Source organism: Comamonas sp. w2-DMI, from assembly GCF_040187735.1.
In the GTDB taxonomy this organism is placed as follows: Bacteria; Pseudomonadota; Gammaproteobacteria; order Burkholderiales; family Burkholderiaceae_C; genus Comamonas; species Comamonas terrae.
The window spans coordinates 55,317-110,129 of the sequence record NZ_JBANEL010000017.1; the positions used below are offsets into that span (position 1 = coordinate 55,317).

The following is a 54,813-nucleotide window of genomic DNA, read 5'->3' on the forward strand; positions in this document are numbered from 1 at the left end:
TGTCGCCAAGAAGAACGGCCAGCCCTGGGTGGGCAAGCTGGGCGAGAACATGAGCACCGAGGAGGGCAAGCAGGCCGCGCGCGCCGTGGCCGTGGACCTCATGGGCACGCTGCAGCATGCCTGCGGCGGCGACCTGAACCGCGTCAAGCGCATCGTCAAGGTCATGAGCCTGGTCAACTCCTCCACCAGCTATACCGAGCAGCACCTGGTGACCAACGGCTGCAGCGAACTGCTCGGCGAGGTCTTCGGCGAAGCCGGCAAGCACGCGCGCAGCGCCTTCGGCGTGGCCCAGATTCCCCTGGGCTGCTGCGTGGAGATCGAGCTGATGGCGGAGCTGGCCTGAGGCTACGCCAGCAGCGTGCATGAAAAGTGAGCTGCAATCGCGCTCTATTCATAGAGTTCAGATAAAAAACTATCCCAGTTTGTTTTCTGGCCCGCGATGAAAGCTCTCTTTTTCATAGTACCCGCCGCCCCCTGTTGAATGAAGACGGAAACACACATGCCTGATCTGCCCCCTATCGAGGAACCGCCGCGGGTCCTGAGCATCCAGTCGCACGTAGCCTACGGCCACGTGGGCAACGACGCGGCCATGCTGCCGCTGCAGATGCTGGGCATCGAGCCCGTGGCCGTGCACACCGTGCAGTTCTCCAACCACACGGGCTACGGCGAATTCAAGGGCCAGGTCTTCACCGCCGCCCATGTGCAGGACGTTCTCGACGGACTGCGCGCCCGCGGCGTGCTCGAGCGCTGCATGGCCGTGCTCTCGGGCTATCTGGGCGATGCCGGCGTGGGCGAGGCCATCGTCTCGGCCGTGCAGGAAGTGCGCGGCGCCCGCCTTCGCGCCCTGTACCTGTGCGACCCCGTCATGGGCGACGTGGGGCGCGGCCTGTTCGTGCGGCCCGGCATACCGGAATTCCTGCGCCGGCGCGCGCTGTCCCAGGCCAGCGTCATCACGCCCAACCACTACGAATTCGAGCTGCTGCACGGCGGCGGGCCGCTGGCCACGGTAGACGCCACCATTGCCGCCGCGCGCAGCCTGCTGGGCCAGATGCACGACGCGGCCAGCGCCCTCATCGTCATCACCAGCCTGCGCACCGACGACCTGCCGCAGGACCAGCTGGCCACGCTGGCGGTCAACGCGGGCAGCGCCTGGATGGTGCAGACGCCCTTCGTGGACCTGCAGCCCCTGCCCAACGGCATGGGCGATGTGTTCTCGGCCGTGCTGCTGGGCCGGCTGATACGGGGCGAGGCCGTGCCGGACGCCCTGTCCAGCGCCGTCAGCACGCTCTATGCCCTGGTATCGCGCACCCGGCCCGGCCAGCGCGATCTGCCTCTGGTCGCCTGCCGTGAACAGCTCACGCACCCCGGGCAGCGCTTTGCGGCCCGGCTATGGCAAGTGGGCTGAAAAAGCAGCGCGGGCGCCGGAAAACATTTTCTGGCGCCCGCGCTTTGCCGGTCCATGCACCGCAGCCGTTGCGCGGTGCAGCGGCCATCGTCACTCCACGCGCGTCACGCTGCTGGGCTTGAAGCCCAGGTCGGCCGCCTTGCCCTTGCGGCCGCGGGTGCCGCGCGCATTGTTGAGGCTGCGGATCTCCAGCGATTCGCTCCTGGCCTTGCCGCCGCGGCCGATGCCGTCCAGCCGGATGCTGCGCGTGTAGGCGGCAGCGCCGGCCAGCGTGTCCTTGTCTTCCAGGCCCAGCAGCATTAGGCCGCGCCCGCCCTTGGGCATGTGCTTGAGTTCGCCGATCTCGAAAGTCAGGATGCGGCCGCCGACCGAAGCGCAGATCACATGCGTGGCCGGCTGCAGCAGGCCGGCGCCCTGCTCGGCATCCTCGCCGGGCTCGGCGCGTGCGCCCATGGGCACGCCGTGCACGACCGAAGGAGCGCACAGCGTCTCGCCGTCGGCCAGCGAGACAAAGGCCTTGCCGGCCTTCTGGCGCGAGACCATGTCGCCCACGGTGGCCACGAAGCCGTAGCCGCCCGCGCCGGACAGCAGCAGCTGCGTGCTTTCGGCTCCGGCAAAGTAGTAGCGCAGCTGGGTGCCGGGCTCCAGCTCGATCAGCGTGGTCACGGGCTGGCCGTCGCCGCGCCCGCCAGGTAGCTGCGATACGGGCACGGAATACACGCGGCCGTTGCTGCCGAAGGCCAGCAGCTGGTCCACCGTGCGGCACTCGAAGGTGCCGTACAGGCTGTCGCCCGCCTTGAAGCTCAGCGTGCCGGCCTCCACGCCATGGCCCTGGCGCGTGCGCACCCAGCCCTTTTCGGAAATGATCACGGTGACGGGCTCGTCCACCACCTTGACCTCGGCCACGACCTTCTTCTCCTCCTGGATCAGGGTGCGGCGGTCGTCGCCAAAGGTCTTGGTGTCCTGTTCGATCTCCTTGCAGATCAGGCGGCGCATGGCCGATTCGCTGCCCAGCACGTCCTCGAGCCTGCCCTGCTCGGTGCGCAGCTCCTTGAGCTCCTGCTCGATCTTGATGGCCTCCAGGCGGGCCAGCTGGCGCAGGCGGATCTCGAGGATGTCCTCGGCCTGGCGTTCGGACAGGTGGAATTCGTCGATCAGGGCCTGCTTGGGCTCATCGCTGGCGCGGATGATGGCAATGACCTGGTCGATGTTGAGCAGCACGGCCTGTCGGCCTTCGAGGATGTGGATGCGGTCCAGCACCTTGGCCAGGCGGTGCTGGCTGCGGCGCGTCACGGTCTGGAAGCGGAAGGCGATCCATTCCTCCAGCATCTGGCGCAGCGACTTCTGCACCGGGCGGCCGTCCAGGCCGATGCTGGTGAGGTTGATGGGGCTCGAGGACTCCAGGCTGGTATGCGCCAGCAGCGCGGTGACCAGTTCCTGCTGCGGAATCTTGCCGGTCTTGGGCTCGAAGACGATGCGCACCGGCGCATCCTTGCTCGACTCGTCGCGCACGCCGTCCAGCACGGCCAGCATGCTGGCCTTGAGCTGGGTCTGCTCCTGGCTCAGGGCCTTCTTGCCGGCCTTGACCTTGGGGTTGGTGATGTCCTCGATCTCCTCGAGCACCTTCTGGGCGGAGACTCCGGGCGGCAGCTCGGTCACCACCATCTGCCACTGGCCGCGCGCCAGCTCCTCGATCTTCCAGCGCGCGCGCACCTTGAGGCTGCCGCGGCCCGTGCGGTAGGCGTCGGCGATGTCGCTGCTCGAGGAGATGATCTGCCCGCCGCCCGGATAGTCGGGGCCGGGAATCAGCGCCAGCAGCTCCTCTTCGGACAGCTGGGGCTTCTTGATCAGCGCCACGCAGGCCGTGGCCACCTCGCGCAGGTTGTGGCTGGGGATTTCGGTGGCCAGGCCCACGGCAATGCCGCTGGCGCCGTTGAGCAGGGCAAACGGCAGGCGCGCGGGCAGCTGGCGCGGCTCTTCGGTAGAGCCGTCGTAGTTGGGCACGAAGTCCACCGTGCCCATGTCGATCTCGTCGAGCAGCAGGCTGGTGATCTTGGACAGGCGTGCCTCGGTGTAGCGCATGGCCGCGGCGCCGTCGCCGTCGCGGCTGCCGAAGTTGCCCTGGCCGTCCACCAGCGGATAGCGCTGGTTGAAGTCCTGGGCCATGCGCACCAGCGCGTCGTAGGCCGACTGGTCGCCATGGGGGTGGAAACGGCCCAGCACGTCGCCGACCACGCGCGCGCTCTTGACGGGCTTGGCCGCCGTGTTGCCATTGGGTCCGCCATAGGACAGGCCCATGCGCTCCATCGCATAGAGAATGCGGCGCTGCACGGGCTTCAAGCCGTCGCTGACGTCGGGAAGGGCACGGCCCTTGACCACCGACAGGGCATATTCGAGATAGGCGCGCTGGGCATACTGGCCCAGATCCAATGCGTCGCCTGCGGCCTGCTCAGCCAGATCCAGTGTGGTTTGATCGCTCATGAATTCGTTGTGGTTTTGCAAAATTCGCCGGGTCCGGCGCCCTGCTCAGGGAAGCGTCGCATCCGAGACCGTGGGAGCCGGCAGCGTCATGCGGATGCGCGGCGCACTCCTGCCGGCGGCAGCGCCCGCTGCGGATGCCATGCGCGTGCCCGCCGCCATGGGGCGTGCCGCCTGCAACTGCTCGTAGATGCCCATGACCGCCTTGACGTAGTTGCGGGTTTCCTTGAAAGCCGGAATGGCCTGGCCCGCGCGCTGCACCGCCCCCTCGCCCGCGTTGTACGCGGCCAGCACCAGATCCAGGCGCCCCGGAAACAGCCCCATCAGGTAGTTGAGGTAGCGTGCACCGGCCGGCACGTTGACGGCCGGATCGGCCAGCTGCTGCTCGATGCTGCGCTTCTTGCTGGCCGCCACGCCGAAGCGCTGGGCCGTGGCCGGCATCAGCTGCATCAGGCCCACGGCGCCCTTGGGCGAGACGGCGCCGGCATCGAAGCCCGACTCCACCGCGATCACGGCCTTGAGCAGGTCGTAGTCCACGCCCGTGGTGTCGGCCGCCTTGCGCAGGTGGCCGCGCACGCTCTTGAAGCCCGGCGAGACTTCGAGGAAGCCCTGGATGCGGGGATCGGGCGTGGCCGCACCGCGCGGCATGTGCAGGCCCTGCCGGTCCTGCTGGGTGCTGTCGTAGACGTTGCCCTTGAAATACAGCTTGTAGCGCTCGTCCAGCGCCTCCGCGGCGAAATGGGTCACGCCCAGTTCGTCCACATAGGCCCACAGATCGGCATGCGCGGCCGGCATATAGCCGGCCAGCGCAGCGCCGCCCGCCAGGGCAAAGCCGGCCAGGCGCCCGCGGGCCGTCTTAAATATCGACTTCCACGGCATCGCCATGCAATTCCATCAGTTCGCGGCGCGCGGCTGCCTCGCCCTTGCCCATGAGCTTGGTGACGACCTGCTCGGCCGCGGCGAAATCCAGGTTCATGAACTGCACGGGCAGCAGGCGGCGCGTGTCGGGATTGAGCGTGGTTTCCCACAGCTGCTCGGCATTCATCTCGCCCAGACCCTTGAAGCGGCTGACCTGGCACTTCTCGCGCGGCACGCCGTCCTTGGCGCATTTCTCCATGATGGCGTCGAGCTCGCCCTCGTCGAGCGCATACACCTTGATCGCCGGCTTCTTGCCGCGCGCAGGCACGTCCACGCGAAACAGCGGCGGCAGCGCGACATGGATGTGGCCGGCCTCGATGAGCTTGGGAAAGTGCCTGAAAAACAGCGTCAGCAGCAGCACCTGGATGTGCGAGCCGTCCACGTCGGCATCGGACAGGATGCATATCTTGCCGTAGCGCAGGCCCGACAGGTCAGGCTCGTCATCGGGGCCATGGGGGTCCACGCCGATGGCCACCGAAATGTCGTGGATCTCGTTGTTGGCGAACAGCCGGTCGCGGTCCACCTCCCAGGTATTGAGCACCTTGCCGCGCAGCGGCAGGATGGCCTGGGTTTCCTTGTCGCGGCCCATCTTGGCGCTGCCGCCGGCCGAGTCGCCCTCGACCAGGAACACTTCGTTGATCGAGGTATCGCGGCTTTCGCAGTCGGTGAGCTTGCCCGGCAGCACGGCCACGCCGGAGCCCTTGCGCTTTTCCACCTTCTGGCCGGCCTTCTGGCGCGTCTGCGCGGCCTTGATGGCGATCTCGGCCAGCTTTTTGCCGTAGTCCACATGCTGGTTCAGCCACAGCTCCAGCGCGGGGCGCACAAAGCCCGAGACCAGGCGCACGGCATCGCGCGAGTTCAGGCGCTCCTTGATCTGGCCCTGGAACTGCGGGTCCAGCACCTTGGCATTGAGCACATAGCTGGCGCGCGCGAACACGTCGTCGGGCATGAGCTTGACACCCTTGGGCAGCAGCGAGTGCATCTCGATGAAGGCCTTGACCGCCTGGAACAGGCCGTCGCGCAGGCCGCTGTCATGCGTGCCGCCGGCCGTCGTGGGAATCAGGTTCACATAGCTTTCGCGCAGCGGCGCGCCGTCCTCGGTGAAGCCCACGCACCAGGCCGCGCCTTCGCCCTCGGCAAAGCTGTCGTTGTTGCGGTCGGCAAAGCCCTCGCCTTCGAACAGCGGGATCACGGGCTCGCCGCTCAGGCTCTGCTGCAGGTAGTCGCGCAGGCCGCCCTTGAACTGCCAGGTCTGGTTGTCGCGCGTCTTTTCGTTGACCAGCGACACCGACACGCCCGGCATGAGCACGGCCTTGCTGCGCAGCAGGTGCACCAGTTCGCCCATGGGCAGGTGCGAGGATTCGAAATACCTGGCGTCGGGCCAGACACGCACCGTGGTGCCGCTCTTGCGCTCGCCGGCGGCCAGCGGCCGCACCTGCAGCGGCTCGATCACGTCGCCGCCCGAAAATGCCAGCGTGGCCACCTGGCCGTCGCGGTGGATCTGGGCCTGCAGGCGCGTGGCCAGCGCATTGGTCACCGAGACACCCACGCCGTGCAGGCCGCCCGAGAAGCTGTAGGCACCGCCGTTGCCCTTGTCGAACTTGCCGCCCGCATGCAGGCGCGTGAACACCAGCTCCACCACGGGCGCCTTTTCCTCGGGATGCAGGCCGAACGGGATACCGCGGCCGTCGTCCTCGACGCTGAAGGAGCCGTCGGAATGGATGGTGAACTTGATTTTCTTGCCGAAGCCGGCCAGCGCCTCGTCGGCCGCGTTGTCGATCACCTCCTGCAGGATGTGCAGAGGGTTGTCGGTGCGCGTGTACATGCCGGGGCGCTGCTTGACGGGCTCCAGCCCCTTGAGGACGCGGATCGAGCCTTCGGAATATTCGCTGGCGGAAGAAGAGGATGGTTTAGCTGCCATGGGGGCGGATTGTAGTGGCCTCTCCAGATAGAGGCTGGATAAATTCACAGTTGTTTGACTCCCAATACTCTCGCACAAACCCTAGCCCCCTGTCTTGTGCATTGGTTTGGCCGCGCGTTTGGGCAAGCCAGCCTGCCGCGCATGCGACGTCCTGCCCACGCCGAAAACCCGCAGTTTCGCTACAGTCATGCATTCGACCCCAGCGCGGCCTGCGCCGATGCGCGGGCTCCAGCACCCCATTGCGGACCAGGCATGACCAAGACAGCCACACCTCCCATGTCCATGGCACAGATTCTTCTGTGCGGCGGCGCCATCGTCACCCTGTCCATGGGCATACGCCACGGCTTCGGCCTGTGGCTGCAGCCCATCACCCAGCAGATGGGCTGGACGCGCGAGAGCTTTTCGCTGGCCATCGCGGTGCAGAACATCTCCTGGGGCATTCTGGGCATTTTCGTGGGCATGCTGGCCGACCGGCTCGGCGCCTTCAAGGTGCTGATCGGCGGCGCCGTGCTGTACGCGCTCGGCCTGGTCGGCATGGCCTTGTCGCCCACCACGCTGGTGTTCACGCTGACGGCCGGCGTGCTTATCGGCGCAGCCCAGGCCGGCACCACCTATGCCGTGATCTATGGCGTGCTGGGCCGCCAGATTCCGCTGGCGCGGCGCAGCTGGGCCATGGGCGTCACGGCGGCGGCGGGCTCGTTCGGACAGTTCTTCATGGTGCCCGTGGAAGGCGCGCTGATCTCCTGGCTCAACTGGTCCAACGCGCTGCTGGTGCTGGCGCTGCTCGCGCTGCTGATCGTCCTGCTGGCCTTCGGACTGCGCGAGCCGGGCTTCGGCTCGGGCACCGCCCTGCAGCGCGAGCAGACCGTGGCCCAGGCCCTCCGGGAGGCCTGGAGCACGCCCAGCTTCGTGCTGCTGACGGCCGGCTACTTCGTCTGCGGCTTCCAGGTCATGTTCATTGGCGTGCACATGCCCAGCTACCTCAAGGACTTCGGCATGGCGCCGCAGGTGGCCAGCTATTCGCTGGCCCTGGTGGGCCTGTTCAACATCTTCGGCACCTACCTGGCCGGCAACCTGGGGCAAAAGCTCCCCAAGCGTTACCTGCTGTCGGGCATCTACAGCCTGCGCTCGCTGGTGACGGTGCTGTTCCTGCTGGCCCCGCTGTCGCCCTGGTCGGTCTACATCTTCTCGGCGGCCATGGGCTTTCTGTGGCTGTCCACCGTACCGCTGACCAATGCCACCATCGCCCAGCTCTTCGGCGTGCAGCACCTGTCCATGCTGGGCGGCTTCGTGTTCTTCAGCCACCAGATCGGCAGCTTCCTCGGCGTGTGGCTGGGCGGCTATCTGTACGACCTGAGCGGCAGCTACGACATGGTCTGGTATCTGTCGATTGCCCTGGGCATTTTTGCGGCCCTGGTCAACCTGCCCGTGCGCGAGGCAGCCGTTGTGCGCAGCAACGCCGCCCCGGCCCAGACGGCCTGAGGCCATGCAGCTCAAGCCCTGGCAACGCATTTCCATCTGGACCGCCGTGCTGGCGGTGCTGCTGGCCGTGTTTGCCCTGTACCTGCAGCCGGAATTCATGGTCACACTGGCTGACCATGTCTGGGCCTGCTTCTGAGCCCTGGAGCATCCGGCCCAGGCGGCACGGCCGGGAGTTTCCATGCCCCGTATCGTCATCACTGGTGCCTCCGATGGCATTGGCGCCGAAATGGCGCGCCAGCTGGCGCACACCCATGAAGACCGGCTGCAGCTGACGCTGGCCGCGCGCCACCAGTCCAGGCTCGAAGACGTGGCCGCGCAATGCCGGTTGCAGGGCGCGCAGGTGCTGGTGCTGCCCACCGATGTGGCCGAGCAAGCCCAGTGCCGCACGCTGATTGCCGGCGCCGTGCAGCAGTTCGGCGGGCTCGACGCCTTGATCAACAATGCCGGCGTCTCGGCCCATGCGCTGTTCGAGGAAGTCAGCGCGCAGGATCTGGGCTGGTACGAGCGGCTGATGCACATCAATTTCTGGGGCAGCGTCTGGTGCACGCATGCCGCACTGCCGCACCTCAAGGCCGGCAAGGGCCGCATCGTGGCCGTCGCCTCGCTGGCAGGCCTGGTCGGCGTACCGGGGCGCACGGCCTACAGCGCCAGCAAATTTGCCATGGCCGGCTTCTTCGAAGCCCTGCGCACGGAACTCAAGCCTGCCGGCGTGAGCGTGACCACGGCCTATCCAGGCGTGGTGGACACGCGCATCCGCTACCACGGCTATAACGCCAGGGGCGAGCCCGCCGGGGTCAGCGGCCTCAAGGAGGACGGCGCCATGAGCGTGCACGAATGCGCCAGGCTCATACTTGCCGGCATGGACCGCCGCCAGCGCGAAGTCGTGATGACGGGCAAGGGCAAGCTGGGCCGCTTCATGAAGCTGATCGCGCCCGGCCTGGTGGAAGACATGGCGCTGGCCGCACTCAAGGACGACGTGAAGCCGCATTGAGGCATCGCCCCCTGGTGCCCCGCAACGCCGGTAGCGAAGGTCTGGATACTGGCCTACACGGCCGGCCCGAAGAGCACAGCCGGCGCGCTGCTATAGTTTTCGGCAAGATGACCTGCCCCCAGACCGCAGAGGCGCACACGCTGCCTCCTTCCCATGGCGCCCAAGCGCCTTCCGCATGGATTGCCCGCTTCGCCCATCTGGTGCGCCCTGGCGGAACCGTGCTGGACATTGCCTGCGGCCTCGGCCGCCACATGCGCCTGTTCCATGCACAAAAACATGCCGTCACCGGCATAGACAAGGCGCCGGATGCTATCGAAGCCGCAGCCAGCATGGGCGAAGCCATCCAGGCCGATATCGAAAGCCATCCCTGGCCGTTGGCCGGACGCAGTTTCGACGGCGTGGTCGTGACCAATTACCTCTGGCGCCCGCTGTGGCCGCAGATCCTGGCCAGCGTCCGGCCCGGCGGCGTGCTGCTCTATGAAACCTTTGCCCAGGGCAACGAGGCCTATGGCAAGCCCTCGCGCCCCGACTTCCTGCTTGCGCCCGGCGAGCTGCTGCAGGTCTGCGCGGGCTGGAACATCGCGGCCTACGAGCACGGCCTGCTGCGCGGCCCCGAGCGCGTGGTGCAGCGCATCGCCGCCATCCGGCCCGATGGCGCAGCGCCTTGCGTGTCCGCCCCGCTGCAAGGCTGAAGCCGCCGGGCCCTGCCCTGCGCCTTCTCGCATCCCTCTGTCTTCCGCCTCCACGGATACGCTCCATGCCGAACTACGCCCTGCTGCTCGCCCACGACGAACATCCCGGCCCGACCACCGAGTGGCCTGCCGAGCCCGGCGGTCCCTGCGACGGCTGGGCCGAGTGGTTCAGCACCACGCCCCTGCTGTTCAGCTTTCTCATGGGCGACGCCCGCCACCTGCCCGAACCCGTGCCCTGCAGCGCCTACCAGGACAATGAAAGCCTGGCCAGCCTGGCGGCCCCCATGGATCAGGTCAAGGCGCGCTGGCAATGGCTCAAGGCGCAGATGGAGCCGCTGCCCGCCCACTGGCCGGACTCGGCCAGGAAAAACTGGCAGCAGATCGACACCATCATCAGCCAAAGCCGGCGCCACTGGCTGCTGCTGGACTGCGCGACCTTGATTCCGCACGAGCTGGACTCGTCCGAGTACGCGGCAGATCTCCAGGCCCTGCGCGAACGCTGCCTGCAATGGGACTGCGGCGCGGACGGCCTGCCCGAAGCGCTGCAGGTTTTGAAGCAGCATCCGCAGCTCCACTTTGGGTGGTGGAGCCACTCGGTGCTTGCCCGCACCGAAGTGATAGAGCGGGACAACGACGACGACTGGCCTGCCTGGCTCAAGGACAACTATGTGGAGCGCGACCACGGCGCCTGGGACGAAGGCACCGATGCCTATTGCGTGATGCCCCTGAGGCATCCGCGCACAGGCGAGAAACTGCCCGGCGAAAACGAGCGCGGCAACTGGCCTGTGGGTCTGGTCACGCCCTATGGCCGCTGGCTGGTCAAGCCTGTCGAGGGCGCTTGCGGTGCCTACACATCAGGCGGCCACATCAATGTCCGCTACCCTGAAGCCAGGGAAGGCGAAGGCGAGAAATCCGGCATCAAGGACTTGAACGGCAACTGGCTGGTACCGCCATCCGCGGGCTACCTCAATGCCTATGCCATCACGCCGCGGGTCATGGCCTGCAAATCGGCACTGGGCCAGGGCGAGGACCTGCGCAGCCTGCCGGGCCTGGAGCTGCTGCACGAGGGCGTCTACAACATCCTCCACAACGAGGAGCAGGACGCCTTCATCCGCGCGCTCGCCGGCCCGCAGGAAGCGCCGCGCATGCTGCTGCTGGACCTCCACGGCAAGCCCGTCTTCGACAGCAGCCGCTACGAGCACGTGAGCGACTTCAACGCCAAGACCGGCCTGGCCGTGGCCCGCATCCGCGTGCCCTGCACCGACGACAACGGAGAGGGCAGCTGCCGCATCCACGAAGGCGTGGTCCACATCAGCGGCAAGGAAATCATTCCCTGCGAATACGAGCTGATCGAGCGCGGCTTCTCGGACTCTCCGCCCAGGGTGCTGCCCGGCGGCAAGCTGCTGGCCTTCACCCACCAGGGCCAGCCCCGCGTCTACAGCACCCGGGGCAAACTGCTGGCCGCACCCGACATCTGGTGCCCGCCGCTGCACCGCGACCTCAGGAAGAACGAACTGCTGTGCTTCATGGGCGAAGGTGACGAGGCCGAAATGGGCATGTTCTCCATCAAGGACTTCGACTTCGTGCGCACGGGCGAGACCTGGCAGGACTACCGCGCTGCCCTGAAGGGCATGTTCAGAGGCCTGGACGGCCAGGCCGTGGAAACCCGCAGCATGACCCGCAAGGAACTGCTGGAGGCCGAGGACCAGGACTGGATGCAGGACCTGGCCCGCATGCTGTGCCTGGACAACGCGGACGAGGCCGCCGAGCTGTTGCAGCAGTGGCGCGACTGCGTGGCCGACCCCGATCCTGCCGAACTGGGCTGGGATGAGAATGCGGAGGAATTCGACCCCGAGCTGATGCAGATCAGCGGCGACGAGAACGCGCTCACGCTGTACTGGGTGCACCTGCTGGCCGTTGCCACGCAATTCGCGCGCTTCGACTGGAAGGATGCCGACGGCATGGCCGACACCCGCTGGCTGCCCGGCACCGACGACTGGCACTGGGACACGCCGGCCGACGGCGTGGAAGCGGGCCTGGAGCACATGGCCGAACACCTGGCCGCGCGCGGCCTGGCCCTGATCAGGCTGGCCACCGATAACGACAGCCTGCGCATCACCGTGGTGCGCGCAGGCGACGCCGAGGCCTTCATCGAGCGCCTGGCCCAGGCCGGCATCCGTGCCTGGAGCCATGCCTGCGCCTGACGAACGTCGTCTTCTACATCACAACAATATGACGCAATAATATTTAGAATTCATACATATCGTCATTTATCAACAACATATTGGCGAAAAATCATATTTGCTCGCAGCATGCACCGGCAAACCACACAAGCCGGTGCAGGCCTGTTTGTAGAATGGCTTTTTCCTGTTTCAGCCTCAGATTGCGGACATGACATCTTCCTCCGTCGCCCTCACTGGCAGCATTGTTGCCCTCATCACGCCCATGCACGAGGACGGTAGCGTCGACTACCCGAGTCTGCGCAAACTGATCGACTGGCACGTTGCCGAGGGCACCGACTGCATCGGCGTGGTGGGCACCACCGGCGAATCGCCCACGGTCAACGTGGAAGAGCACTGCGAGATCATCCGCGTGGCGGTGGAGCAGGCTGCCGGCCGCGTCTCCATCATGGCCGGATGCGGCGCCAACAGCACGCACGAAGCCATCGAGCTGGCCCGCTACGCCAAGAAAGTCGGCGCCGACAGCCAGCTGCAGGTTGTGCCCTACTACAACAAGCCCACGCAGGAAGGCCAGTACCAGCACTTCAAGGCCATTGCCGAAGCCACCGGCGATCTGCCCGTGGTCCTGTACAACGTGCCCGGCCGTTCCGTGGCGGACATGCAGCACGACACCGTGCTGCGCCTGGCCCGGGTTCCCGGCATCGTGGGCATCAAGGAGGCCACGGGCAACATCGAGCGCGCGCAGTGGCTGATCCGCGAAGTTCCCGAGGGTTTCGGCGTCTACTCGGGCGACGACCCGACCGCCGTGGCCCTGATGCTGTGCGGCGGCCACGGCAACATCAGCGTGACAGCCAACGTGGCGCCGCGGCTGATGAGCGAGCTGTGCAAGGCAGCACTGGCCGGCGACGTCAAGCGCGCCATGGAAATCCAGTTCAGGCTCATGCCGGTGCACAAGAGCCTGTTCGTCGAAGCCAATCCCATTCCCGTGAAGTGGGCAGCGGCGCGCATGGGCCTCAGTGGCCCTACCATGCGCCTGCCCATGACGCCCTTGAGCCAAAATCTTGAGTCTGTCGTTGAGGGTGCTCTACGCGAAGCCGGGCTGCTGTAATCAGCTTGAGATAAGCTAGCGGCTTTTCGCTCACTGCATGAACGCTACCCAAGGACAATCCGCGTGAAACAACACACTGCACGTTTAGGCCTGCTCAGCATCGCCCTGGGCCTTTCGGCTTGTACGACGACGTTTCAAGAAACCAAGATCGACTACAAGAGCGCTGGCAAGTCGCAGACTCCCAGCCTGGAAGTGCCACCGGACCTGACCCAGCTGTCCCAGGACTCCCGCTACACCGTCCCCGGCGGTGTGGTTTCCGCAGCAGCCATGCAGGCCAATGCCCAGGCCGCCAAGCCCACCAGCAGCAACACGGCCACCAATGCCATTGGCGATGTCCGCATCCAGCGCGACGGCAACCAGCACTGGCTGGTGGTCAGCCGGCCTGCCGACAAGCTATGGGAGCCCGTGCGCGATTTCTGGCTGGAAAACGGCTTCATCTTCGTGAGCGAAGATCGCCAGCTGGGCATCCTGGAGACGGACTGGGCCGAAAACCGCGCCAAGCTGCCGCAGGACATCATCCGCAAGACCCTGGGCAAGGTGTTCGACTCCCTGTATTCCACCAGCGAGCGCGACAAGTTCCGCACCCGCCTGGAGCGCGAATCCGACGGCACGACCCATATCTATGTGACCCACCGCGGCATGGAGGAGGTCTACACCAGCAGCCAGAAAGACAACACCATCTGGCAGCCCCGGGCGCGCGATCCCGAGCTGGAAACAGAATTCCTGCGCCGCATGATGGTCAAGCTCGGCGTGAGCGAAGAGCAGGCAGCTGCCGTGGCCAAGGCCGACCGCGCCGCTGCCGTGACGGCCGTCAACGGCGGCGTGCGCATGGATACGGTCAACGGCCAGCCCGTGCTGCAGATCGACGAAGACTTCGACCGCGCCTGGCGCCGCGTGGGCGTGGCTCTGGACCGCACCGGATTCACCGTGGAAGACCGCGACCGCAGCCGCGGCATCTACTTCGTGCGCTACGTGGATCCCAACGCCAAGGTCGAAGCCAAGGGCTTCTTCAGCAAGATCTTCAGCCGCGGTGCCGAAGCTGCGGCTCCGGTCAAGTACCAGGTGCAGGTCAAGGGCGAAGGCAGCAAGTCCAGCGTCACGGTGCTCAACACGCAAGGCCAGCCCGAGACATCGGCCAATGCCCAGCGCATCATCCGCGTGCTCACCGACGACCTCAAGTAAGCGGCCCGCATCGCTTCATAGAGCAAAGCCACCTGCCTGCGCAGGTGGCTTTTTGCTTTCCCGATCCAAGCTGCCGGAGCAGGCACCGGCACGCAACGTCACGCCCTTGAAACCTGAAACACAGACCCATTCCAGTCCGCAGCGCCCTCAATTGCCATGACGCAAGACCCTGCGATGAAGAGCCGCCAAAAACAAAAAAACCGCACCAAGGTGCGGTTTTTTTGCTGGGCCTGAGCCCGCTGCAAGCAATGAATTACTTGGCGGTAGCTTGGCCGGCAGCGGCGTCAGCGTTGGCCTTGGCAGCGTCGGCATCAGCAGCGGGGGCAGCAGGAGTTTCGGCAGCGGGAGCGGCAGGTGCTTCGGCAGCGGGAGCAGCAGGTGCTTCGGCAGCGGGAGCGGCGGGAGCAGCAGGTGCGGGAGCTTCAGCAGCAGGTGCGGGTGCGGGAGCAGGTGCTTCTTCCTTCTTGCCGCAAGCGGCCAGAGCTGCAGCAGCGATCACGGTAGCCAGAATGAGAGAGTTCTTCATCACAATTTCCTCAAGTAGGTTCAGCAGACAGTATTTGCATCGCCATTACGGTCAGCCTGTTGCAGCTATTGATCGCTTTGGCAGATCACGTCAAACAGTAAATTCGACTCGGAACGCATTATAGGGAAGTTTTGTCAATGCTGACTAATACTGACAGCATCTGAACAATTCCGCACAAATCGATCCTGCTCCGATTCACCGGGACAGGCGGGGCCTGTCTTGGGTAACACTGTGAACCACAAATAGTTTTCTGTCAATTTACTGACGGACAGTACGCAATTCTTTACACAATCTTTGCGTACTCCAGCATGTCAGCAAAAGGCATGACGCCAGCGGATATGCGAACTTAGCATTCGCGCCCGCTTGATGTCTGTCAGACAGCATCTGCTGAGCGCACCCAGCCGGCATCGAACCACGACGACAGCAGCTCCAGGGCATCGTCGCTGGCCCGCGCCAGATCGGTGCGCGACAGGCGGCGCGTGTCGGCCAGCTTGCGCATCAGCGTGGCATCCCTGCCTGCGGCCAGGTAGCTCTCGCCATTGATGAAGATGTGTTTGGCGTCATACATCATGCGCGTGCGGCGGTCGAGCACCACGCTTTCGAACATGCCGTTTTCCTCGCCATGCTCGAACCAGACATTGGATTTGGGTTCTGTCAGGTATTCGCCCAGCGCACGCTCCAGCGCCAGCGGCTCGGCCAGCGCACGCTCCAGCGCAGACCGCGCGAAATCGTGCAGGGCCCGGGGGATCTCGCCGGGCGTTTCCACGGCGGGCTGGTCCGCATCGCGATAGACCATGGGGGCTTCCGGTTCATCGGGCTCGTCGGACAGGCGCAGCAGCAGCTCGCGCGCCAGCTCTTCGCGGGCCGGCGAGCGAAAGCCGATGGAGTAGGTCATGCACTCGCCTTCGGCCACGCCGTCGTGCGCCCACTTGGGCGGCAGATACAGCATGTCGCCAGGTTCGAGCACGAACTCTTCTTCGGGCTCGAAGTGCGAAAGTATCTTGAGCGGGACATCGGGCTGCAGCGACAGATCCTTTTGCCTGCCGATGCGCCAGCGGCGCTTGCCGTGGGTCTGCAGCAGGAAAACGTCGTAGCTGTCGAAGTGCGGGCCGACACCGCCCTGGTCGGTGGCGAAGCTGATCATCAGGTCGTCCAGGCGCGCTTCGGGGACGAAGCGGAACTGCTGCAGCAGCTGGTGGACTTTGTCGTCGTGCAGGTCCACGCCCTGCACCAGCACCGTCCAGCCCGGCGTGTCCAGCGAAGGCAGGCCGCGGCGCGACAGCGGGCCGTGCTTCATCCTCCAGCTGCCGTCGTCCTGGTGCTGGATCAGGCGCGATTCCACGCCGTCCTCGCCGGCCATGGCCAGCAGCCTGGCGCGTGGTATCAGGGGTTTCATGCCCGGGATGGCCTGACGCACCAGCAGCGGTTTTTTGTGCCAGTGGCGGCGCATGAATTGGGAAGCTGTCAGCCCGCCCAGCAGGGGCAGCGGTTGGTTGATGTCCATGGAAAGGCAGTCCGCTCGTCAAGAGCAATAAAAAGCGATGGGGCGCATTGTCCTATGAGTGCCCGCGCCCGGCGCCGGCAGCGGGCAAGGCCGGATGGCAACGCCCGCCAGCCGCTTTCATTTCGATAGCCTTCAGCGCTTCCCCATCAAGGGGAAAAGGCATATTCAAGGCTCAGTTGAGCGAGGTCATCCCGGCCGCACTCTGCGCAGCGCGGAACTGCGCCGGCGTCAGGCCCGTGTGCTGCTTGAACAGACGGCTCAGATGCGCGCCGCTGGCAAAGCCGCAGGCCAGCGCCAGCTCCGTCAGCGTGCAATGCTGCAGCCCGGGCTGCAGCAGCTCGCGCTGGAACAGGGCCACGCGCTCGGCCCAGATGAACTGGCCTATGGAATGCGGCTCGTCGGCAAACGCGTTGTAGAGATGGCGCTTGCTGCAGTTGAGCGCTGCGGCGATGCCCTCCACGCTCAGGCCGGGGTCGCGCAGATGCTGGCGCACATAGGCCTTGATGCGGCTGCGCAACAGCTGCGCGGGCGTGAGCATGGCGGCCCGGCCACAGGCATCGAGCAGCGACAGCTGGATGAGCTGCACCAGCGTGTCCGCCACATGCAGGGCCAGGCCCTCGCCCATGGTCCGGCATTCGGCAAAGGTGCCGCGCATCACGTCCAGCGCAATGCGCGAGACCCCCTCGCTGCCGCCCACATAGCTGCCGACCAGGGCGTCGACGGCGCGGCCGTGGTCCTGGAAACGGCTCTTGGGCAGGGTGATGATGAGGTGCTCGCTCCACTCGGGGTTGAGCACCTCGTATTCCTGCGTGGTGTCGTAGATCAGCCACTGGCCGCTGCGCGCGCGGGCCTCGCGGCCGTTCTGGCGCACGGTGGCGCAGCCCTGCCAGGGCGCCACGATCTTGAGGAAGTCCGTGCGGCGGCTGGCCATGGCGTCCGAAGTGCGGCGCACGCGATGGCGGCCGGCCTCGATCTTGGTCATGCCCACGCGCCCCAGCGCCAAAGTGCCCAGCCGCGCGCAGAAATGCGCATCGCCATAGGCGTCGCTCTCCAGTCCGTAGAGCGTGGACATCCATTGCTGCCACGCGCCAATGGCCCGGGCGCCCTGCATCTCGGTCATCTGGTAGGCGGGTGAGGCATGAGGCATGGCTTCTCCTGAAGCGGCAACAGGATGCTTCATTATCCATAGCACCTGCCATGCTGGCGCAGCAGAGACCGGCGGCAACCGGGGAAATCGGTGTTTACCCATATGCGACTGCACTGCGGGACAAGATGTTGTGCACGCCCAGACAAACCCCTGCCGGCGCGATTTCCTAGGATGAGGCGACAAACGGCCAGCCCATGAGCCGGACCGATCCACCGAGGAGACATCCATGCCACCGTCGAACAAGCGCCTTGTCCTCAAACGTCGTGCCCTCAAGGGCCTTGCCGCTGCCATGGCCGTGGCAGGCCTGGGCGGCCTTTCCGCCAGGGCTGCCGCCCAGGAGGCGCCCAAATCCGTGCGCATTGGCTGGGCCATTGCCAAGACCGGCGTGAACGCGGGCGGCACGGCTGCCACCGTCACGCCCAACTACAGGCTCTGGGTCAAGGAGATCAACGACGCGGGCGGCATTTTGCTCAAGGCCTACAACAAGCGCGTGCCCGTCGAGGTCGTCGAATACGACGACCGCTCCAGCACCGAGGAAGCCGTGCGCGCCACCGAGCGCCTGATCACCCAGGACAAGGTGGACTTCGTGCTGCCGCCCTGGGGCACGGGCACCAACCTGGCCGTGGGCCCCACCTACGAAAAGCACAAGTACCCGCTGCTGGCCGCGACCTCGGTGACCGACAAGGCGCCCGAGCTGGCCAAGCGCTGGAAGCACGCCTTCTTCCTGCTGGGCACGGGCGGCGAATATGCCGAGGACCTGGTCGCCACGCTGGAAAAGGCCAAGGCCGAGGGCAGGATCAACAACAAGATCGCCATGGTCAACATCGCCGACGGCTTCGGCGTGGAGCTGGCCAATGCCACGCGCAAGGCCGCCAAGAAGCACGGTTTCGAGCTGGTCTACGACAAGAGCTATCCCATCGGCACGCAGGACATGACGCCCGTGATCAACGAGGCCAAGGGCAAGGGCGCGGACACCTTCGTCGCCTACTCCTACCCGCCCGACACCATGCTGATCACCGAGCAGGCGCGCACGCTGGGCCTGGCGCCCAAGGTGATGTTCACCGGCGTGGGCACGCAGTTCCCCATGTTCAAGGGCAAGTTCGGCAAGGCCGCCGAAGGCATCATGGCGCCCGGCGGCATCGACGCGGCCAGCCCGCAGATGCAGGCCTACCTTCAGCGCTTCAAGCAAGCCACGGGCCAGGAATCCGACCGCTTTGCCAGCCCCATCGTCTACGCCTCGCTGCAGATGCTGCAGCAGGCCCTGGAGCGCGTGGGCAGGATAGACCGCGCGGCCGTGACCGAGGAGATCCGCAGCGGCAGCTTCGAGACCGTGATCGGCACCGTCAAGCTCGAAAACCAGATGCTCACCAGGCTGTGGCATGTGGGCCAGTGGCAGGGCGGCGAGTTCAATGCCATCGCTCCGACGAACCGCGCCGGCGCCAGGCCGGCCGTGATTCCCAAGCCCGGCTGGTGATGCACGCCACGGCCTCCTGCTGCTGCGCGGGTGCCGTGCAAGCGGCTCATGGACTATCAAAAAAAAATAGCTGCCAGCGCACGCCTGCAATTATTTCTGAAATGAATAAATCACAAGAACCATGAATTGCCAGCGTCAAGCGCTATGAATCTGATAGACATTCTTCTCGCGGGCGCCATGCTGGGCGGGCTCTACGGGCTGGTGGCCATGGGACTGACGCTGCAATACGGCGTGGCCCGCATCATGAATCTCTCGTATGGAGAATTCCTGATCGCGCCGGCCTTTCTCGCCTACTTCGCCGTCACCGCCCGGGGCCTCTCGCCCCTGTGGCTGCTGGTGCTGGCCGTGCCCCTGGGCTTTGCCGTGCAGTGGCTGATCTACCAGCTGCTGCTCACGCCCCTGGTGCGCCGCGCCCGCGGCGGCCCGGCGCTGGAAGCGGACTCCATACTCGCCACCTTCGGCATGCTGTTCGTGGCACAGGGCCTGATGCTGGCGGGCTTCGGCGGCGACTACCACAGCTACACCTATCTGGCCGATCCCGTGGAGGTCCTGGGCAGCAAGGTCGCCGCCAACCGGCTGCTGGTGCTGGCCGTGGCCCTGGTGCTGGGCGGCGGCCTGTACCTGCTGCTCACGCGCACCCGCGCCGGCGCCGTGGTGCGCGCCGTCGCGGTGGCGCCGCAGTTTGCGCACCTGGTGGGCATCAACGTGCGCCAGACGGCGGCCCTGGCCTTCGGCCTGGGCGGCGCCCTGGTGGCCGCCAGCGGCGTGCTGGTCAGCATGTTCCTGCCGTTCTCGGCCAGCATGGGCACCATGTTCGCGATGAAGGCGCTGATCGTCGTCATCATGGGCGGCGTGGGCAATCTCCTGGGCTGCCTGGCTGCGGGCATGCTGCTGGGTTTTGCCGAGACGCTGGTGGCCTCCTTCGTCGATCCCGGCCTGACGCTGGCCGTGAACTACGGCGTCTTCCTGCTGGTGCTGCTGCTGCGGCCCACTGGCCTGTTCGGGAGGAGCGCGCGATGAGCCGCAAGGAAATCCTGGCCTGGGCCGCCGGTGCCTGCGTGCTGCTGGGCCTGGCCCTGCTGCCGCGCTGGCTGGAGGACGACTACTACCTGTCCCTGCTGATCAGCATCCTCATGTACTGCGTGCTGGCCACGTCCTGGGCGCTGTTCTCGGGCCCCACGCGCTATGTGTCGCTGGCCACCGTGGCCTTCTTCGGCCTGGGCGCCTATGTGACGGCCGTGTTCGGCGAGCAGCTGCCCTGGGCCGCGGTGCTGGCCATCGCCGCGGGCGCGGGCCTGGCCGTGGCGCTGGTCGTGGGCCTGTCCACGCTGCGCCTGTCGGGCGTGTACTTCGTGATCTTCAGCTTCGGCCTGGCCGAACTGGTCAAGCAGCTGGTGACCTGGTGGGAGGTGAACGTCACCAAGGACCTGGGCCGCTACGTGTTCGTGGACATCACCCAGCTCGACATCTACTGGCAGCTGCTGGCCCTGCTGGCCCTGGTGCTGGGCCTGCGCGCGCTCATCCACCGCTCCCGCCTGGGCCTGGCCCTGCGCGTGATCGGCGAGGACGAGACCGTGGCCAAGCACGTGGGCATCAACACCACGCATGCCAAGGTGCTGCTGTTCACCGCCAGCGCCGTGTTCATGACGGTGACCGGCGCCATCATGGCACCGCGCTGGACCTATATCGACCCCAGCATCGCCTTCGCGCCCGTGATCTCTTTCCAGACGCTGATCATGGCCCTGCTCGGCGGCGCGGGCGCGCTGCTGGGACCCGTGCTCGGCGCCGTGCCGCTGGTGCTGCTGTTCGAGTACCTGGGCGCGCACTTTCCCAACCACTTCTCCATCCTGCTGGGCCTGGTGTTCATCGTGATCGTCTACTTCGTGCCCCAGGGCCTGTCGGGCTGGATCACCCGGTTCTCCCGCCGCAAGAAAGGGCTCCCATGACTGCGGCCCACACCTGCACGCTGCTGTCCGTGCGCTCGGCCACCCGGCGCTTTGGCGGCCTGGTCGCCGTCAACCAGCTGAGCTTCGACCTCTACCCCGGCGAGGTCGTGGGCCTGCTCGGCCCCAACGGCTCGGGCAAGACCACGGCCATGAACCTGATCTCGGGCGCCCTGCCCGCCCATGGCGGACAGATCCTGTTCAACGGCCAGCCCATACACGCGCTCAAAAGCCACCAGATCGCCCGCCTCGGCATTGCGCGCACCTTCCAGCTGGTGCGGGTGCTGGGCCCGCTCAGCTGCCAGGACAACGTCATCGCCGGCATGGCCTTCAAGCCGCGGCCGCTGTTCGGCAAGGCCGCCGCGGCGCGCGCGCAGGAGCTGCTGCAGCGCGTGGGCCTGGAGCGGCACGCCGCCCTGCCCGCCGGCGAGCTGACCTATATCGACCAGAAACGCCTGGAGCTGGCCCGCGCCCTGGCGCTGGAGCCGCGCCTGCTGCTGCTGGACGAGTGGCTGGCCGGCCTCAACCCCACCGAGCTGCAGCAGGGCATCGCGCTGATCCGCCAGCTGCAGGGCAGCGGGCTGACGATTCTCATGGTCGAGCACGTGATGGACGCCGTGCATGCGCTGTGCAGCCGCTGCGTGGTGATGCATGCCGGCACCCGGATCGCCGAGGGCGCAACCGCCCAGGTGCTGCGCGACCCCGAGGTCGTGCGCGCCTATCTGGGCGGCGAAGAGGACGACAGCCGGGAGGCCGCCCATGCTTGAGGTACGCCATCTGTCCGTGCGCTACGGCAAGCACCAGGCACTGCACGAGGTGGCGCTGCAGGTGCAGCCGGGCGAACTGGTCGTGATGCTGGGGGCCAACGGTGCCGGCAAGTCCAGCCTGCTCAAGGCCCTGGGCGGCATGGTCGCGGCCGATGCCGGCGCCAGCGCCCGCCTGGCCGGCCAGGAGCTGATGCAGCTGCCCGCGCATGCCATCGTGCAGTCGGGCCTGGCCCTGGTGCCCGAAGGGCGCGGCGTGTTCGGCGACCTGAGCGTGAAGGAAAACCTGCAGCTGGGCGCCCAGCCGCAGCGCGCCCGCGCCGGCGAGGCGCAGAATCTGGAGCGCGTCTTCACCCTGTTTCCCAAGCTGCGCGACCGGCTGGCCCAGACCGTGCGCACCATGAGCGGCGGCGAGCAGCAGATGGTGGCTGTGGGCCGCGCGCTCATGAGCCAGCCGGATATCCTGCTGCTCGACGAGCCCTCGCTGGGCCTGTCGCCACTGATGTGCAGGGAGCTGTTCGCGGCGCTGGCGCGCATCAAGACCCTGGGCATGGGCGTGCTGCTGGTGGAGCAGAACGCGCGCCAGAGCCTGGCCATCGCCGACCGCGGCTATCTGCTGGAGACCGGCCGCATCGTGGGCGAGGGCTCGGCCCGGGAGCTCAGCGGCAGCCCCGCCGTGCGCCGCGCCTACCTGGGCGGCTCACACTGAAAAAAAGCATTCATGGCGCCCGGATGGACGGGCGCCCACTTCTGAACCTTCCCAAGGAGATATGGCAATGATTGAACAGAAAATGCTGATTGCCGGAGCGGCATGCGAAGCCGGCAACGGCGCCACTTTCGAGCGCCAGAACCCGCTCGACGGCTCGGTGGCCACGCGCGCGCCTGCCGCCACCACCGAGGACGCCGTCCGCGCCTGCAACGCGGCCGCGGCCGCGTTTCCCGCCTGGTCCAGGCTGGGGCCCACGGAGCGCCGCCAGATGCTGATGAAGGCGGCACAGGCGCTGGAGGCCAAGGCCGAGGCCTTTGCCGCCGCCATGGCCGCCGAGACCGGCGCCTCGGGCATCTGGGCCGGCTTCAATGTGCACCTGGCCGCCAACATGTTCCTCGAAGCGGCTTCGCTGACCACACAGATCAGCGGCCAGATCATTCCCTCGGACGTGCCCGGCAGCGTGGCCATGGCCGTGCGCCAGCCCGCCGGCGTGGTGCTGGGCATCGCGCCCTGGAACGCCCCGGTCATCCTGGCCACGCGCGCCATCGCCACGCCGCTGGCCTGCGGCAACACCGTGATCCTCAAGGGCTCGGAGCTGTGCCCCGCCACCCACGGCCTCATCATCGAGGCCCTGCAGGAAGGCGGCCTGCCGCCGGGCGTGGTGAACTTCGTGACCAATGCGCCCGAGGATGCGGGCGCCGTGGTCGAGGCCATGGTGGCCCACCCTGCCGTGCGCCGCGTGAACTTCACGGGCTCCACGCGCGTGGGCCGCATCATCGGCCAGACCTGCGCCAAATACCTCAAGCCGGCCATCCTGGAGCTGGGCGGCAAGGCGCCGTTCCTGGTGCTGGACGACGCCGACATCGACGCGGCCGTGGCCGGCTGCACCTTCGGCGCCTTCGCCAACTCGGGCCAGATCTGCATGTCCACCGAGCGCATCATCGTGGACGAGGCCGTGGCCGAGGAATTCATCGCCAAGCTGGTGGCCCGCGCCCAAACCCTGCCCCTGGGGGATCCTCGCCAGGGCCCCGTGGTATTGGGTTCGGTAGTGGACATGAACACCGTCACCCGCGTCAACGCGCTCATCGACGATGCTGTGAGCCAAGGAGCCCGGATCCTCTGCGGCGGCAAGGCAAGCAACACGCTGATGCCCGCCACGCTGATCGACGGCGTGACGCCCGGGATGCGCATCTTCCGCGAGGAAACCTTTGCGCCCGTGAAGGCCATCGTGCGCGTGCGCGGCGAAGACCAGGCCATTGCCATGGCCAACGACAACGAGTTCGGCCTGTCCTCGGCCGTCTATACGCGCGACACGGCCCGCGGCTGGCGCGTGGCCGCGCGCATCGAGGCCGGCATCTGCCATGTCAACGGCCCCACGGTGCACGACGAGGCGCAGATGCCGTTCGGCGGCGTGAAGAACTCAGGCTACGGCCACTTCGGCGGCCAGGCCGGCATCGACGCCTTCACCGACACGCGCTGGATCACCCTGCAGACCGAACCGCGCCATTACCCGTTCTGACGCCGCGCTCCATAAAAAAAGCCGCCTTTTCAGGCGGCTTTTTCGATCAGGCACGGCCGCCGGAGCCGCCTTGCTCAGGCAAAGCTGTCGTCGTCGAAATAATCGCCGCCGTCCAGGCTGTTGCTGCTGGCGGTGTCGAAGATGCTGTCGATGCCGGCATCGCGCGCCAGCTGGTCGGAACCGCCGCTGTCGCCATAGAAGTTCTGCGTGATGTTCTCCTGCACGGCCGGCTGGCCCGTGCTGCCGCCGCCGAAGAGCCCGCTGCCCGCTCCGCGGTGGCCGCCCAGCAGGCTTTCCAGCCCGTTGAACAGGAACATGCCGCCGGCCACGCCGGCAGCCGACGCGGCGGCGCTGCTCAGAAAACTGCTGCCTGCCGAGGCGGCCGGGGCCGGCGCATAGGCCGGCGCGGGCGCAGCCGCAGCCCTGGGCGCGGCGCCAAACCAGCGCTCGCGCCAGCCCGAAGGCTGCTGGGGCGGGGCGCCGCGGTAGCCCGCATATTCGGATTCCTGCTCATAGCCTCGCTCAGGCGTGCGGCCGAACTGCGTGCCCAGCCCCCCCGAAAGAAAGCTGCCGGCGCCTTGCTGCGTGCCAGCGCCGGCCTGGGCCGCCTGCTGCTGCAGCTGGGCAATCTGCTGCTGCGCCTGCTGCAGTCCCTGCTCCAGCAGCAAGGTGCGCTGGGCCAGCCAGTAGGCTGCGTCGGGCACGGCCGCCAGGCCCTTGCGGATTTCCGCCTCGGCCTGCGGGTCCTTGGGAGTGCCCTGGGTCTGTGCCAGGCGCTGGAACAAATCGTGCAGCAATTGCTGTTCTTGAGAGGTCATGGTCCTTGTCCTTTCTGCCGAGCAGATAGGGCCAGTATGCGCGGGAGCAAGAGTCCATTTGTGAAGGCTTCCCGCATGCTGGTTGCACGGTGTAACAGCGCCTGCGCCCCGCCCGCAGCGCAGGCTGCTGCGGGGCGCTGCAAGGCTTTGGCCCGCATGGGACAATGGCGGCCATCGCGCCCCGGGCGCCAATGCACAAGCAACAACCATGGAAGTTACCGAACAATGCGTGGTCGCACTGACCTGGACGCTGAAAGACACACTGGGCGAAGAGCTGGACGTGCTCGACGAACCGGTCGAATTCCTGGTCGGCGGGGATGACCTGCTCAAGCGCGTGGAGGATGCGCTGCAGGGCCATACCGCGGGCCAGACGCTGGACCTGCACCTGGAGCCCGAAGAGGCTTTCGGCGACTACGACGAGAACCTGATCTTCCTCGAGCCGCTGGCACTTTTCCCCAAGGAAATCGAGGAAGGCATGACCTTCGAGGCCAGCGCCCTGCCCAAGGGCTGCAGCCAGGTGCCGGCGGACCTGCTCTATACCGTGAGCGAGATCTACCCCGAGCATGTGGTGCTGGACGGCAACCACCCGTTGGCCGGCATCGCCCTGCGCCTGCACCTGAAGATCGAAGGCGTGCGCGAAGCCACCGAGGAAGAGATCGGCCGCGGCACCGTGGGCACGGGCTTTTTCCGCATCGCCCCCATGGCGCCGGGCAACGACACGCTGCACTGAGCGGCCGGACCGCGCCCATGAAAAAGGGACTCCGGCGGAGTCCCTTTTTGCTGCGCCGCGCTGGCCCTGTGGATCAGCGGTAGATCTGGTTGCCGTCCACGCGCACGTATTCGCCGATGTTGAGCTGGGGCGGCTGCTGGTAGTCGAAGGCGCGCACGCTGCCGTCGTTGAGCTGCACGGTCACACGGTAGATGTCGCGCACGCTGCCGCCGCCCATGCCGTTTTGCACGGCATTGCCCGCCAGTGCGCCGCCGACCACGCCGGCAATCGTGGCCAGCGTGCGGCCAGAGCCCTTGCCCACCTGGTTGCCCAGGACGCCGCCGATCACGCCGCCGGCAATGGCGCCGCCGGCACCCACGCCGCTGGAGTCCTGCACGCGCACGGTCTCGATGTTGAGCACGCGGCCCTGCTGGGCATAGTTGCCGTTCTGGTAGCCGTAGCCGCCGTTGTTCGCGGGATAGGCGGGGTAGGTGCTGGCCTGGTAGCCGCCGGTCTGATAGCTGCCTGTCTGGTAGGTGTTGGTCTGGTAGCCCTGGGCGGGATAGCGGCCCTGGGGATAGGCAACACATGCCGAGAGCATGGCCACCACGGCACCTGCAGCGGCAAGACGGCTCCAGCGTTGAATGGCTTGCATCGAGAAATCTCCTGTGGTCGAAAGTAGCGGACAGGCCCCTGGCAGCTGCGCCGGTGCAGATGCGCGGGAATCCGCTGTTCCCGGCTTCTTCGGCACCCGGCCGCGGTCCTGTCCCGATGATGCTCTATCAACGCGGCCTCTGCCGTAGGCGACGACAGCGCTCACATTTGCTCACCAAAAAGGCGCGCTGCAACACCTGCCTGCACAGGCGGCACTCAGCGGCGCGTGTGCACATCCACCAGCGTGCCGCTGCGGGCGTCCACATAGAGCTTGACCGCCCGGCCGTCGGCGCTCGTGGCCTTGAGCTTGTACAGGCCGTCGGCCCAGCGGATCTCCTGCAGATCGCGGTATCCGATATGCACCAGGCGGTCGCGGATCTCGCTGGCCGGCAGCGTGCTGGCTGCGGCCCCGGCCGGCGCGCCGGTTGCGCCGCTCTGTGCCGGGGAAGGCGCCGCCTGGGCCTGGACCGCGGCCGAGGCCAAGAGCATCAGCGCCGCGCCGGTGGCCAGCACCGCGCGGCGCAGCTGCTGCGCCAGGGTGCCGCAATGGGTATCGATGCGCGCGGTGCAGGTCTGGAAATCCATAGGTCTCCTTCAGGGACGTGTTGCGGGTGAAAGACAGCCCCAATGCCGCAATGCCAAAAAGGCCGGGAAGCCGGGCTGCATGGGTGCCATTGTTCGAAAACCTGCCTGAACGCCGCCTGAAGCGCCTGTTCAGCCTGCGTTCATCCTGGCTCCGCTATAAGCCTGAACCATGACTGCCTGCCCGCCTTCCCGCCTCGCCCCGCCCACCCGCCGTGTCCGCCGGCTCGTGCAGGCCGCCGCTCTGGCCTGCGCCCTGCTGCCGTCCGCCTGGCTGCAGACGGCCCAGGCCGGCAACGACGACCACGAACTGGCCCGCCAGGCCCTGCAGCAAGGCAAGATACTGCCTTTGCGCACGGTGATGGACCGCGTGGAGGAGCAATACCGGGGCCAGGTGATCAAGGTGGAATTCGAGCGCGACGACGGCCTGTTCGTCTACGACATCCGCCTGCTGCAGAACGACGGCAAACTGGTCAAGCTCAAGCTCGATGCACGCGACGGCAGCCTGATCAGCATGAAGCGCAAGAACTGAGCCGCGAAGGGAGGAAAGCATGCGAATCCTGTTGGTCGAGGACGAACCCACGCTGCGCGGGCAGCTGCTGCAGGCCCTGCAGCAGGCAGGGCACACGGTGGAAACCGCCGCGGACGGCGCCACGGCCCAGTACCTGGGCGAAGTCGAGGACTTCGACGCCGCCGTGCTGGACCTGGGCCTGCCCGTGCGCGACGGGCTGACCGTGCTGCGCGCCTGGCGCGAGCAGGGCCGGCCCATGCCGGTGCTCATCCTCACGGCCCGCGCGGCCTGGCACGAGAAAGTGGCCGGCATGGACGCCGGGGCCGACGACTATCTGGCCAAGCCCTTCCACATGGAGGAACTGCTGGCGCGGCTGCGCGCGCTGCTGCGGCGCCTGAGCCCGCATGCCAGTGCGCACTGGCAGTGCGGCCCCATCGTGCTCGATTCGCGCCAGGCCCGCGTCACCGTGGACGGCCGGGCGCTCACGCTCACCAGCCATGAATTCAAGGTGCTGGCCCTGCTCATGCAGCGCGCCGGCGCCGTGGTCTCGCGCACCGAGCTGTCCGAGCACATCTACCCGCAGGACAGCGACCGCGACTCCAACACCATCGAAGTCTTTGTAGGCCGCCTGCGCAAGAAGCTGCCCCCCGGCAGCATCGCAACCGTGCGCGGCCTGGGCTACCGGCTCGTGGACACCGCCGGGGCCGGCCAAGCCGGGGCCGCCGGCACGCCGCTGAGCGCATGAGCGGCGCCCCCGGCTTCGCGCCCTGGCGCCTGGCGGGCTGGCGCGGCTCGCTGCGCCTGCGCCTGTTCGTGGGCACGCTGGTCTGGGTGCTGATGGCCATTGCCGTGGCCGGCTGGGGCCTGCGCGCGCTGTTTGCCGAGCACATCGCCCAGCAGCTGCGCAGCCAGCTCGTGCTGCAGCTGGACCGGCTCAGCGCCGGCGTCAACCTGCAGGGCGACGGGCGCATCGGCGTCCAACCCGCGCCCAGCGACCAGCGCCTGCAGCAGCCGTTGTCGGGCCTGTACTGGCAGATCGACCAGCTCGATGCCGCGGGCCGCGGCACCGCGCATGCGGGCGTGCAGCGCTCGCGTTCGCTGTGGGACCAGACGCTGGACTGGTCGCGCTTCGCGCCGCAAGGCGGCGCGGCAGCGCTCGTCCACGGGCGCCTGCCCATGGCGCAAGGCCAGCCCGGCAAGGCGGACCGGTGGCTGGAAGTGGTGTCCCGCGAGCTGCAGCTGCCCGAGGCCGGCGCGCCGCCGCTGCGCCTCATGGTCGCGGCCGACGGCAGCCTGCTGGCCGAGCCGCTGCAGCGCTTCACGCGCATGCTGGCCATGGCGCTGGGCACGCTGGCGCTGGGGCTGATCGCGGCCGTGGCCATCCAGCTGCAGCTGGCGCTGGCGCCGCTGGCGGCCATCCGCCGGCAGCTGGCGGCGATACGCCAGGGCGACGCCGCCGAGCTGCAGGGCCGGCACCCGAGCGAGCTGATGCCGCTGGTGCAGGAGTTCAACCATGTGCTGCAGACCAATGCCGAGATGGTGCAGCGCGCGCGCACCCAGGCCGGCAACCTGGCCCACGCGGTCAACACGCCGCTGACCATTCTGGCCAATGCCGCCGCGCAGCAGGACTCTGCGCTGGCCGAGCTGGTGCGCGAGCAGGTGGCCAGCGCCAGCCGCCAGGTGGAGCACCATCTGGCGCGCGCGCGCGCCGCAGCCACCCAGGCCGCCGGCCTGCGCACGCCGCTGCAGCCGCCGCTGCAGTCGCTGGTGCGCACCATGGCGCGGCTGCATGCGGGCCGCGGCATCCGCTTCGAGATCGAGGGGAGGCCCGAGGACTGGGACTTTCGCGGCGATGTGCAGGATCTGATGGAGATGCTGGGCAATCTGCTCGACAACGCGGGCAAATGGGCGCGCTCCACGGTGCGGCTGCAGGTGCAGGGCCAGGACCAGTGCGTGGTGCTGTGCGTGGACGACGACGGCCCGGGCATAGAGCAGCAGGCGCGCGAGCGCATTTTCGAGCGCGGCCGGCGTCTGGACGAAAAGCGCCCGGGCACGGGCCTGGGCCTGGATATCGTGCGCGATCTGGTGCAGTCGTATGGCGGCCGCATCGAGGCCCGCACCGCCCCGCTGGGCGGCCTGCGCATGCGGCTGGAGCTGCCCGCCGTGCCGCATGCGGATACGCCAGCCAGGCCGTCTATCCAAGGACAGGACTCAACAAAAGCATAGCTGCTTGCGCTTGCTGCACCTTGGATTCATTCAGAAACTTGCTTGCTTCTTATGTTTATCAGGCGCTGCAAGCTCCTTGAAGCATAGCAACCCGGCATGGGCTGCCCGACGCTTTCCTTGGTCAGCGGCTCTGGCCCCTACTGCTTGCCGGTCGAGCCGTAGCCACCCTCGCCGCGCTCGCTGGCATCGGCGAATTCCTCGACCAGATTGAAGCGGGCCTGCACCACGGGCACGATGACCAGCTGGGCCAGGCGGTCCATGGGCTGCAGCGTGAAGGCGGTCTGCGAGCGGTTCCAGGCGCTGACCATGAGCTGGCCCTGGTAGTCCGAATCGATCAGCCCGACCAGGTTGCCCAGCACGATGCCGTGCTTGTGGCCCAGGCCCGAGCGCGGCAGGATCATGGCGGCATAGCCGGGGTCCTGCAGATGCATGGCCATGCCGGTGGGGATCAGCTGCCACTGGCCGGGCTCCAGCACCACGGGCGCGTCGATGCAGGCACGCAGGTCCAGGCCGGCGCTGCCGGGCGTGGCATAGGCGGGCATGTTCTCGCGCAGGCGCGCATCCAGAATCTTGACATCTACTTTCATAACAACCTTTGCTGGCGCGCCGCCGCTGCGGCGCGCTCTCGGATCTGCAAACGCCTTTCCCGCCACGGCCCGCAGGGCGGGCGGAAAGGCAAAGGGCGCCATTGTGCCTGCCGCCGGGAGCCGAATCGCTTATCTGCCCCGGAGCTTGGCGATCAGATTGCCCAGCAGCGAGAACCAGGCCATCAGCGACACCGCTGTGCCCAGGGCCGGCGAGACCCGCGTCAGCATCGCGCCCGCCACGACCATGAACAGCACGAACGGCGAAACCCAGGGACGCCGCCGGGGGGCGGCCTGCGCCTTGCGGCTGTCGATCTCACGCTCGATTTCCTGAAAGCGGCGCCTGGCCTCGGCTTTGGACAGGCGGGCGGCGGAGTTGCGGTCCGCGCCCTGCGCGGCGGGCCGGGCGCGCGCCGCGCTGGCGACGGCTCCTGCAGCGCCCACGCGACGGGCCTGATCCGGCTGATCCGGCTGAGCCGGCTGCAGCAGCTGGGCGGCCTCGCGGGCCTGCTGCAGCTTCTCGCGCATCTGGGCCAGCGGGGATTCCGACTGGCTGCCCGGCGTGGCCGAGGCCTGCATCACGGCACTGGCAATGCTGTGGCTCGTGCGGCGGAACTCGGGACTGGCGCGCAGCAGCTTGTCGACATAGGCCACATAGTCGCCATTGCACGGGCCTTCATAGGAGTTCACGGGCGCTCCTCCTTGCGCGCTGCCCCCCGGGCGGCGAGGCGCTGCGCAATGTCCTCGACCAGCTGGCGCGCCAGCACGGCCTTGGACGCATGGGGCAGCTCCTTGCTGCCGTGCTCGTCGATCAGCAGCAGGGCGTTGTCGTCCTTGCCGAAGGTGGCCGGCCCGATATTGCCCACCAGCAGCGGCACGCCCTTGCGCTTGCGCTTGGCGCTGGCGTGCTGCAGCAGGTCATGGCTTTCGGCCGCGAAGCCCACGCAGTACAGCTGGCCGCTGCGCGCGCGTTCGGACTGGGCGACCGCGGCCAGGATGTCGGGGTTCTCGACAAAGGCCAGGGCCGGCACGTCGCCCGAGCCGTCCTTCTTGATCTTCTGGTCCGAAAATTCCGCCGGGCGCCAGTCGGCGACGGCCGCCGTGGCGACGAACACCGAGGCATCGCCGACGCGCGCCTGCACCGCCTCCAGCATCTGCCGGGCGGACTGCACATTGACGCGCGCCACGCCGCGCGGCGTGGCCAGGTGCACGGGGCCGGCCACCAGCGTGACCTCGGCCCCCGCCTCGCGCGCCGCGCGCGCAATCGCAAAGCCCATCTTGCCGCTGGAATGGTTGGTGATGCCGCGCACCGGATCGATGGCCTCGAAGGTCGGGCCGGCCGTCACCAGCACATGATGGCCCTGCAGGCGCTTGGGCGTGAAGAAGGCTGCCAGTTCCTCCATGATCTCCTCGGGCTCCAGCATGCGGCCGTCGCCGGTCTCGCCGCAGGCCTGGCTGCCGTTGCCCACGCCCAGCACGGTGGCGCCGTCCAGCGCCACGCGCGACAGATTGCGCTGCGTGGCCGGGTGGGCCCACATCTCGCGGTTCATGGCCGGCGCCAGCAGCAGGGGTACGCGCTCCATGGGGCGGGCCAGGCACAGCAGGCTCAGCAGCTCGTCCGAGCGGCCCTGCACCAGGCGCGCGATGAAGTCCGCGCTGCACGGCGCGATCAGGATGGCGTCGGCTTCGCGGCTCAGGTTGATGTGGGGCATGTTGTTGGGTTCGCGCACATCCCACTGGGAGGTGTAGACTGCGCGGCCTGAAAGCGCCTGCATGGTGACCGCAGTCATGAACTGCTCTGCCGCCTCGGTCATCACCACCTGCACGGTGGCGCCGGCCTGCACCAGCAAACGGCACAGCTGCGCCGATTTGTAACAAGCCACGCCCCCGGAGAGACCCAGCACCAGATGTTTGCCTGCGAACACTTCAGTCATGGCGCGCAATTTAGCAGACCCGCGCCGCCGCCGCTGCGGCGCGAAAAGGCTTTGAACGGCCCGCTAGCACCCCTGCGTGCCACGCCGAAATTGGCGGCGCACCTATAATCCTGTTTTACCACCACCAAAAAAAGACATGACCAAGTTCGTCTTCGTCACCGGCGGTGTGGTGTCTTCCCTGGGCAAGGGAATCGCCTCAGCCTCCCTTGCAGCGATTCTGGAATCGCGCGGCCTCAAAGTCACCCTCATCAAACTGGACCCCTACATCAACGTGGACCCGGGCACCATGTCGCCCTTCCAGCACGGTGAGGTGTTCGTGACCGACGACGGTGCCGAGACGGATCTGGACCTGGGCCACTACGAGCGTTTCATCGAAACGCGCATGCGCCAGACCAACAACTTCACCACGGGCCGCATCTACCAGTCCGTGCTGGAAAAGGAGCGCCGCGGCGACTACCTGGGCAAGACCGTGCAGGTCATCCCCCACGTCACCAACGAAATCCAGGAGTTCATCAAGCGCGGCGCCGGCATCGGCACCGAGCATGAGGTGGATGTCGCCATCTGCGAGATCGGCGGCACCGTGGGCGACATCGAATCCCTGCCCTTTCTCGAAGCCGTGCGCCAGCTGGCGCTCAAGCTGGGCCCCAACAACTCGGCCTTCGTGCACCTGACCTACCTGCCCTTCATCGAGACGGCCGGCGAGCTCAAGACCAAGCCCACCCAGCACACCGTGCAGAAGCTGCGCGAGATCGGCATCCAGCCCGATGCGCTGCTGTGCCGCGCCAAGCACCAGGTGCCCGGCGAGGAAAAGGAAAAGATCTCCCTGTTCACCAACGTGCCCGAATGGGGCGTGATCTCCATGTGGGACGTGGACACCATCTACAAGGTGCCGCGCATGCTGCACGAGCAGGGCCTGGACGGCCTGATCTGCGACAAGCTGCGCCTGAACACGCCGCCCACCAACCTCAAGCGCTGGGACGACCTGGTCTACGAGACCGAGCATCCGCAGGGCGAGGTCAAGATCGCCATGGTGGGCAAATACGTGGAGCTGTCCGACGCCTACAAGTCGGTCAACGAAGCGCTCAAGCACGCCGGCCTGCGCAACCACACCGGCGTGAAGATCACCCATGTGGACTCGGAGACCATCACCGACGCCAACGCCAAGCAGATGCTCAAGGAGTACGACGCCATCCTGGTGCCCGGCGGCTTCGGGTCGCGCGGCGTGGAGGGCAAGATCTCCACGGCCCGGTTCGCCCGCGAGAACAAGGTGCCCTACCTGGGCATCTGCCTGGGCATGCAGGTGGCCACCATCGAATATGCGCGCCATGTGGCCGGACTCGAGCAGGCCAACTCCACCGAGTTCGACCCCAAGACGCCCAACCCCGTGATCGCGCTGATCACCGAGTGGAAGGACGCCGACGGCACGATCAAGACCCGCGACGAGAACTCCGACCTGGGCGGCACCATGCGCCTGGGCGCCCAGTCCTCGGACGTTCAGCCCGGCACGCTGGCGCACAGCATCTACGGCGACGTGGTGACCGAGCGCCACCGCCACCGCTACGAAGCCAATACCCAGTACCTGGGCAAGCTGCGCGAAGCGGGCCTGGTGATCTCGGCCCTGACGCAGCGCGAGCAGCTGACCGAAATCGTCGAGCTGCCCAAGGAAGTCCACCCCTGGTACATCGGCGTGCAGTTCCATCCCGAGTTCAAGTCCACGCCCTGGAACGGCCACCCGCTGTTCAATGCCTTCGTGAAGGCCGCGATGCAGCATCGCCAGGCCGCCAAGAAGGCATAAAAAAGAGAGCGGATTGCGCTTGATGAGTCACACTTGTCAAGCGCTTTTACATTGAGAGCGGCTTGCAGCAAGCGCAGGCCGCTACCATTTCCAAGTTTCCGAGGAACCCACCATGAAACTCTGCGGCTTCGACATCGGCCTTGACCAACGCTTTTTCCTGATTGCCGGCCCCTGCGTGGTCGAGTCCGAGCAGCTGCAGATGGATGTGGCCGGCCAGCTCAAGGAAATCACCTCTTCGCTGGGCATTCCCTTCATCTTCAAGAGCAGCTTCGACAAGGCCAACCGCTCCTCGGGCACCAGCTTTCGCGGCCCGGGCATGGAAAAAGGCCTGGAGATCCTGGCCAAGGTGAAAAAGGAAATCGGCGTGCCCGTGCTCACCGACGTGCACACCGAGGCCGAAGTGCCCCATGTGGCCGCCGTGGTGGACGTGCTGCAGACGCCGGCCTTCCTGTGCCGCCAGACCGACTTCATCCGCGCCTGCGCCCAGTCCGGCAAGCCCGTGAACATCAAGAAGGGCCAGTTCCTCGCACCGCACGACATGAAGAACGTCATCGACAAGGCCCGCGCCGCCGCCAGGGAAGCCGGCCTGCCCGAGGACAGCTTCATGGCTTGCGAGCGCGGCGCCAGCTTCGGCTACAACAACCTGGTCAGCGACATGCGCTCGCTGGCCATCATGCGCGAGACCGGCGCCCCCGTGGTGTTCGACGCCACCCACAGCGTGCAGCTGCCCGGCGGCAACGGCACCAGCAGCGGCGGCATGCGCGAGATGGTGCCCGTGCTCTCGCGCGCGGCCGTGGCCGTGGGGGTTGCGGGCCTGTTCATGGAAACCCACCCCGATCCCTGCAACGCCCTCTCGGACGGCCCCAACGCCGTGCCGCTCAGGCACATGAAGGCGCTGCTCGAAACCCTGGTGGCGCTGGACGGCATCACCAAGAAGAACGGCTTCCTCGAAAACAGCTTCGGAGTCTGAACATGGCCAGCGGCTACATCATCGCCCACGTGGATATCACCCGGCCCGAGCAATACGACGAGTACCGCAAATGGAGCACCGCCGCCATGCAGGCGCATGGCGCCGAAGTCTGCGTGCGCGGCGGCCGGATGGCCGTGCTCGAAGGCGACTTCGCGCCGCAGCGCGTGGTCGTGCTCAAGTTTCCCAGCTTCGAGGCGGCCCAGGCCTTCTACGACACGCCCGAGTACCGCAAGGCGCGCCAGGCGCGCGAAGGTGCGGCCCTGATGCGCATGATCTGCGTGGAAGGCGTCTGAGACAAAGAATGCAGGCAGGCATGGCAGACACGATCAACCGTGGCGTCATGCCTTTTTTGCGCCGGGCGCCTGTAACCGTTGTTTCGCAAAACATGAAACTCGATTACAGCCTCACGTCAAGGCTAAAGCGGCCTGTCAAATTTGTGCACAATAGCCGCCACTGCCTCTTTCATACTGTTCGCGTGCATGGCGCGCGCAGCCGGCGGAAGGCAACCAGCTTCACCAGTTTTAGTAGCAGCTTGCGCTTGATGCACAAGCGCTTAGGCGAGATTTCACGGTAGAAATCAGCCTGCACGTACCGATTTCAGAAACCTCAAAGGAAATGCAATGAGTGCCATTGTTGACATCGTAGGCCGCGAAGTGCTGGACAGCCGCGGCAACCCCACCGTCGAATGCGACGTGCTGCTGGAGTCGGGCGTGATGGGCCGCGCCGCCGTGCCCTCGGGTGCCTCGACCGGTTCGCGCGAAGCCATCGAGCTGCGCGACGGCGACAAGAGCCGCTACCTGGGCAAGGGCGTGCTCAAGGCCGTCGAGCACATCAACACCGAAATCTCCGAAGCCGTGCTGGGCCTGGATGCTTCCGAGCAGGCTTTCCTGGACAAGACCCTGATCGACCTGGACGGCACCGACAACAAGAGCCGCCTGGGCGCCAACGCCATGCTGGCCGTGTCCATGGCCGTGGCCCGCGCCGCCGCCGAGGAAGCCGGCCTGCCGCTGTACCGCTACTTCGGCGGCATGGGCGGCGTGCAGCTGCCCGTGCCCATGATGAACGTGATCAACGGCGGCGCCCACGCGAACAACACGCTGGACCTGCAGGAATTCATGATCATCCCCGTGGGCGCGCCGAGCTTCCGCGAAGCCGTGCGCTGGGGTGCCGAGGTGTTCCATGCACTGAAGGCCATCATCCACCACAAGGGCATGTCCACCGCCGTGGGCGACGAAGGCGGTTTCGCGCCTTCCGTGGAAAACCACGAAGCCGCCATCCAGCTGATCATCGAAGCCATCGAGAAGGCCGGCTACAAACCCGGCGAGCAGATCGCCCTGGGCCTGGACTGCGCCGCCTCCGAGTTCTACAAGGACGGCATGTATGTGCTGGAAGGCGAGGGCAACCTGACGCTGACGGCCGCCCAGTGGACCGACATGCTGGCCGGCTGGTGCGACAAGTACCCCATCATCTCCATCGAGGACGGCATGGCCGAAGGCGACTGGGATGGCTGGAAGGTGCTGACCGAGCGCCTGGCCTCCAAGGTGCAGCTGGTGGGTGACGACCTGTTCGTGACCAACACCAAGATCCTGAAGGAAGGCATCGAAAAGCGCATCGCCAACTCGATCCTGATCAAGATCAACCAGATCGGCACGCTGACCGAGACCTTCGCCGCCATCGAGATGGCCAAGCGCGCCGGCTACACTGCCGTGATCTCGCACCGTTCGGGCGAAACCGAGGACAGCACCATCGCCGACATCGCCGTGGGCCTGAACGCCGGCCAGATCAAGACCGGCTCCATGAGCCGTTCGGACCGCATCGCCAAGTACAACCAGCTGCTGCGCATCGAGGAAGACCTGGGCGACGTGGCCGAGTACCCGGGCCGCGCGGCCTTCTACAACCTGCGCTGATAAGGAGCACCCCCTGAGCCGCTTCGCGCCTTCCCCCTTGAAGGGGGACGACACCCTCGCTGCGGGGCGGCGCGGCCGGCCCATGCCCTTGCTCGGTGTCCCTCACTTGGACCGCGCCACTTTCTGAGTGCCCTTTCCCATGGTCAATCGCGTCGTTTCCGTTGTCTTGCTGGCCCTGCTGGCCGCCATCCATGCCCAGCTCTGGCTGGGCCATGGCAGCGTGGCCTACGTCAAGGAACTGCAGCAGCAGATCAAGGACCAATACGCCGCCAACGCCCTGGAAAAGGCCGAGAACGACCGGCTGGCCTCCGAGGTCAACGACCTCAAGGACGGCCTGTCGACCGTGGAGGAAAAGGCCCGCAGCGAGCTGGGCATGGTCAAGTCCAACGAGATCTTCGTCCAGGTGACCAAACGCTGACAGTCCGCAGCCTGTGCTCCTGTCACCCAGCCAGCGTATGCTGGCTTTTTTGTTGAAACCGATGCGCGCCTGCCCTCCTCCCGTCGTCCTGCTGTCAGCGCCCCCCGCCCTGGCCCGCTCCATGGCGCATGCACTGATGCGGGCACGCCAGGCGCATGGCGAGCAGGAAAATGGTTCGCCGGCAACCCTGCAGGACTGGCAATGCCTGGCGCCGCAGCCGGACCAGGTCTGGCCGGCCGGAGCGCTGGTCTACCTTCTGGGCCGCGACTGGCGGGAACAGGGCAAGGATCCGACTGCAGACGAGGCGCTGGCACGCCAGTTCTCGGACTGGCGCCAGCAGCTGCATGCGCAGAACCGGCCCTATGTGGTGCTCTACGGCTCGCCGGCCGCGCAATGGCAGCAGCTTGCGGACTCTCTCAAGACCCTCGCTGCAGACGCTGACTGGAGCTGGATTTCCGCCCAGAATCCCTGGAAGCCCAGCGCACGCATGCGGCGCCCAGGATGCGAGCAATGCTCGGACCCCGATTGCGAGCGCCGCCTGTTTGAAGGCCTTTCCCTGGGGCGCTGCGCACCGTCCTCCTGAGGAAGGTGTCTTCGCCTGGCGCAGCCCGGGCTGCGGGACTGCACCACGGACTTGCCAGGCGCCTATTGCACCGAAGACGAGCTGGGCGGCTGGATGCCCGCGGCGGTGAACAGCTGCGCGGCATCGATGGCGTCGAACAGATACTGCTGGCCGCAGAAATCGCAGCCCACGTCGATCTGGCCGCGCTCGGCGATGATGGACTCCACCTCTTCCTCGCCCAGCGAAGTGAGCATGGAGGCCACGCGGTCGCGGCTGCAGGTGCAGGCAAAGCGCGGGGCCTGCTCGTCGGCCTGGGGCGCGAAGCGCAGCAGCTTCTCCTCCCAGAACAGGCGCCGCAGAATGGTTTCCACATCCAGGGTCAGCAGCTCATCCTGGGTCAGGCTGGCGGCCAGCGTGGCGATGCGGTTGTATTCCTCGTTCAAGCCCAGCGCATCCTGCTCGGCCTCGCCGCTTTCCGTCGCGGCGGCCAGATTGGCCTCGCCCTTCACCGGCATGCGCTGCACCATCAGGCCGGCAGCCACCTGGTCATTGGCGGCCAGCACCATCACCGTGTCCAGCTGCTCGGACTGCATCATGTAGAACTGCAGCGCATCCGACAGGCGCTCGAAGCGACCGCCGGCGGCATCGTTGAGCGGTACCACGCCCTGATAGGGACTCTGGCCGGGCTGGCGGTCCTTGGGGTCCAGCGTGACGGCGCAGCGGCCGCTGCCATGGGCATTGACCAGCTCCGCCAGCGGAGCCAGCTGCCCGCGCAAAGGCCGGTTCGCCTCGCCCACCAGCGATGCCGTGGCGCGCAGGCTCAGATCCGACTGCACTTCAGCCACGGCCAGCTTGACCGGGCCGTCGCCCATGATCTGGAAGACCAGCGCGCCGTTGAACTTGATGTTGGACTGCATGAGCACGCCGGCAGCCGTCATCTCCCCGAGCAGGGCACGCACGGCCTGCGGATAGGCGCCGGTGTCGTTGTTGCCGGCGCGGCGCTGCAGGATTTCCTGCCAGGCATCGGTGAGGCGGACAATGGCACCGCGCACCGGCAGGCCGTCGAAAATGAATTTATGCAGTTCAGACACGCAAAAGGTTCCAGTAAAGCACCGGGCCGAACGTCGGTTCAGCCCAGCTTGCGCAGGCCGCTCTTGAAGCGGCGCGCATTGTCGATATAGTGCCGTGCGCTCTGGCGCAAGCCCTCGATCTGCTCGGGGCTCAGCTGGCGCACCGCCTTGGCGGGGCTGCCGATGATCATGGAGCCGTCGGGAAACTCCTTGCCCTCGGTCACCAGCGCACCCGCACCCACCAGGCAGTTCCTGCCGATCCTGGCGCCATTGAGCACCACGGCACCGATGCCGATCAGCGACTCGTCGCCGATCGTGCAGCCATGCAGCATTACTTGGTGGCCCACCGTCACATTGCAACCCACGACCAGCGGTTTTCCGAAATCCGCGTGCAGCACGCTGGCGTCCTGGATGTTGCTGCCCGCGCCGATGGTGATGCTCTCGGTATCGCCGCGCACCACGGTGCCGAACCAGACGCTGGCATCCTCGCCCAGCGTCACCCGCCCCATCACTTCGGCGCTGTCGGCCACCCAGGCGGACTCGGCGATCTTCGGCGCCACACCATCGAGTTCGTAAATTGCCATCTGCTCGGTCTCCGTGGATTGTTGCCAGAGCCGGCACGCACGGGAAGGCACAAGGCATTGCCGCGGGGCAAACGCCTTGCCGCCGCCCGATTCGCGTCGGCCGTGGCTGGTTATGTCAGCAAACCTACAATTGTAGGGATGGAGCTACGTCACCGCGCACTAGAGGTCTTGTGCCTTTCCGATCCCGAGGAAAAAGCCGCTGCAGCCATCGACCTGCATACACGCAAGGCCCTTTATTCCATCGCCGAGCAGGCACCCTCGCCCCCCCCTTCCCGAAACCGGGCTGCCCGGCCGCCCGGCGCGCCCCGAGCTGCGCCACCATACCGCGGTGGCGCGCCGCTCGCCGGCCACGCCCGAGGGCCGTGCCGTGCTCATGCATGCGATCGCGCATATCGAATTCAACGCCATCAACCTGGCGCTGGACGCCGTCTGGCGCTTTGGCGGCATGCCGGCGCAGTACTACCACGACTGGCTGCAGGTCGCGGCCGAGGAGGCCAAGCACTTCAGGCTGCTGCGCGACCACCTGCGCACGCACCTGGGTCACGACTATGGCGACTTTCCTGCCCACCAGGGGCTGTGGACCATGTGCGAGAAGACCGCGGGCGACATCGTGGCCCGCATGGCGCTGGTGCCGCGCACGCTGGAGGCACGCGGGCTCGATGCCACGCCGCAGATCCAGCACAAGCTGCGCAACGTGGCCACGCCGGACGCGCTGGCCGCCGTGGCCATCCTGGACATCATCCTGCGCGAGGAAGTGGGCCATGTCGCCATCGGCAACCACTGGTACCGCTGGCTGTGCGAGCGCAACGGGCTGGACCCTGAATCCCACTACCAAGAACTGACCGCCCGCTACGAGGCGCCGCGCCTGAAGCCCCCGTTCAACGAGCGCGCCCGCCGCGCGGCCGGTTTCACCGAGGCCGAGCTGGCCTGGCTGCAGCAGGTCTGAGGCCCGCGCCGTGCGGCTTGAGGCCGGGCAGCCAATCCCGGCAAACCGGCGACACCATTTTTCTGACAGCATGCCCGCTTCATTCTTACAATCAAACACAGCTCACATTCCTGATGCCCGCGCTTGAGGCTTCACACACTGCATGAATTCCATCTCGGTTGGCTCGACCTCCAGGACCGCCTCCTCCACGGCAAGCGCCGCGGGCAGGGGCATGATCGCGCGCCAGCCCATCGTCAACGACAGGCATCAGGTCGTCGGCTATGAACTGTTCAACCGTGCGCGCGCACCCTACGGCCATACGGCGGACTCCGATGTCACGCTGGTGTTCACCGCGCTGTCGCATGCGGGCGAGGAGGAGCTGGTCGGCACCAAGCTGATCTTTGTCAACTGCACGCACGAAAGCCTGTCGGGCGAGCACCTGGACCTGCTGCCGCCGGAGCGCGTGGTGCTCGAGGTTCCGCCGCTCGGGCATACTGCGGCCAGCGAAGTCAATGCCCGCCTGCCGATCCTGCAGTCGCTGCGCGAGCGCGGCTTCTCGCTGGCCTTCAACCACTCGGTGCTGGAATCGGCCTATGCCGCCTGGCTGCCGCTGGCCGACTACATCAAGCTGGACCTGTCCCTGCTCGCGCCGGACCAGCTCACCGTCATGGTGCGCTTCGCCAGCCGCCACAGCCATGCCGAGCTGATTGCCGAGAAGGTGGAAAGCGCCCAGCAGCACGAGCTGGCCTCGCGGCTGGGCGTGGCGCTGTTCCAGGGCTACTGGTTCGCACGCCCCTCCGTCATGCAGACCAAGCTGCTGACGCCCGCGCAGCAGAACATCGTCCAGCTCATCACGCTGGTGCGCGAGCAGGCCAGCACCGAGGCGATCGAGGAAGTGCTCAAGAAGGACGCAGGCCTGGCCTTCAATCTGCTGCGCCTGATCAATTCGGCCAGCTTCGGCATGCAGCGCGAGATCACCTCGTTCAAGCAGGCGGTGCTGCTGCTGGGTATGAAGAAGCTGTTCCGCTGGGCCGCCATGCTGCTGACCGCCTCGCGCGAGGGCGGGCCGCCGCCTGCCATCGGCCAGACCGCCGTGATCCGCGGGCGCCTGATGGAGCTGCTGGCCCGGGATTCGCTCAGCCATATCGACACCGACCAGGCCTTTGTCTGCGGCATGTTCTCCATGCTGGACCACATGCTGGGCCTGCCGCTGCCGACCGCCATGGCGCTGATTCCCGTGCCCGATGCCGTGGCCGCCGCCGTGCTGCACCGCGAAGGGCCGCTGGGCGAGCTGCTCATCCTGGCCGAAGCCTGCGAGAGCCGCGACAACCTGCTGTACCAGCGCAGCGCCGAGGCGCTGCAGCTGGACCTGGAGCGGATCAACGGCGCGCACCTGCAGGCCATGGCCTGGACCGATCATCTCGCAGACCTCTAGGCCGTGGCGGCCGGGCTGCACTCACATCATTTGCGACACCATGGGCACTCCTGACGAAACCCTAGTCCTCCCCGCCAGCGGCAAAGACGAAGCCAACGTGGCCCGCATCGCGCGCCAGGCCATCGTGGACGAGGCGCGCAATGTCTACGGCTACGAGCTGTTCGACCGCTCCACGGCCGTCAACGCCCATACCGCGGCCACCGATGCGGCCCTGCTGTTCAACGCACTGTCCTATGCCGGCACGGAGGCCCTGGTCGGCAAGAAGACCGTCTTCATCAACTGCACGCACGAGAGCCTGACCGGCGGCCACCTGGAGCTCATCCATCCGGACAAGGTGGTACTGGAAGTGCCGCCGCTGGGCGAGAGCGCCACGGCGCTGGACATCGAAGCCAGCCTGGCGACCTTCAATGCGCTGCGCCAGCGCGGCTTTCGCCTGGCCTTCGACCAGAACCTGCTGCGCCGCGCCTATGCGAGCTGGCTGCCCATGGCCTCCTTCATCAAGCTGGACATGCGCAGGCTCTCGCCGGCCGATGCCGAAGTGCTGGTCAAGTTCGCCCGCAGCTACACGCACGCCCAGATCGTGGCCGAGAAGGTGGAAACGGTCGAGCAGTTCGAGCACATGCGCAGCCTGGGCATCAAGCTGTTCCAGGGCTTCTGGTTCGCGCAGCCCCAGCTGGTCGAGGCGCGCACCATCCGCCCCACGCAGGCCACCATCATCCAGCTGATCAACCTGGTGCGCCAGCAGGCCAGCACCGACGAGATCGAGGAGCTGCTCAAGAAGGACCCTACGCTGTCGTTCAACCTGCTGCGCTTCATCAACTCCTCGGGTTTCGGCCTGTCCTGCGAGATCACGTCCTTCCGCCACGCAGTCATGATCCTGGGGCTCAAGAAGCTGTTCCGCTGGGCCGCCCTGCTGCTGACCACCTCGCGCACGGACGGCTCGCCGCCGGCCGTGGGCCAGACCGCCGTGGTGCGCGGCCGCCTGATGGAGCTGCTGACCTCGGAGCTGCTGCCCCCCGAGGAATGCGACAACGCCTTTGTCGTCGGCGTGTTCTCGCTGCTGGACGTGATGCTGGGCCAGCCCATGGAAAAAGCCCTGGCCTCCGTCGCCCTGCCACAGCCCGTGATCGATGCGCTGGTGCACAACAGCGGCGTTTTCGCACCGTTCCTGGAACTGACCCGGGCCTGCGAGTCCGGCGACGAGGAAAGCTTTGCCCGCGCAGCCAATGCGCTGCAGCTGTCCAACCACCAGGTCAACTGGGCCCACCTGCAGGCCCTGGCCTGGGCCGACAACCTGGCGCTGGACGTGGCCTGACTCCCGGCCGGCCGGGTCATGGCGCTGGCTTATCGGATCCGGGAGCGTGTGACGCAAACAGCACAAGGGCTGGCAGCCCACCGGGTTGCCAGCCCTTGTACATTCGGCCGCACTCAGTTGAGCTGAATGTGCGCGGCGCGGATGATGCGCGCATTGGCCTGCGATTCGGCCTCGATCTGCCGCGCGAAATCCACGCCCTTGCCGCCCGTGGGCACGTTGTCCGTGGCTTGCAGGCGCTGGCGGATGTCGGGCTGGGCCAGGGCCTTGTTCACCTCCGCATTGAGGCGCTCCACGATGGCGGCCGGCGTGCCGGCAGGCGCGAAGATGCCGAACACCGAGGTCATGTTGGCGCTCTTGTAGCCGAGCTCGGCCAGGGTGGGCACATGGGGCAGCGATTCCAGGCGCGCGCGCGCCGACGGCCAGCGCCTTGAGCTTGCCGGCCTTGATGTGCTGGATCACGGCCGGGCCGGCATTGGTGGACAGCACCTCGAACTGGGCGCTCAGGCCGTCGTTGAGCTGCTGGCCGCCACCTTTGTAGGGAATGTGGGTGATCTGGACCTTGCCCTGGTCGGCAATCTGCTCGAGCATGATGTGGCCCAGGGAAGCCAGACCGGCCGTGGCCCAGCGCACTTCTCCGGGATGGGCCTTGGCCTGGGCCATCAGCTCCGCAAAGCTTGCGGCCTGGGTGCGGGCCGTGCCCAGCAGCAGCACGGGCGAATACATCACGCTGACCACGGGCACCAGATCCTTGTGCGGGTCGAACAGGGGCTTGCCCAGGTGGGGGCTCAACGTCAGCGGGCTGATGGAGGAAAAGCCCAGCGTATAACCATCCGCAGCCGCCTTGGCCACCTGGTCCAGGCCGATGGCGCCGCCGGCGCCGGCCTTGTTTTCCACCACCACCGACTGGCCCAGCGCGGCCGAGAGCTTCTCGCCCAGGGCGCGAGCCACCACATCGCTGACGCCGCCCGCCGGGTAGGACACCACCATGCGTATCGGGCGCTGAGGCCAGTCCGCCTTGTCGGCAGCCTGCACGTTCGCGGTCATCACGGCAGGCATCAGCGCCGCCGCAGCACAGGCCAGCAAATGCCGGCGCAGAAAATCAGTCATTACCAATGAACCTATCAACAACAATCCCGCCATTCTTGCCCATCCGCCAAACCCCTGGCAGGCCCTGCAATGCTTCGTCGCAAGCAAGCTCCAGCCCTTGCATTCCGATGAGGCATTTCGACTGATTGAGTACGCCAAAGCAATCAATCATCCAATCGGCGCTTGCACCAGACGGAACGGCGGCAGCCGCACCCCGAAGAAGGCCACGGTGAAAGCGCCGTGCAGACAAGCCACTACACTGCATGCATCCGTAGAACAAAGCACCGCCATGACCGATCGCCCAACGATTTCACGCCGCGCCCTGTTCGCCGCCACCGGCGCAGCCACTCTGGCGCCCCTGGCACAGGCTACCCCCGTGCCCACGCGCACCTGCTTCTTCAACGGCCTGCAGCCCGTGGTGCTCACCGTCAGCGGCCAGGGCATCGAGCCCAACCGCGGCGGACTCGATGCCGCGCGGGACCGCATGCTGGTGCAGCATGGCAACCGGTTCGATGCGGCCTGGTCCTGCAGCCTCGACGCGATTGCCAGCCTGCAGGAGCACAGGATGCGCATCCGCATCGAATACGACGAAGCCATGCACGAACTGGGCGGCCCCCGGCTGGAGACCGTGCTGCAGGCCGCCGGCATCGACATCGCCAGGGCCATGCGCGACGGCCACTGGATCACCATGCAGGCCATAGACGGCTACCGCGTGCAGATGCCGCTGGTCCAGGCCATGCGCTGGGGCTTTCTGGTGGCCACCCAGATGGACGGCCAGCCGCTGTTCACGGGCGGCCTGGGGCCGCTATGGGGCATTTATGACGCCCAGGCCATCGCCGAACTGGCCGACACGCCCTTCAAGAGCCGTTTTGCCAAGGCGGCCTGGGGCCTGTACTACATCCACATCAGCGAACGGCAGCCCCAGGGCTGAGCCGCTGCTGCGGGGATCAGCCCCGGGGATGGTGCCTGGCGTGCAGGGCCTTGAGCCTCTCGCGCGCCACATGGGTGTAGATGGTGGTGGTCGAGATGTCGGCATGGCCCAGCAGCATCTGCACCACGCGCAGGTCCGCGCCGTGGTTGAGCAAATGCGTGGCGAACGCGTGGCGCAGCGTGTGCGGCGACAGCGGAGCGGTGATGCCCGCCATCCGCGCGCATTTCTTGACGATGACCCAGAACATGACCCGGCTCATGCCCGCGCCGCGCTGGGTCACGAACACGGCATCGCTGTGCTGGCCGTTCAGGATCAGGGCCCGCGCCTCGCGCAGATAACGCTCCAGCCACCACTGGGCTTCCTGCCCGAACGGCACCAGCCGTTCCTTGCGCCCCTTGCCGGTCACGCGCAGCACGCCCGAGCGCAGGTCCAGTTCATGCATGCGCACGCCCACCAGCTCGCTCACGCGCAGGCCGCTCGCATACATCAACTCCAGCATGGCGCGGTCGCGCAGGCCCAGCGGCGTGTCGGCATCGGGCGCCTGCAGCAGGGCTTCGACCTGCGCCTGGGTCAGCGTCTTGGGCATGCGCGGCGCCTGGCGGGCCGCCAGCAGGCGCACGGTGGGATCGGCCGCCACGCGTTTTTCGCGCAGCGCCCAGCGGTAGTAGCGGCGCAGCACGGTCAGGCGCCGGTTCGACGATGTGGCCTTGGTGTCGTCCACCCGGGCCGCGAAATAGTCCTGCAAATGAACTTCGGCCGTCGCATCCAGCGCCAGCGGCGGCTGCTCGCGCGCCAGCCAGCGCGCGAAGGCCACCATGTCGCGCCGGTAGGCGGCCAGCGTGTTGCGCGACAGGCCATCCTCCAGCAGCAGCGCATCGACGAAGGCGTCGATGGCGTCCAGGCTCTCGGGAAGCGGCTGCGGCCAGTCGTCGGGACGCATGGCCGGCGCGGCCGGCCTGGCTTCGGCGCGGGCATCTGGGACATCGGGAGAAGGCATGGCGGTCTGCGGCATATGCCAAGCCTACACGCTCCGGGCCGCGTTCAGGATGTCGAACCGCCCCCCTGGCCGCCCTGCCCTTCGGATGCAGGGAGCATCTTGGCAAAAACAGTATCAAGCCCTTGCGGCACAAGCGCTGGCAGCTATCAAATTTCAGATCCAGAAAAAGAAAACCCGAAGGACTGCCTTCGCAGCACTTCGGGTTCCGCAATGGCGCAGGCCGCAAATCAGTCCAGCGTCAGCTTCTGCTTGGCCACCACCTGCTTGTAGGTTTCGAACTCATCCTTGAGTTCCTTGGCGAACTGCTCGGGCGTGTTGGCCACGACCAGCGAGCCGGTGTCCTCGATGCGCTTTTTCACCGCCGGATCCTGCAATACCTTGCGCACGGCGGCGTTGATCTTGTCCACCACGGCCTTGTCCATGCCCTTGGGCCCGATGATGCCGTAGAAGGCCATGCGGTTCACGGGCTCCAGTCCCACTTCCTTGAAGGTGGGCACATCGGGCAGCACGGCCAGGCGCTGGGGTGCGGCCACGACGACGGCGTTCAGGCGCTTGTCCTTGATGAAGGGCAGGGCCGATGGCAGGTTGTCCAGGATCATCGGAATCTGGCCGGCCACCGCGTCATTGAGGGCCGGGCCCGCGCCGCGGTAGGGCACATGGGTCATCTGGATGCCGGTCAGGCTCTTGTACAGCTCCATCAGCATGTGCTGGATGCCGCCCGTGCCCGAGGAGCCGTAGGAGTACCTGCCGGGATTGGCCTTGAGCTCGGCCTCGAAGGCCTTGTAGCTGGCCGCGCCGGCGAACTTGGGATTCACGGCGATCACATTGGGCGTGGCCGCGATGTTGACGATGGGCGTGAAATCGGTCAGCGGGTTATAGGCCGTCTTGGGGTTGATGGCGGGGTTGGTGGCCATGGTAGACACCGTGGCAATTCCCAGGTTGTAGCCATCGGGCTTCTGGCGGGCCGTCTCCAGCGCACCGATCACGCCGCCGCCGCCGCCCTTGTTGTCCACCACCACGGACTGGCCGAGTTCCTTGCCCAGCGGATCGGCGATGACGCGCGCAATGATGTCGGTAGTGCCGCCTGCGGCAAAGGGAACCAGCAGCTTGATGGGCTTGTTGGGAAAGCTGGCATCGGCCATCGCGGCAGTCGAAACACCTGCGGTTGCAAGAGCCATGGTCAGGCCCAGCCATAGGCGACGGTTCATAAAGGGTCTCCTCATGAGGTCTGTAAAAAGAACTAGGGATACTAAAAGCCGTGCGCCAGCTTGGCCTGCCCTCACCTGTGACAATTTGTCAGTGTTTTCCCGAGTTTTGCTGCAGATACCGAACTTGCACCCATTCAATACGGCTCTCGGCCCCGGGCTTGCACGGCGGCCTCTACCATCCCTTCTTCCTATACTGGCTTGAAACCATGACAAAGGAGGGAATCTTGCCGATATTTGCAGCCAACACCACGCGGCGGCGCCATCTCCAGGACTGGGCCGCGCTTGGTCTGCTGATGGGCCTGACCACGAGCCTTGCGGCCTGCGGCAAGAAGAGTAGCGGCAGCGGCCCGGTGATTGCAGCCGGCGCCACGGTGCTGGCCCTGGGCGATTCACTGACCTTCGGCACCGGCACCACGCCAGACAAATCCTGGCCTAGCCTGTTGCAGCAGCACAGCGGCTGGAGCCTCGTCAACGCCGGCGTGCCTGGCGAAACTTCGGCCCAGATCAGTGCGCGCATGGCCGGCCTTCTCGACGAGCATCGCCCCGCCCTCGTGATCCTGTGCGCCGGCGGCAATGACTTTCTCCAGCAGCGAAACTCTGGCGAAACACGCGACAATCTGCGCGCCATGCTGGCCGCACTCAAGGCTCGGCAATTGCCCGTGCTGCTGGTATCGGTACCACAGATGAGCCTGATGACAGCGGCCACGGGCAGGTTCAAGGACCATCCGCTATTTGCGGAAGTGGCCAAGGAGGCCCGGGTGCCGCTGCTGGAGAACGCATGGTCCGAGGTCCTCAGCCAGGCCAGCTTGCGCGCCGACCAGGTGCACGCCAATGCAGAGGGCTATGCCCTGTTTGCCGACAGACTGCAGACCCAGCTGCGCACTTCCGGCTTTCTCGGATCCTGAGCGACTCTCTATGCCTGCGGCGCCTGGGCCAGAGCCCAGGCCACATGCTCGCGCACCACTGCGCTGTCGTGCGCGGCACGGCTGGCCAGCGCGGCCTGCAGGCCGGCGCGCTCGGCGGCATCGGTGCTCGCGCGCAGCGCATTGCCCAGGGCCACGGCCACGTTGCGCAACCAGCGCGCATGGCCTATGCGCCGTATCGGGCTGCCTTCGGTCAGGCGCAGAAAGGTGGCCTCGTCCCAGGCAAAGAAATGCACGAGCTGCGTGCCGGCCAGGCCTGCTCGCGCATCGAAGTCGGGCAGCGTGCTGGTCCCGGCAAACTTGTTCCAGGGACAGGCCAGCTGGCAATCGTCGCAGCCGTAGATGCGGTTGGCCATGAGCGGGCGCAGCTCGACGGGAATGGCGCCGGGATGCTCGATGGTCAGATAGGAAATGCAGCGGCGCGCATCCACGCGGTGCGCGGCCACGATGGCGCCGGTGGGGCAGGCATCCATGCAGGAGGTGCAGCTGCCGCAGTGCGCGGACACGGGCTCCGTAGGCTCCAGTGCCACGTCCACATAGATCTCGCCCAGGAAGAACATGGAACCGGCCTCGCGGTGCAGCACCAGCGTGTGCTTGCCGCGCCAGCCCAGCCCGCTGCGGCTGGCCAGCTCGGCCTCCAGCACCGGCGCCGAGTCGGTGAAGACGCGGTGGCCGAACGGCCCGATTTCCTGCGCGATGCGGTCGGCCAGCTTCTGCAGCCGGTTGCGCAGCACCTTGTGGTAGTCACGGCCGCGCGCATAGACGGAGACGATGCCTTCGCCCGGCCGCTGCAGGCGCGACCATTCCACCGCCTGCCAGCCTGCGGGCGTGTCGCGGGGAAGATAGTCCATGCGGGCCGTGATCACGCTCACGGTGCCGGGAACTAATTCGGCCGGACGCGCTCGTTTCAAGCCATGGGTCTGCATGTAGTGCATCTCGCCATGGAATCCCTGCGCCAACCATTGCTCCAAACCCGGTTCGGCCGAGGACAAATCCACACCAGCCACACCAATTTGGGAAAATCCCAGCTCGCGAGCCCAGGCTTGCATCAAAGGAACCAATTGACTGCTGCTCACCATATTCCCCCGATTGTAGAAAGCACGGCGCCCGCGCCCCTGCAGGAGCTGCGCATGGCCTGGCACGACGAAGAGGACACTGCGCGCTTTGCCCGGACCCTGGCGGCCCAGCCCCCGCTGCGCCATGCCTACGTCACGCTGCACGGCGACCTGGGGGCGGGCAAGACCACGCTGGTGCGCCACTGGCTGCGCGCCCTGGGCGTGCAGGGCCGCATCAAGAGCCCCACCTATGCCGTGGTGGAGCCGCACGAGGCGGACGGCCTGTCGATCTGGCACTTCGATTTCTACCGCTTCGACGATCCGCGCGAATGGGAAGACGCCGGTTTTCGCGACATTTTTGCCAGCCCCGGCCTCAAGCTGGCAGAATGGCCCGAAAAGGCCGCAGCGGTTACACCTGTTGCGGATATAGCTATCCATATCGAAGCAATCGACGACTCACGGCGGCAGGTGACGCTCAAGGCATTCACACCGGCCGGCTGCACCGTGCTTGACGCATTCAAGGCATGAGCAAAGCCCTACCTACTCCCGTTCCGTTCGGACTCTCGCGCCGCGGCCTGCTGCAGGCGGGCTCCATCGTGCTGCTGCTGGGCCGCCAGCACATCGCCCAGGGCGCCAGCATCGTGGCCGTGCGCGTCTGGCCCGCGCCCGACTATTCGCGCGTGACCATCGAGTCCGACATCCCGCTGACGGCCAAACCCATCTTCGTGCCCACGCCGCCACGCCTGGCCGTGGATATCGAGGGCATAGACCTGAACCCGGCCCTGCGCGAACTGGTGGCCAAGGTCCGGCCCGACGATCCCAACATCTCGACGATCCGCGTGGGCCAGAACTCTCCCAGCGTGGTGCGCCTGGTGATCGACCTCAAGCAGGAGGCCCGTCCCCAGGTCTTCACGCTGGCGCCGATCGCGCCCTACAAGAACCGCCTGGTGCTGGACCTCTATCCGGCCAAGGCCGTGGATCCTCTGGAGGCGCTGATCAGCGAGCGACTGCGCGATGCCGGCGCGGGTGCCGCCCCTGCGCCTTCTTCATCGCCCATTGTCACGCCGCCGCCCGCCATTGCCGCGGCGCCCCAGCCCGACCCGCTGGGCGACCTGATCGCCCAGCACAACCGCCCCGGCGCCGTACCGGCGCCTGCGCCGGCGCCGACCGTCACGGCCCAGGCGCCGTCACCGGCACCGGTCAGGCCGGTGCCGGTTCCCCCTGCCCCTGCGCCCGCGCCGACGGCTCCTGCGCCCTCGGCACCCGCCGTCAATCTGGCCACCTCGCGGCGCACCGACCGCATCATCATCGTGGCCCTGGACCCCGGCCACGGCGGCGAGGACCCCGGCGCCACCGGCCCCAGCGGCCTGCGCGAAAAGGATGTGGTGCTCAAGGTGGCCCATCTGCTGCGCGAGCGCATCAACAACTCCCGCGTGGGCGGCAACCCCATGCGCGCCTTCATGACGCGCGACGCCGACTTCTTCGTGCCCCTGGCCACCCGCGTGGAAAAGGCCCGCCGCGTGCAGGCCGACCTGTTCATCAGCATCCATGCCGACGCCTTCACCACGCCCGCCGCGCGCGGCGCCAGCGTGTTTGCGCTCAGCGAGCGCGGTGCCTCCAGCACCGCTGCGCGCTGGCTGGCCAACAAGGAAAACCAGTCCGACCTGGTCGGTGGCCTGAACATGGGCGCGCAGGACCAGCACGTGCAGCGCATGCTGCTGGACATGAGCACCACGGCCCAGATCAAGGACAGCCTCAAGCTCGGCACCTCGCTGCTCGGCGAGATCGGCGGCATGGCGCGCCTGCACAAGGGCAAGGTGGAGCAGGCCGGCTTTGCCGTGCTCAAGGCACCGGACATCCCTAGCGTGCTGGTGGAAACGGCCTTCATCAGCAACCCCGAGGAAGAGGCCAAGCTGCGCAGCAGCACCTACCAGGAGCAGCTGGCCGATGCGCTGATGAGCGGCATCCGCAAATACTTTGCCCACAACCCGCCGCTGGCCCGCAGCCGGTCGGTATAGGCGGCGTCCGACATCCGGCCCGCACAAGCCGGCGGGCCCGTGCCACTGCCCGCCCACGGCGGCGCCGGCGGGCTTCGGCGGGCGTTTTGCGCCCATCTCCTACCATGGCCGGCGCGCAGCCATGGCACCATGAAACCGTGTTCCACCTGGAGTGAGGGCTTGCACAATCACCCGCCCCAAGCGGCCTGCCTCGCTCCCACCAAGGAGATGGATATGAAGATACGAACCGGCTCTTCCCTTGCTGCAGCTGCACTGCTGAGCCTTGCCCTGGCAGGCTGCTCCTCCAACCCGACCAACGCCCAGATCGGCACCGGCGTGGGCGCCGTGGCCGGCGGCGTGGTGGGCGATGCAGTCTTCGGCTCCACCCTGGGTACCGTGGGCGGCGCCGCGGCTGGCGCCCTCATCGGCAACGAGGTGGGCAAGCGCAACGACCGCCGCTACTGACGGGTCGCGCGCCCATGAAAAAGCCCCGCGATGCGGGGCTTTTTCATGGTGGAGCGGCCAGTCCGCTACAGCGCGGAAACCTTGGCCTTGCCATCCCGGCCGGCACGCCAGGCGCCGAAGATGGCCAGCAGGCCGGGAATCAGGATCAGCCCCCAGATGATCTTCTCCAGATTGTTGCGCACCCATTCCAGGTTGCCGAAGAAGTAGCCGGCCGTGCTGATGCCCAGCACCCAGATCAGCGCGCCCACGATGTTGAACATGCTGAAGCGGGCTCGGCTCATGTGCGCCACGCCGGCCACGAAGGGCGCAAAGGTGCGGATGAACGGCATGAAGCGCGCCAGGATGATGGTGATGCCGCCATAGCGCTCGTAGAACGCATGCGCCTGGTCGAAGGCCCTGCGGTTGAACCAGCGCGAGTCCTCCCACTGGAAGACCTTGGGCCCGAGGGTGCGGCCGATGGCGTAGTTGCACTGGTCGCCCAGGATGGCCGCCAGCAGCAGCACGGCCACGGCCAGCGGAAAGCTCATGAAGCCCGCGCCGCACAGCGCACCGGTGATGAACAGCAGCGAATCCCCGGGCAGGAACGGCATGACCACCACCCCCGTCTCCACGAACACGATGATGAACAGCAGGGCATACACCCAGGGCCCATAGGCCACGACAAAGGCTTCCAGGTGCTTGTCGATATGCAGGATGAAGTCGATCAGGAACTGAATGATTTCCAAGGCGCAATCCTCTTGATTTCCGCAGGGCGGCTACGGCGGCATGCCGATATTGCCGCTGATGCGGCCTGTAATGTACTGCGCAAAACCTGCCATTTTGCGCCCCGGTCTTCCGGCAGGCCAGCGTGCGCAGGCACCTTGCAACAACGGTCACAGCTGCTTGCACCCGGCAACAATCGTGCCCACGGGCACTCACCCTGTTACAAGTTTTGTTAAATCTATACTTGAATCTCATCCAAGCCCCGGATTTGTGCAGGCACAGTGGAGGCGTGTCAGAGCCATGTGCAAATCCTGTGCGACGACGCAAAGTCCGGAACCCGATGTCGTGGTTCTGCTGCTTCACTCATCCGGGATGAGGTGCACAGCAGTTCTCCCCCAACAAGCAAGATGAGAGGAATTCAAAAATGATCAAGAACACTCTGAAGAGCGGCAAATCCCTGGTGCTGGCGGCTGCCGTGGTCGGTACCCTGGCCCTGAGCGGTTGCGCCCACGGCCCCAGCAATCGACAGCTCGGCATCGGCGCGGGTGCCGTGGCCGGCGGCGCCGTCGGCAATGTGCTGTTCGGCGGCCCCGTGGGCACCATCGGCGGTGCCGCAGCCGGTGCGCTGATCGGCAACGAAATGACCAGCGGCCGCCGTCGCTGAAGCCTCCGGATGCTCTCTCAGCCCCCGGCATCAGCGGTCCGGGCGTGAAAAGGAGCTGCACATGCAGCTCCTTTTCATTTCCGCAGCCACAGAAAGCTCACTGCAAAGCCGTCTTGCCCCCGCGCCTAGAATGCTTGCGTGAACGCATCCAGTCCTGACACCTCCCCTGCTTCCACAGAAGCCCTCCCGTCCCGCCGCCCCATCCGCGACCTGCCCGACGAGCTGATCAGCCAGATCGCTGCCGGCGAGGTGGTGGAGCGCCCGGCCTCCGTGGTGCGCGAACTCGTGGACAACGCGCTGGACGCCGGTGCCCGCCAGGTCACCGTGCGCCTGCTCGCGGGCGGCGTACGCCTGATTGCCGTGGAAGACGACGGCGGCGGCATTCCGCGAGACGAGCTGCCCGTGGCCCTGCGCCGCCACGCGACCAGCAAGATCGCCGATTTGCACGACCTGGAAACCGTGGCCACCATGGGCTTTCGCGGCGAAGCGCTGGCTGCCATCGCCTCGGTGTCGGAAGCCTCCATCCTCTCGCGCCCGGCCGGACAGGAATCGGCCTACCTGCTCGATGCGCGCAGCGGCGAGCTGCGGCCCGCCGCCCGCAACCAGGGCACGACGGTGGAGGTCAAGGAACTGTTCTTTTCCACGCCGGCGCGGCGCAAGTTCCTCAAGACCGATGCCACCGAACTGGCCCACTGCATCGAGGCCGTGCGCCGCCATGCGCTGGCACGCCCCGACGTGGGCTTTGCCATCTGGCACGAAGGCAAGCTGGTCGAGCAATGGCGGGCAGCGGCTGCGGACGGGACGGATGCCGAAGCCGCGCTGGCGCGCCGCCTGTCCGATGTGCTGGGCGACGGCTTCGTTGAAAAATCGGTGACCGTGGACCACTGGTCGGGTGCCGTGCACGTCACCGGCCGCGCCGGCATCCCCGACGCTGCGCGCTCGCGCCCGGACCACCAGTTCTGCTATGTCAACGGCCGCTTCGTGCGCGACAAGGTGCTCACCCATGCGGCCCGTGCGGCCTACGAGGACGTGCTGCACGGCAACAGGCAGCCGGTCTATGCGCTGTATGTGGAGATCGATCCGGCGCGCGTGGACGTGAACGTGCACCCGACCAAGATCGAAGTGCGCTTTCGCGACAGCCGCGAAGTGCACCAGGCCGTGCGCCATGCGATCGAGAATGCGCTGGCGGCGCCGCGCGCCGCCGCCGTGGTCGAAGCCGCCGCACAGGAAGCCGCACGCCAGCCGGGCCTGATTCCCGAAGCCGGCCAGGCTGCTGCCCCCGCTGCCGCCAAGGCCGCCGCGCCGGCCTGGCCGCAAACCCGCATGGCTTTCGGCGAAGAACGCGCCGGCCACACGGTGCGCGACCTGGCCGGCCTGTGGGCGCCGATGCGCGAGGCCGTGCCTGCGGCACTCGCCGCACCGGATGCGGCCACCGCCACGGCGGAAGAAGCCACGGCAGCCGCATCGCCTGTATCGGCGCCCGCGGTTGCCGACACCGCCGCACAAGAGAATGCAGAGGCCGCAGCCGTCAAGCTGCGTCCCTCGGGGCAAGCCAGCTATTTCAGCGCCGCAGCGGCAGGGCCTGCCGCCATGCCGCGCACAGCGGCAACCGGTACGCCCGTGGTGGAAGAGGCCCCGCCAGCGCCGCTGGCCTCCACCGCACCGGCCCTTGCCGGCAGCGCCGAGCCGGACAATGCGGCGCCCGTGTGGCCGCTGGGCCGTGCCGTGGCGCAGATCCATGGCGTCTATATCCTGGCCGAGAACAGCCAGGGCATGGTGGTGGTCGACATGCATGCGGCCCACGAGCGCATCGTCTACGAACAGCTCAAGAATGCCATCAACG

At 66.9% G+C, this 54,813-nt stretch carries 54 protein-coding genes and 2 pseudogenes (2 of these 56 running past the window's edge); 36 read left to right on the forward strand and 20 right to left on the reverse strand.

Going from position 1 to position 54,813, the window contains the following annotated elements; translation table 11 throughout:
- Window positions 1-343, forward strand: partial view of a RidA family protein gene (locus tag V8Z74_RS17360; RefSeq protein ID WP_349710353.1) — the 3' portion only. It extends 116 nt beyond the left edge of the window; the window shows 343 of its 459 coding nt (coding positions 117-459); its start codon lies off the left edge, out of view; it ends in the stop codon at window positions 341-343.
- 156 nt (window positions 344-499) lie between these two features.
- On the forward strand, window positions 500-1,405 hold the full coding sequence (gene pdxY, locus V8Z74_RS17365) for a pyridoxal kinase PdxY (RefSeq protein WP_502879571.1): 906 nt from the start codon (window positions 500-502) through the stop codon (window positions 1,403-1,405).
- 90 nt (window positions 1,406-1,495) lie between these two features.
- On the opposite strand, the gene parC is transcribed toward pdxY, so the two are convergent.
- From parC to V8Z74_RS17380, 3 genes are read right to left on the reverse strand one after another with little or no spacing between them, the layout of a single operon-like run.
- Entirely contained in the window at window positions 1,496-3,886 is a 2,391-nt protein-coding gene (parC, locus tag V8Z74_RS17370; RefSeq protein WP_349710354.1) for a DNA topoisomerase IV subunit A, read from the reverse strand.
- 45 nt (window positions 3,887-3,931) lie between these two features.
- Window positions 3,932-4,768 carry a lytic transglycosylase domain-containing protein gene (locus V8Z74_RS17375; protein WP_502879572.1) on the reverse strand — a complete coding sequence of 279 codons (837 nt, stop codon included), beginning with the start codon at window positions 4,766-4,768 and terminating at the stop codon, window positions 3,932-3,934.
- Window positions 4,740-6,722, reverse strand: coding sequence for a DNA topoisomerase IV subunit B (locus tag V8Z74_RS17380; RefSeq protein ID WP_066472155.1), 1,983 nt, complete (start codon window positions 6,720-6,722; stop codon window positions 4,740-4,742). Before V8Z74_RS17380 ends, V8Z74_RS17375 begins: the two co-directional genes overlap by 29 nt.
- A 276-nt stretch (window positions 6,723-6,998) precedes the next feature.
- Here V8Z74_RS17380 and V8Z74_RS17385 point away from each other — a divergent pair, with 276 nt between their 5' ends.
- The 7 genes from V8Z74_RS17385 (at window position 6,999) to bamC (ending at window position 14,357) form a co-directional block, all read left to right on the forward strand.
- Window positions 6,999-8,204 carry an MFS transporter gene (locus V8Z74_RS17385; RefSeq protein WP_349710406.1) on the forward strand — a complete coding sequence of 402 codons (1,206 nt, stop codon included), beginning with the start codon at window positions 6,999-7,001 and terminating at the stop codon, window positions 8,202-8,204.
- Between the two features lie 4 nt (window positions 8,205-8,208).
- A complete protein-coding gene (locus tag V8Z74_RS17390) occupies window positions 8,209-8,340 on the forward strand; it encodes a hypothetical protein (RefSeq protein WP_281178755.1) in 132 nt (43 codons plus the stop codon).
- A 42-nt stretch (window positions 8,341-8,382) separates the two neighbouring features.
- Complete coding sequence (locus tag V8Z74_RS17395; protein WP_349710355.1) at window positions 8,383-9,195, forward strand: SDR family oxidoreductase; 813 nt, start codon at window positions 8,383-8,385, stop codon at window positions 9,193-9,195.
- Between the two features lie 107 nt (window positions 9,196-9,302).
- The gene (locus V8Z74_RS17400; protein WP_349710356.1) at window positions 9,303-9,887 is read left to right on the forward strand and encodes a class I SAM-dependent methyltransferase; all 585 of its coding nucleotides are present in this window, start codon (window positions 9,303-9,305) and stop codon (window positions 9,885-9,887) included.
- Window positions 9,888-9,952: 65 nt separating this feature from the next.
- Entirely contained in the window at window positions 9,953-12,091 is a 2,139-nt protein-coding gene (locus tag V8Z74_RS17405; RefSeq protein WP_349710357.1) for a DUF6630 family protein, read from the forward strand.
- A 187-nt stretch (window positions 12,092-12,278) separates the two neighbouring features.
- Window positions 12,279-13,175, forward strand: coding sequence for a 4-hydroxy-tetrahydrodipicolinate synthase (gene dapA, locus V8Z74_RS17410; protein ID WP_349710358.1), 897 nt, complete (start codon window positions 12,279-12,281; stop codon window positions 13,173-13,175).
- Window positions 13,176-13,238: 63 nt separating this feature from the next.
- Complete coding sequence (gene bamC, locus V8Z74_RS17415) at window positions 13,239-14,357, forward strand: NlpB/DapX family lipoprotein (RefSeq protein WP_349710359.1); 1,119 nt, start codon at window positions 13,239-13,241, stop codon at window positions 14,355-14,357.
- 253 nt (window positions 14,358-14,610) lie between these two features.
- Here bamC and V8Z74_RS17420 read toward each other — a convergent pair whose 3' ends face one another.
- From V8Z74_RS17420 to V8Z74_RS17430, 3 genes are all read right to left on the reverse strand, one after another.
- Entirely contained in the window at window positions 14,611-14,883 is a 273-nt protein-coding gene (locus V8Z74_RS17420; RefSeq protein ID WP_083526491.1) for a hypothetical protein, read from the reverse strand.
- A gap of 373 nt (window positions 14,884-15,256) precedes the next feature.
- The gene (locus V8Z74_RS17425; RefSeq protein WP_349710360.1) at window positions 15,257-16,387 is read right to left on the reverse strand and encodes a JmjC domain-containing protein; all 1,131 of its coding nucleotides are present in this window, start codon (window positions 16,385-16,387) and stop codon (window positions 15,257-15,259) included.
- A 172-nt stretch (window positions 16,388-16,559) separates the two neighbouring features.
- Window positions 16,560-17,534, reverse strand: coding sequence for an AraC-like ligand-binding domain-containing protein (locus V8Z74_RS17430; protein WP_066472192.1), 975 nt, complete (start codon window positions 17,532-17,534; stop codon window positions 16,560-16,562).
- A gap of 226 nt (window positions 17,535-17,760) precedes the next feature.
- Here V8Z74_RS17430 and V8Z74_RS17435 point away from each other — a divergent pair, with 226 nt between their 5' ends.
- The 6 genes from V8Z74_RS17435 (at window position 17,761) to V8Z74_RS17460 (ending at window position 23,943) form a co-directional block, all read left to right on the forward strand.
- The gene (locus V8Z74_RS17435) at window positions 17,761-19,008 is read left to right on the forward strand and encodes an amino acid ABC transporter substrate-binding protein (RefSeq protein ID WP_349710362.1); all 1,248 of its coding nucleotides are present in this window, start codon (window positions 17,761-17,763) and stop codon (window positions 19,006-19,008) included.
- Between the two features lie 144 nt (window positions 19,009-19,152).
- The gene (locus V8Z74_RS17440; protein WP_349710363.1) at window positions 19,153-20,028 is read left to right on the forward strand and encodes a branched-chain amino acid ABC transporter permease; all 876 of its coding nucleotides are present in this window, start codon (window positions 19,153-19,155) and stop codon (window positions 20,026-20,028) included.
- Window positions 20,025-20,954: a branched-chain amino acid ABC transporter permease gene (locus V8Z74_RS17445; protein ID WP_349710364.1), complete on the forward strand. Its 930-nt coding sequence runs from the start codon at window positions 20,025-20,027 to the stop codon at window positions 20,952-20,954. Before V8Z74_RS17440 ends, V8Z74_RS17445 begins: the two co-directional genes overlap by 4 nt.
- Window positions 20,951-21,718: an ABC transporter ATP-binding protein gene (locus V8Z74_RS17450; protein ID WP_349710365.1), complete on the forward strand. Its 768-nt coding sequence runs from the start codon at window positions 20,951-20,953 to the stop codon at window positions 21,716-21,718. The genes V8Z74_RS17445 and V8Z74_RS17450 overlap by 4 nt, the downstream gene beginning before the upstream one ends.
- Window positions 21,711-22,424 carry an ABC transporter ATP-binding protein gene (locus tag V8Z74_RS17455; RefSeq protein WP_349710366.1) on the forward strand — a complete coding sequence of 238 codons (714 nt, stop codon included), beginning with the start codon at window positions 21,711-21,713 and terminating at the stop codon, window positions 22,422-22,424. Before V8Z74_RS17450 ends, V8Z74_RS17455 begins: the two co-directional genes overlap by 8 nt.
- Window positions 22,425-22,491: 67 nt before the next feature.
- A complete protein-coding gene (locus V8Z74_RS17460; protein WP_349710367.1) occupies window positions 22,492-23,943 on the forward strand; it encodes an aldehyde dehydrogenase in 1,452 nt (483 codons plus the stop codon).
- A gap of 74 nt (window positions 23,944-24,017) precedes the next feature.
- Here the strand turns inward: V8Z74_RS17460 and V8Z74_RS17465 are convergent, their stop codons facing one another.
- A complete protein-coding gene (locus V8Z74_RS17465) occupies window positions 24,018-24,761 on the reverse strand; it encodes a DUF2076 family protein (protein ID WP_349710368.1) in 744 nt (247 codons plus the stop codon).
- 208 nt (window positions 24,762-24,969) lie between these two features.
- On the opposite strand from V8Z74_RS17465, the gene V8Z74_RS17470 reads away from it, so the two are divergent.
- Window positions 24,970-25,491, forward strand: a complete 522-nt coding sequence (locus V8Z74_RS17470; protein WP_066472214.1) for an FKBP-type peptidyl-prolyl cis-trans isomerase — start codon at window positions 24,970-24,972, stop codon at window positions 25,489-25,491.
- 73 nt (window positions 25,492-25,564) lie between these two features.
- On the opposite strand, the gene V8Z74_RS17475 is transcribed toward V8Z74_RS17470, so the two are convergent.
- On the reverse strand, window positions 25,565-26,125 hold the full coding sequence (locus V8Z74_RS17475; protein ID WP_066472216.1) for an outer membrane lipoprotein: 561 nt from the start codon (window positions 26,123-26,125) through the stop codon (window positions 25,565-25,567).
- A gap of 215 nt (window positions 26,126-26,340) precedes the next feature.
- On the reverse strand, window positions 26,341-26,709 hold the full coding sequence (locus V8Z74_RS17480) for a PepSY domain-containing protein (protein ID WP_349710369.1): 369 nt from the start codon (window positions 26,707-26,709) through the stop codon (window positions 26,341-26,343).
- A gap of 169 nt (window positions 26,710-26,878) precedes the next feature.
- On the opposite strand from V8Z74_RS17480, the gene V8Z74_RS17485 reads away from it, so the two are divergent.
- The 3 genes from V8Z74_RS17485 to V8Z74_RS17495 are packed head-to-tail and all read left to right on the forward strand — an operon-like array spanning window position 26,879 to window position 29,443.
- Window positions 26,879-27,238 (forward strand): PepSY domain-containing protein, encoded by a 360-nt coding sequence (locus tag V8Z74_RS17485; RefSeq protein WP_349710370.1) that lies wholly within the window; start codon window positions 26,879-26,881, stop codon window positions 27,236-27,238.
- 19 nt (window positions 27,239-27,257) lie between these two features.
- Window positions 27,258-27,962, forward strand: coding sequence for a response regulator transcription factor (locus tag V8Z74_RS17490; RefSeq protein ID WP_349710371.1), 705 nt, complete (start codon window positions 27,258-27,260; stop codon window positions 27,960-27,962).
- Complete coding sequence (locus V8Z74_RS17495; RefSeq protein ID WP_349710372.1) at window positions 27,959-29,443, forward strand: sensor histidine kinase; 1,485 nt, start codon at window positions 27,959-27,961, stop codon at window positions 29,441-29,443. Before V8Z74_RS17490 ends, V8Z74_RS17495 begins: the two co-directional genes overlap by 4 nt.
- Window positions 29,444-29,580: 137 nt before the next feature.
- On the opposite strand, the gene dut is transcribed toward V8Z74_RS17495, so the two are convergent.
- From dut to coaBC, 3 genes are all read right to left on the reverse strand, one after another.
- Window positions 29,581-30,030 carry a dUTP diphosphatase gene (gene dut / locus V8Z74_RS17500; protein WP_066472245.1) on the reverse strand — a complete coding sequence of 150 codons (450 nt, stop codon included), beginning with the start codon at window positions 30,028-30,030 and terminating at the stop codon, window positions 29,581-29,583.
- A gap of 129 nt (window positions 30,031-30,159) precedes the next feature.
- Window positions 30,160-30,717: a hypothetical protein gene (locus V8Z74_RS17505; RefSeq protein WP_349710373.1), complete on the reverse strand. Its 558-nt coding sequence runs from the start codon at window positions 30,715-30,717 to the stop codon at window positions 30,160-30,162.
- Window positions 30,714-31,961: a bifunctional phosphopantothenoylcysteine decarboxylase/phosphopantothenate--cysteine ligase CoaBC gene (gene coaBC / locus V8Z74_RS17510; protein ID WP_349710374.1), complete on the reverse strand. Its 1,248-nt coding sequence runs from the start codon at window positions 31,959-31,961 to the stop codon at window positions 30,714-30,716. The genes V8Z74_RS17505 and coaBC overlap by 4 nt, the downstream gene beginning before the upstream one ends.
- Window positions 31,962-32,097: 136 nt before the next feature.
- Between coaBC and pyrG the strand changes: the two genes are divergently transcribed.
- From pyrG to V8Z74_RS17545, 7 genes are all read left to right on the forward strand, one after another.
- Complete coding sequence (gene pyrG / locus V8Z74_RS17515) at window positions 32,098-33,756, forward strand: CTP synthase (protein WP_066472250.1); 1,659 nt, start codon at window positions 32,098-32,100, stop codon at window positions 33,754-33,756.
- 112 nt (window positions 33,757-33,868) lie between these two features.
- Window positions 33,869-34,726, forward strand: coding sequence for a 3-deoxy-8-phosphooctulonate synthase (kdsA, locus tag V8Z74_RS17520; protein WP_349710376.1), 858 nt, complete (start codon window positions 33,869-33,871; stop codon window positions 34,724-34,726).
- A 2-nt stretch (window positions 34,727-34,728) separates the two neighbouring features.
- The gene (locus V8Z74_RS17525; RefSeq protein ID WP_066472255.1) at window positions 34,729-35,019 is read left to right on the forward strand and encodes a DUF1330 domain-containing protein; all 291 of its coding nucleotides are present in this window, start codon (window positions 34,729-34,731) and stop codon (window positions 35,017-35,019) included.
- Between the two features lie 20 nt (window positions 35,020-35,039).
- Complete coding sequence (locus tag V8Z74_RS17530) at window positions 35,040-35,300, forward strand: hypothetical protein (RefSeq protein ID WP_349710377.1); 261 nt, start codon at window positions 35,040-35,042, stop codon at window positions 35,298-35,300.
- A 46-nt stretch (window positions 35,301-35,346) separates the two neighbouring features.
- Entirely contained in the window at window positions 35,347-36,633 is a 1,287-nt protein-coding gene (gene eno, locus V8Z74_RS17535; protein ID WP_066472259.1) for a phosphopyruvate hydratase, read from the forward strand.
- Window positions 36,634-36,772: 139 nt separating this feature from the next.
- Window positions 36,773-37,051: a cell division protein FtsB gene (ftsB, locus tag V8Z74_RS17540; protein ID WP_066472263.1), complete on the forward strand. Its 279-nt coding sequence runs from the start codon at window positions 36,773-36,775 to the stop codon at window positions 37,049-37,051.
- A 121-nt stretch (window positions 37,052-37,172) separates the two neighbouring features.
- A complete protein-coding gene (locus V8Z74_RS17545) occupies window positions 37,173-37,634 on the forward strand; it encodes a hypothetical protein (protein ID WP_349710378.1) in 462 nt (153 codons plus the stop codon).
- 62 nt (window positions 37,635-37,696) lie between these two features.
- On the opposite strand, the gene hslO is transcribed toward V8Z74_RS17545, so the two are convergent.
- The gene (gene hslO, locus V8Z74_RS17550) at window positions 37,697-38,704 is read right to left on the reverse strand and encodes an Hsp33 family molecular chaperone HslO (protein ID WP_066472266.1); all 1,008 of its coding nucleotides are present in this window, start codon (window positions 38,702-38,704) and stop codon (window positions 37,697-37,699) included.
- Between the two features lie 38 nt (window positions 38,705-38,742).
- Window positions 38,743-39,267, reverse strand: coding sequence for a gamma carbonic anhydrase family protein (locus tag V8Z74_RS17555; protein ID WP_066472269.1), 525 nt, complete (start codon window positions 39,265-39,267; stop codon window positions 38,743-38,745).
- Window positions 39,268-39,405: 138 nt separating this feature from the next.
- On the opposite strand from V8Z74_RS17555, the pseudogene V8Z74_RS17560 reads away from it, so the two are divergent.
- The 3 genes and pseudogenes from V8Z74_RS17560 (at window position 39,406) to V8Z74_RS17570 (ending at window position 42,942) form a co-directional block, all read left to right on the forward strand.
- A pseudogene (locus V8Z74_RS17560) lies at window positions 39,406-40,213 on the forward strand (ferritin-like domain-containing protein).
- Window positions 40,214-40,424: 211 nt separating this feature from the next.
- On the forward strand, window positions 40,425-41,627 hold the full coding sequence (locus tag V8Z74_RS17565; RefSeq protein ID WP_245633306.1) for an EAL and HDOD domain-containing protein: 1,203 nt from the start codon (window positions 40,425-40,427) through the stop codon (window positions 41,625-41,627).
- Between the two features lie 40 nt (window positions 41,628-41,667).
- Complete coding sequence (locus V8Z74_RS17570) at window positions 41,668-42,942, forward strand: EAL and HDOD domain-containing protein (RefSeq protein WP_349710379.1); 1,275 nt, start codon at window positions 41,668-41,670, stop codon at window positions 42,940-42,942.
- A 113-nt stretch (window positions 42,943-43,055) separates the two neighbouring features.
- Here V8Z74_RS17570 and V8Z74_RS17575 read toward each other — a convergent pair.
- A pseudogene (locus V8Z74_RS17575) lies at window positions 43,056-44,049 on the reverse strand (Bug family tripartite tricarboxylate transporter substrate binding protein).
- Window positions 44,042-44,200 (reverse strand): hypothetical protein, encoded by a 159-nt coding sequence (locus V8Z74_RS17580; RefSeq protein WP_349710381.1) that lies wholly within the window; start codon window positions 44,198-44,200, stop codon window positions 44,042-44,044. The pseudogene V8Z74_RS17575 and the gene V8Z74_RS17580 overlap by 8 nt, the downstream one beginning before the upstream one ends.
- Before the next feature lie 117 nt (window positions 44,201-44,317).
- On the opposite strand from V8Z74_RS17580, the gene V8Z74_RS17585 reads away from it, so the two are divergent.
- Window positions 44,318-44,959 carry a molybdopterin-dependent oxidoreductase gene (locus tag V8Z74_RS17585; RefSeq protein ID WP_349710382.1) on the forward strand — a complete coding sequence of 214 codons (642 nt, stop codon included), beginning with the start codon at window positions 44,318-44,320 and terminating at the stop codon, window positions 44,957-44,959.
- A gap of 16 nt (window positions 44,960-44,975) precedes the next feature.
- Here V8Z74_RS17585 and xerD read toward each other — a convergent pair whose 3' ends face one another.
- Both xerD and V8Z74_RS17595 read right to left on the reverse strand, forming a co-directional pair.
- On the reverse strand, window positions 44,976-45,899 hold the full coding sequence (gene xerD / locus V8Z74_RS17590; protein WP_349710407.1) for a site-specific tyrosine recombinase XerD: 924 nt from the start codon (window positions 45,897-45,899) through the stop codon (window positions 44,976-44,978).
- A gap of 284 nt (window positions 45,900-46,183) precedes the next feature.
- The gene (locus V8Z74_RS17595; protein WP_066472285.1) at window positions 46,184-47,164 is read right to left on the reverse strand and encodes a tripartite tricarboxylate transporter substrate binding protein BugE; all 981 of its coding nucleotides are present in this window, start codon (window positions 47,162-47,164) and stop codon (window positions 46,184-46,186) included.
- Between the two features lie 224 nt (window positions 47,165-47,388).
- Between V8Z74_RS17595 and V8Z74_RS17600 the strand changes: the two genes are divergently transcribed.
- Window positions 47,389-48,069 carry a GDSL-type esterase/lipase family protein gene (locus tag V8Z74_RS17600; RefSeq protein WP_245633285.1) on the forward strand — a complete coding sequence of 227 codons (681 nt, stop codon included), beginning with the start codon at window positions 47,389-47,391 and terminating at the stop codon, window positions 48,067-48,069.
- Window positions 48,070-48,077: 8 nt separating this feature from the next.
- Here V8Z74_RS17600 and queG read toward each other — a convergent pair whose 3' ends face one another.
- Complete coding sequence (gene queG / locus V8Z74_RS17605; RefSeq protein WP_349710383.1) at window positions 48,078-49,136, reverse strand: tRNA epoxyqueuosine(34) reductase QueG; 1,059 nt, start codon at window positions 49,134-49,136, stop codon at window positions 48,078-48,080.
- 12 nt (window positions 49,137-49,148) lie between these two features.
- Here queG and tsaE point away from each other — a divergent pair, with 12 nt between their 5' ends.
- From tsaE to V8Z74_RS17620, 3 genes are all read left to right on the forward strand, one after another.
- Window positions 49,149-49,670: a tRNA (adenosine(37)-N6)-threonylcarbamoyltransferase complex ATPase subunit type 1 TsaE gene (gene tsaE, locus V8Z74_RS17610; RefSeq protein ID WP_349710384.1), complete on the forward strand. Its 522-nt coding sequence runs from the start codon at window positions 49,149-49,151 to the stop codon at window positions 49,668-49,670.
- On the forward strand, window positions 49,667-51,160 hold the full coding sequence (locus V8Z74_RS17615; protein ID WP_349710385.1) for an N-acetylmuramoyl-L-alanine amidase: 1,494 nt from the start codon (window positions 49,667-49,669) through the stop codon (window positions 51,158-51,160). The genes tsaE and V8Z74_RS17615 overlap by 4 nt, the downstream gene beginning before the upstream one ends.
- 213 nt (window positions 51,161-51,373) lie before the next feature.
- Window positions 51,374-51,604: a YMGG-like glycine zipper-containing protein gene (locus tag V8Z74_RS17620; RefSeq protein ID WP_066472297.1), complete on the forward strand. Its 231-nt coding sequence runs from the start codon at window positions 51,374-51,376 to the stop codon at window positions 51,602-51,604.
- Between the two features lie 65 nt (window positions 51,605-51,669).
- On the opposite strand, the gene V8Z74_RS17625 is transcribed toward V8Z74_RS17620, so the two are convergent.
- Complete coding sequence (locus tag V8Z74_RS17625) at window positions 51,670-52,329, reverse strand: DedA family protein (protein WP_349710387.1); 660 nt, start codon at window positions 52,327-52,329, stop codon at window positions 51,670-51,672.
- A gap of 401 nt (window positions 52,330-52,730) precedes the next feature.
- Between V8Z74_RS17625 and V8Z74_RS17630 the strand changes: the two genes are divergently transcribed.
- Both V8Z74_RS17630 and mutL read left to right on the forward strand, forming a co-directional pair.
- Window positions 52,731-52,970: a YMGG-like glycine zipper-containing protein gene (locus tag V8Z74_RS17630; RefSeq protein ID WP_066472301.1), complete on the forward strand. Its 240-nt coding sequence runs from the start codon at window positions 52,731-52,733 to the stop codon at window positions 52,968-52,970.
- A gap of 138 nt (window positions 52,971-53,108) precedes the next feature.
- Window positions 53,109-54,813, forward strand: partial view of a DNA mismatch repair endonuclease MutL gene (gene mutL, locus V8Z74_RS17635; protein WP_349710388.1) — the 5' portion only. 449 nt of this gene lie beyond the right edge of the window; only the first 1,705 of its 2,154 coding nucleotides appear in the window; its start codon is at window positions 53,109-53,111; its stop codon lies off the right edge, out of view.

Coding starts and splice junctions, on each gene's coding strand:
- pdxY (WP_502879571.1), top strand. CDS start 500: ATGCCTGATCTGCCCCCTATCGAGGAACCGCCGCGGGTCCTGAGCATC.
- parC (WP_349710354.1), bottom strand. CDS start 3,886: ATGAGCGATCAAACCACACTGGATCTGGCTGAGCAGGCCGCAGGCGAC.
- V8Z74_RS17375 (WP_502879572.1), bottom strand. CDS start 4,768: ATGGCGATGCCGTGGAAGTCGATATTTAAGACGGCCCGCGGGCGCCTG.
- V8Z74_RS17380 (WP_066472155.1), bottom strand. CDS start 6,722: ATGGCAGCTAAACCATCCTCTTCTTCCGCCAGCGAATATTCCGAAGGC.
- V8Z74_RS17385 (WP_349710406.1), top strand. CDS start 6,999: ATGTCCATGGCACAGATTCTTCTGTGCGGCGGCGCCATCGTCACCCTG.
- V8Z74_RS17390 (WP_281178755.1), top strand. CDS start 8,209: ATGCAGCTCAAGCCCTGGCAACGCATTTCCATCTGGACCGCCGTGCTG.
- V8Z74_RS17395 (WP_349710355.1), top strand. CDS start 8,383: ATGCCCCGTATCGTCATCACTGGTGCCTCCGATGGCATTGGCGCCGAA.
- V8Z74_RS17400 (WP_349710356.1), top strand. CDS start 9,303: ATGACCTGCCCCCAGACCGCAGAGGCGCACACGCTGCCTCCTTCCCAT.
- V8Z74_RS17405 (WP_349710357.1), top strand. CDS start 9,953: ATGCCGAACTACGCCCTGCTGCTCGCCCACGACGAACATCCCGGCCCG.
- dapA (WP_349710358.1), top strand. CDS start 12,279: ATGACATCTTCCTCCGTCGCCCTCACTGGCAGCATTGTTGCCCTCATC.
- V8Z74_RS17420 (WP_083526491.1), bottom strand. CDS start 14,883: ATGAAGAACTCTCTCATTCTGGCTACCGTGATCGCTGCTGCAGCTCTG.
- V8Z74_RS17425 (WP_349710360.1), bottom strand. CDS start 16,387: ATGGACATCAACCAACCGCTGCCCCTGCTGGGCGGGCTGACAGCTTCC.
- V8Z74_RS17430 (WP_066472192.1), bottom strand. CDS start 17,534: ATGCCTCATGCCTCACCCGCCTACCAGATGACCGAGATGCAGGGCGCC.
- V8Z74_RS17435 (WP_349710362.1), top strand. CDS start 17,761: ATGCCACCGTCGAACAAGCGCCTTGTCCTCAAACGTCGTGCCCTCAAG.
- V8Z74_RS17440 (WP_349710363.1), top strand. CDS start 19,153: ATGAATCTGATAGACATTCTTCTCGCGGGCGCCATGCTGGGCGGGCTC.
- V8Z74_RS17445 (WP_349710364.1), top strand. CDS start 20,025: ATGAGCCGCAAGGAAATCCTGGCCTGGGCCGCCGGTGCCTGCGTGCTG.
- V8Z74_RS17450 (WP_349710365.1), top strand. CDS start 20,951: ATGACTGCGGCCCACACCTGCACGCTGCTGTCCGTGCGCTCGGCCACC.
- V8Z74_RS17455 (WP_349710366.1), top strand. CDS start 21,711: ATGCTTGAGGTACGCCATCTGTCCGTGCGCTACGGCAAGCACCAGGCA.
- V8Z74_RS17460 (WP_349710367.1), top strand. CDS start 22,492: ATGATTGAACAGAAAATGCTGATTGCCGGAGCGGCATGCGAAGCCGGC.
- V8Z74_RS17465 (WP_349710368.1), bottom strand. CDS start 24,761: ATGACCTCTCAAGAACAGCAATTGCTGCACGATTTGTTCCAGCGCCTG.
- V8Z74_RS17470 (WP_066472214.1), top strand. CDS start 24,970: ATGGAAGTTACCGAACAATGCGTGGTCGCACTGACCTGGACGCTGAAA.
- V8Z74_RS17475 (WP_066472216.1), bottom strand. CDS start 26,125: ATGCAAGCCATTCAACGCTGGAGCCGTCTTGCCGCTGCAGGTGCCGTG.
- V8Z74_RS17480 (WP_349710369.1), bottom strand. CDS start 26,709: ATGGATTTCCAGACCTGCACCGCGCGCATCGATACCCATTGCGGCACC.
- V8Z74_RS17485 (WP_349710370.1), top strand. CDS start 26,879: ATGACTGCCTGCCCGCCTTCCCGCCTCGCCCCGCCCACCCGCCGTGTC.
- V8Z74_RS17490 (WP_349710371.1), top strand. CDS start 27,258: ATGCGAATCCTGTTGGTCGAGGACGAACCCACGCTGCGCGGGCAGCTG.
- V8Z74_RS17495 (WP_349710372.1), top strand. CDS start 27,959: ATGAGCGGCGCCCCCGGCTTCGCGCCCTGGCGCCTGGCGGGCTGGCGC.
- dut (WP_066472245.1), bottom strand. CDS start 30,030: ATGAAAGTAGATGTCAAGATTCTGGATGCGCGCCTGCGCGAGAACATG.
- coaBC (WP_349710374.1), bottom strand. CDS start 31,961: ATGACTGAAGTGTTCGCAGGCAAACATCTGGTGCTGGGTCTCTCCGGG.
- pyrG (WP_066472250.1), top strand. CDS start 32,098: ATGACCAAGTTCGTCTTCGTCACCGGCGGTGTGGTGTCTTCCCTGGGC.
- kdsA (WP_349710376.1), top strand. CDS start 33,869: ATGAAACTCTGCGGCTTCGACATCGGCCTTGACCAACGCTTTTTCCTG.
- V8Z74_RS17525 (WP_066472255.1), top strand. CDS start 34,729: ATGGCCAGCGGCTACATCATCGCCCACGTGGATATCACCCGGCCCGAG.
- V8Z74_RS17530 (WP_349710377.1), top strand. CDS start 35,040: ATGGCAGACACGATCAACCGTGGCGTCATGCCTTTTTTGCGCCGGGCG.
- eno (WP_066472259.1), top strand. CDS start 35,347: ATGAGTGCCATTGTTGACATCGTAGGCCGCGAAGTGCTGGACAGCCGC.
- ftsB (WP_066472263.1), top strand. CDS start 36,773: ATGGTCAATCGCGTCGTTTCCGTTGTCTTGCTGGCCCTGCTGGCCGCC.
- V8Z74_RS17545 (WP_349710378.1), top strand. CDS start 37,173: ATGGCGCATGCACTGATGCGGGCACGCCAGGCGCATGGCGAGCAGGAA.
- V8Z74_RS17555 (WP_066472269.1), bottom strand. CDS start 39,267: ATGGCAATTTACGAACTCGATGGTGTGGCGCCGAAGATCGCCGAGTCC.
- V8Z74_RS17565 (WP_245633306.1), top strand. CDS start 40,425: ATGATCGCGCGCCAGCCCATCGTCAACGACAGGCATCAGGTCGTCGGC.
- V8Z74_RS17570 (WP_349710379.1), top strand. CDS start 41,668: ATGGGCACTCCTGACGAAACCCTAGTCCTCCCCGCCAGCGGCAAAGAC.
- V8Z74_RS17580 (WP_349710381.1), bottom strand. CDS start 44,200: ATGATTGATTGCTTTGGCGTACTCAATCAGTCGAAATGCCTCATCGGA.
- V8Z74_RS17585 (WP_349710382.1), top strand. CDS start 44,318: ATGACCGATCGCCCAACGATTTCACGCCGCGCCCTGTTCGCCGCCACC.
- xerD (WP_349710407.1), bottom strand. CDS start 45,899: ATGCGTCCCGACGACTGGCCGCAGCCGCTTCCCGAGAGCCTGGACGCC.
- V8Z74_RS17595 (WP_066472285.1), bottom strand. CDS start 47,164: ATGAACCGTCGCCTATGGCTGGGCCTGACCATGGCTCTTGCAACCGCA.
- queG (WP_349710383.1), bottom strand. CDS start 49,136: ATGCAAGCCTGGGCTCGCGAGCTGGGATTTTCCCAAATTGGTGTGGCT.
- V8Z74_RS17615 (WP_349710385.1), top strand. CDS start 49,667: ATGAGCAAAGCCCTACCTACTCCCGTTCCGTTCGGACTCTCGCGCCGC.
- V8Z74_RS17620 (WP_066472297.1), top strand. CDS start 51,374: ATGAAGATACGAACCGGCTCTTCCCTTGCTGCAGCTGCACTGCTGAGC.
- V8Z74_RS17630 (WP_066472301.1), top strand. CDS start 52,731: ATGATCAAGAACACTCTGAAGAGCGGCAAATCCCTGGTGCTGGCGGCT.